The 56,307-nt window shown below is 69.3% G+C and carries 58 protein-coding genes (2 of these 58 only partly in view); 33 read left to right on the top strand and 25 right to left on the bottom strand.

Annotated elements, in window-relative coordinates; all coding sequences use genetic code 11:
• Window positions 1-900, top strand: the 3' portion of a protein-coding gene (gene ispG / locus ACOACQ_RS01870) for a flavodoxin-dependent (E)-4-hydroxy-3-methylbut-2-enyl-diphosphate synthase (protein ID WP_420287478.1). The gene continues 252 nt to the left of window position 1, outside the view; only the last 900 of its 1,152 coding nucleotides appear in the window; its start codon lies beyond the left edge, outside the window; its stop codon occupies window positions 898-900.
• 1 nt (window position 901) lies between these two features.
• Here the strand turns inward: ispG and ACOACQ_RS01865 are convergent, their stop codons facing one another.
• Window positions 902-1,807 carry a homocysteine S-methyltransferase family protein gene (locus ACOACQ_RS01865; protein ID WP_420287477.1) on the bottom strand — a complete coding sequence of 302 codons (906 nt, stop codon included), beginning with the start codon at window positions 1,805-1,807 and terminating at the stop codon, window positions 902-904.
• Between the two features lie 103 nt (window positions 1,808-1,910).
• Between ACOACQ_RS01865 and ACOACQ_RS01860 the strand changes: the two genes are divergently transcribed.
• Entirely contained in the window at window positions 1,911-2,756 is an 846-nt protein-coding gene (locus ACOACQ_RS01860) for a GNAT family N-acetyltransferase (protein ID WP_378597300.1), read from the top strand.
• Window positions 2,757-2,768: 12 nt separating this feature from the next.
• Here ACOACQ_RS01860 and ACOACQ_RS01855 read toward each other — a convergent pair whose 3' ends face one another.
• Window positions 2,769-3,386, bottom strand: coding sequence for a TetR/AcrR family transcriptional regulator (locus ACOACQ_RS01855; RefSeq protein WP_420287476.1), 618 nt, complete (start codon window positions 3,384-3,386; stop codon window positions 2,769-2,771).
• Between the two features lie 143 nt (window positions 3,387-3,529).
• Between ACOACQ_RS01855 and ACOACQ_RS01850 the strand changes: the two genes are divergently transcribed.
• The 4 genes from ACOACQ_RS01850 to ACOACQ_RS01835 are packed head-to-tail and all read left to right on the top strand — an operon-like array spanning window position 3,530 to window position 8,245.
• The gene (locus tag ACOACQ_RS01850) at window positions 3,530-5,281 is read left to right on the top strand and encodes a hydroxysqualene dehydroxylase (RefSeq protein WP_420287475.1); all 1,752 of its coding nucleotides are present in this window, start codon (window positions 3,530-3,532) and stop codon (window positions 5,279-5,281) included.
• Window positions 5,282-5,293: 12 nt separating this feature from the next.
• A complete protein-coding gene (locus tag ACOACQ_RS01845; RefSeq protein WP_378597303.1) occupies window positions 5,294-5,662 on the top strand; it encodes a DoxX family protein in 369 nt (122 codons plus the stop codon).
• 49 nt (window positions 5,663-5,711) lie between these two features.
• A complete protein-coding gene (locus tag ACOACQ_RS01840) occupies window positions 5,712-7,496 on the top strand; it encodes a proline--tRNA ligase (protein ID WP_378597304.1) in 1,785 nt (594 codons plus the stop codon).
• 11 nt (window positions 7,497-7,507) lie between these two features.
• The gene (locus ACOACQ_RS01835) at window positions 7,508-8,245 is read left to right on the top strand and encodes an HAD family hydrolase (protein ID WP_378597305.1); all 738 of its coding nucleotides are present in this window, start codon (window positions 7,508-7,510) and stop codon (window positions 8,243-8,245) included.
• Between the two features lie 332 nt (window positions 8,246-8,577).
• On the opposite strand, the gene ACOACQ_RS01830 is transcribed toward ACOACQ_RS01835, so the two are convergent.
• Window positions 8,578-9,051, bottom strand: coding sequence for a ferritin-like domain-containing protein (locus tag ACOACQ_RS01830; protein WP_420287474.1), 474 nt, complete (start codon window positions 9,049-9,051; stop codon window positions 8,578-8,580).
• On the bottom strand, window positions 9,048-9,548 hold the full coding sequence (locus ACOACQ_RS01825) for a hypothetical protein (protein ID WP_420287473.1): 501 nt from the start codon (window positions 9,546-9,548) through the stop codon (window positions 9,048-9,050). The genes ACOACQ_RS01830 and ACOACQ_RS01825 overlap by 4 nt, the downstream gene beginning before the upstream one ends.
• 69 nt (window positions 9,549-9,617) lie before the next feature.
• On the opposite strand from ACOACQ_RS01825, the gene rimP reads away from it, so the two are divergent.
• From rimP to ACOACQ_RS01780, 9 genes are all read left to right on the top strand, one after another.
• A complete protein-coding gene (gene rimP, locus ACOACQ_RS01820; protein WP_420287472.1) occupies window positions 9,618-10,187 on the top strand; it encodes a ribosome maturation factor RimP in 570 nt (189 codons plus the stop codon).
• Window positions 10,187-11,155, top strand: a complete 969-nt coding sequence (gene nusA, locus ACOACQ_RS01815) for a transcription termination factor NusA (protein WP_378597409.1) — start codon at window positions 10,187-10,189, stop codon at window positions 11,153-11,155. Before rimP ends, nusA begins: the two co-directional genes overlap by 1 nt.
• A 72-nt stretch (window positions 11,156-11,227) precedes the next feature.
• Window positions 11,228-11,602, top strand: a complete 375-nt coding sequence (locus ACOACQ_RS01810; RefSeq protein ID WP_378597410.1) for a YlxR family protein — start codon at window positions 11,228-11,230, stop codon at window positions 11,600-11,602.
• Window positions 11,603-11,698: 96 nt separating this feature from the next.
• Window positions 11,699-14,590 (top strand): translation initiation factor IF-2, encoded by a 2,892-nt coding sequence (gene infB, locus ACOACQ_RS01805; RefSeq protein WP_420287471.1) that lies wholly within the window; start codon window positions 11,699-11,701, stop codon window positions 14,588-14,590.
• Window positions 14,591-14,666: 76 nt separating this feature from the next.
• Window positions 14,667-15,134, top strand: coding sequence for a 30S ribosome-binding factor RbfA (gene rbfA / locus ACOACQ_RS01800; protein WP_378597413.1), 468 nt, complete (start codon window positions 14,667-14,669; stop codon window positions 15,132-15,134).
• Window positions 15,134-16,000 carry a tRNA pseudouridine(55) synthase TruB gene (gene truB, locus ACOACQ_RS01795; RefSeq protein ID WP_420287470.1) on the top strand — a complete coding sequence of 289 codons (867 nt, stop codon included), beginning with the start codon at window positions 15,134-15,136 and terminating at the stop codon, window positions 15,998-16,000. Before rbfA ends, truB begins: the two co-directional genes overlap by 1 nt.
• A 43-nt stretch (window positions 16,001-16,043) precedes the next feature.
• Window positions 16,044-16,991: a bifunctional riboflavin kinase/FAD synthetase gene (locus ACOACQ_RS01790; protein ID WP_378597415.1), complete on the top strand. Its 948-nt coding sequence runs from the start codon at window positions 16,044-16,046 to the stop codon at window positions 16,989-16,991.
• Between the two features lies 1 nt (window position 16,992).
• Window positions 16,993-18,009, top strand: coding sequence for a hypothetical protein (locus ACOACQ_RS01785; RefSeq protein ID WP_420287469.1), 1,017 nt, complete (start codon window positions 16,993-16,995; stop codon window positions 18,007-18,009).
• A 34-nt stretch (window positions 18,010-18,043) separates the two neighbouring features.
• On the top strand, window positions 18,044-19,249 hold the full coding sequence (locus tag ACOACQ_RS01780; protein ID WP_420287468.1) for a molybdopterin-dependent oxidoreductase: 1,206 nt from the start codon (window positions 18,044-18,046) through the stop codon (window positions 19,247-19,249).
• Window positions 19,250-19,252: 3 nt separating this feature from the next.
• Here the strand turns inward: ACOACQ_RS01780 and arfB are convergent, their stop codons facing one another.
• The gene (gene arfB, locus ACOACQ_RS01775) at window positions 19,253-19,675 is read right to left on the bottom strand and encodes an alternative ribosome rescue aminoacyl-tRNA hydrolase ArfB (RefSeq protein ID WP_420287467.1); all 423 of its coding nucleotides are present in this window, start codon (window positions 19,673-19,675) and stop codon (window positions 19,253-19,255) included.
• 8 nt (window positions 19,676-19,683) lie between these two features.
• The gene (locus tag ACOACQ_RS01770) at window positions 19,684-21,789 is read right to left on the bottom strand and encodes a molybdopterin-dependent oxidoreductase (protein ID WP_420287466.1); all 2,106 of its coding nucleotides are present in this window, start codon (window positions 21,787-21,789) and stop codon (window positions 19,684-19,686) included.
• A gap of 84 nt (window positions 21,790-21,873) precedes the next feature.
• On the opposite strand from ACOACQ_RS01770, the gene ACOACQ_RS01765 reads away from it, so the two are divergent.
• The 5 genes from ACOACQ_RS01765 to ACOACQ_RS01745 all read left to right on the top strand — a co-directional run bounded on the left by ACOACQ_RS01765 (window position 21,874) and on the right by ACOACQ_RS01745 (window position 27,428).
• On the top strand, window positions 21,874-22,206 hold the full coding sequence (locus ACOACQ_RS01765; protein ID WP_056706170.1) for a PadR family transcriptional regulator: 333 nt from the start codon (window positions 21,874-21,876) through the stop codon (window positions 22,204-22,206).
• Window positions 22,203-23,237, top strand: a complete 1,035-nt coding sequence (locus ACOACQ_RS01760) for an HAAS signaling domain-containing protein (protein WP_420287465.1) — start codon at window positions 22,203-22,205, stop codon at window positions 23,235-23,237. The genes ACOACQ_RS01765 and ACOACQ_RS01760 overlap by 4 nt, the downstream gene beginning before the upstream one ends.
• A gap of 161 nt (window positions 23,238-23,398) precedes the next feature.
• Window positions 23,399-23,674: a 30S ribosomal protein S15 gene (rpsO, locus tag ACOACQ_RS01755; protein WP_056706166.1), complete on the top strand. Its 276-nt coding sequence runs from the start codon at window positions 23,399-23,401 to the stop codon at window positions 23,672-23,674.
• Between the two features lie 149 nt (window positions 23,675-23,823).
• Window positions 23,824-26,064, top strand: coding sequence for a polyribonucleotide nucleotidyltransferase (locus tag ACOACQ_RS01750; protein ID WP_420287464.1), 2,241 nt, complete (start codon window positions 23,824-23,826; stop codon window positions 26,062-26,064).
• Window positions 26,061-27,428, top strand: coding sequence for a M16 family metallopeptidase (locus ACOACQ_RS01745; protein ID WP_378597422.1), 1,368 nt, complete (start codon window positions 26,061-26,063; stop codon window positions 27,426-27,428). Before ACOACQ_RS01750 ends, ACOACQ_RS01745 begins: the two co-directional genes overlap by 4 nt.
• On the opposite strand, the gene ACOACQ_RS01740 is transcribed toward ACOACQ_RS01745, so the two are convergent.
• Together ACOACQ_RS01740 and ACOACQ_RS01735 are read right to left on the bottom strand one after the other, a co-directional pair.
• Window positions 27,425-29,212: a BCCT family transporter gene (locus ACOACQ_RS01740; RefSeq protein ID WP_420287463.1), complete on the bottom strand. Its 1,788-nt coding sequence runs from the start codon at window positions 29,210-29,212 to the stop codon at window positions 27,425-27,427. The two genes, ACOACQ_RS01745 and ACOACQ_RS01740, sit on opposite strands and share 4 nt — an antisense overlap.
• Before the next feature lie 241 nt (window positions 29,213-29,453).
• Entirely contained in the window at window positions 29,454-29,969 is a 516-nt protein-coding gene (locus ACOACQ_RS01735) for a class I SAM-dependent methyltransferase (protein WP_378597424.1), read from the bottom strand.
• Window positions 29,970-30,020: 51 nt separating this feature from the next.
• Between ACOACQ_RS01735 and dapB the strand changes: the two genes are divergently transcribed.
• Window positions 30,021-30,812, top strand: a complete 792-nt coding sequence (gene dapB, locus ACOACQ_RS01730; protein ID WP_378597425.1) for a 4-hydroxy-tetrahydrodipicolinate reductase — start codon at window positions 30,021-30,023, stop codon at window positions 30,810-30,812.
• 131 nt (window positions 30,813-30,943) lie between these two features.
• Here dapB and ACOACQ_RS01725 read toward each other — a convergent pair whose 3' ends face one another.
• Genes ACOACQ_RS01725 through ACOACQ_RS01715 form a run of 3 tightly spaced genes read right to left on the bottom strand, consistent with a single transcriptional unit; the run spans window position 30,944 to window position 32,529 of the window.
• Window positions 30,944-31,249, bottom strand: coding sequence for an AzlD domain-containing protein (locus tag ACOACQ_RS01725; protein ID WP_378597426.1), 306 nt, complete (start codon window positions 31,247-31,249; stop codon window positions 30,944-30,946).
• Window positions 31,246-31,971: an AzlC family ABC transporter permease gene (locus tag ACOACQ_RS01720; protein ID WP_378597427.1), complete on the bottom strand. Its 726-nt coding sequence runs from the start codon at window positions 31,969-31,971 to the stop codon at window positions 31,246-31,248. Before ACOACQ_RS01720 ends, ACOACQ_RS01725 begins: the two co-directional genes overlap by 4 nt.
• Before the next feature lie 18 nt (window positions 31,972-31,989).
• A complete protein-coding gene (locus tag ACOACQ_RS01715) occupies window positions 31,990-32,529 on the bottom strand; it encodes a GNAT family N-acetyltransferase (RefSeq protein ID WP_378597428.1) in 540 nt (179 codons plus the stop codon).
• 80 nt (window positions 32,530-32,609) lie between these two features.
• Here ACOACQ_RS01715 and ACOACQ_RS01710 point away from each other — a divergent pair, with 80 nt between their 5' ends.
• A complete protein-coding gene (locus ACOACQ_RS01710; protein ID WP_420287462.1) occupies window positions 32,610-33,620 on the top strand; it encodes an aldo/keto reductase family protein in 1,011 nt (336 codons plus the stop codon).
• 21 nt (window positions 33,621-33,641) lie between these two features.
• Here ACOACQ_RS01710 and ACOACQ_RS01705 read toward each other — a convergent pair whose 3' ends face one another.
• From ACOACQ_RS01705 to nadA, 4 genes are read right to left on the bottom strand one after another with little or no spacing between them, the layout of a single operon-like run.
• Window positions 33,642-34,307: a hypothetical protein gene (locus ACOACQ_RS01705; protein ID WP_378597430.1), complete on the bottom strand. Its 666-nt coding sequence runs from the start codon at window positions 34,305-34,307 to the stop codon at window positions 33,642-33,644.
• 1 nt (window position 34,308) lies between these two features.
• Complete coding sequence (locus ACOACQ_RS01700) at window positions 34,309-34,890, bottom strand: DUF3043 domain-containing protein (protein ID WP_378597431.1); 582 nt, start codon at window positions 34,888-34,890, stop codon at window positions 34,309-34,311.
• A 2-nt stretch (window positions 34,891-34,892) separates the two neighbouring features.
• On the bottom strand, window positions 34,893-35,261 hold the full coding sequence (locus ACOACQ_RS01695) for a zinc ribbon domain-containing protein YjdM (RefSeq protein ID WP_378597432.1): 369 nt from the start codon (window positions 35,259-35,261) through the stop codon (window positions 34,893-34,895).
• Window positions 35,254-36,429, bottom strand: coding sequence for a quinolinate synthase NadA (gene nadA, locus ACOACQ_RS01690; RefSeq protein ID WP_378597433.1), 1,176 nt, complete (start codon window positions 36,427-36,429; stop codon window positions 35,254-35,256). The genes ACOACQ_RS01695 and nadA overlap by 8 nt, the downstream gene beginning before the upstream one ends.
• Window positions 36,430-36,501: 72 nt before the next feature.
• On the opposite strand from nadA, the gene ACOACQ_RS01685 reads away from it, so the two are divergent.
• From ACOACQ_RS01685 to ACOACQ_RS01675, 3 genes are all read left to right on the top strand, one after another.
• Complete coding sequence (locus ACOACQ_RS01685) at window positions 36,502-37,587, top strand: glycerate kinase (protein ID WP_420287461.1); 1,086 nt, start codon at window positions 36,502-36,504, stop codon at window positions 37,585-37,587.
• Between the two features lie 35 nt (window positions 37,588-37,622).
• Complete coding sequence (locus tag ACOACQ_RS01680; RefSeq protein WP_378597435.1) at window positions 37,623-38,753, top strand: NAD(P)-dependent alcohol dehydrogenase; 1,131 nt, start codon at window positions 37,623-37,625, stop codon at window positions 38,751-38,753.
• A 127-nt stretch (window positions 38,754-38,880) separates the two neighbouring features.
• On the top strand, window positions 38,881-39,237 hold the full coding sequence (locus ACOACQ_RS01675; protein WP_056710524.1) for a HesB/IscA family protein: 357 nt from the start codon (window positions 38,881-38,883) through the stop codon (window positions 39,235-39,237).
• Between the two features lie 87 nt (window positions 39,238-39,324).
• Here the strand turns inward: ACOACQ_RS01675 and ACOACQ_RS01670 are convergent, their stop codons facing one another.
• The gene (locus ACOACQ_RS01670) at window positions 39,325-39,537 is read right to left on the bottom strand and encodes a hypothetical protein (RefSeq protein ID WP_378597436.1); all 213 of its coding nucleotides are present in this window, start codon (window positions 39,535-39,537) and stop codon (window positions 39,325-39,327) included.
• Window positions 39,538-39,677: 140 nt separating this feature from the next.
• On the opposite strand from ACOACQ_RS01670, the gene ACOACQ_RS01665 reads away from it, so the two are divergent.
• Window positions 39,678-40,610 (top strand): carbohydrate kinase family protein, encoded by a 933-nt coding sequence (locus ACOACQ_RS01665; RefSeq protein WP_378597532.1) that lies wholly within the window; start codon window positions 39,678-39,680, stop codon window positions 40,608-40,610.
• Window positions 40,611-40,628: 18 nt separating this feature from the next.
• Here the strand turns inward: ACOACQ_RS01665 and ACOACQ_RS01660 are convergent, their stop codons facing one another.
• Both ACOACQ_RS01660 and ACOACQ_RS01655 read right to left on the bottom strand, forming a co-directional pair.
• Complete coding sequence (locus tag ACOACQ_RS01660) at window positions 40,629-40,853, bottom strand: sulfurtransferase TusA family protein (protein WP_378597437.1); 225 nt, start codon at window positions 40,851-40,853, stop codon at window positions 40,629-40,631.
• A gap of 2 nt (window positions 40,854-40,855) precedes the next feature.
• On the bottom strand, window positions 40,856-41,974 hold the full coding sequence (locus ACOACQ_RS01655) for a cysteine desulfurase family protein (protein WP_378597438.1): 1,119 nt from the start codon (window positions 41,972-41,974) through the stop codon (window positions 40,856-40,858).
• Window positions 41,975-42,167: 193 nt separating this feature from the next.
• On the opposite strand from ACOACQ_RS01655, the gene coxB reads away from it, so the two are divergent.
• From coxB to ACOACQ_RS01620, 7 genes are all read left to right on the top strand, one after another.
• Entirely contained in the window at window positions 42,168-42,989 is an 822-nt protein-coding gene (coxB, locus tag ACOACQ_RS01650) for a cytochrome c oxidase subunit II (RefSeq protein WP_378597439.1), read from the top strand.
• Entirely contained in the window at window positions 42,986-44,740 is a 1,755-nt protein-coding gene (ctaD, locus tag ACOACQ_RS01645) for a cytochrome c oxidase subunit I (RefSeq protein ID WP_378597440.1), read from the top strand. The genes coxB and ctaD overlap by 4 nt, the downstream gene beginning before the upstream one ends.
• Window positions 44,740-45,171, top strand: coding sequence for a cytochrome c oxidase subunit 4 (locus ACOACQ_RS01640; RefSeq protein ID WP_378597441.1), 432 nt, complete (start codon window positions 44,740-44,742; stop codon window positions 45,169-45,171). Before ctaD ends, ACOACQ_RS01640 begins: the two co-directional genes overlap by 1 nt.
• 106 nt (window positions 45,172-45,277) lie before the next feature.
• A complete protein-coding gene (locus tag ACOACQ_RS01635) occupies window positions 45,278-46,486 on the top strand; it encodes an Ig-like domain-containing protein (RefSeq protein ID WP_420287460.1) in 1,209 nt (402 codons plus the stop codon).
• Between the two features lie 38 nt (window positions 46,487-46,524).
• Window positions 46,525-47,685 carry a glycosyltransferase family 4 protein gene (locus tag ACOACQ_RS01630; protein ID WP_420287459.1) on the top strand — a complete coding sequence of 387 codons (1,161 nt, stop codon included), beginning with the start codon at window positions 46,525-46,527 and terminating at the stop codon, window positions 47,683-47,685.
• Window positions 47,682-48,776 (top strand): glycosyltransferase family 4 protein, encoded by a 1,095-nt coding sequence (locus ACOACQ_RS01625; RefSeq protein ID WP_420287458.1) that lies wholly within the window; start codon window positions 47,682-47,684, stop codon window positions 48,774-48,776. Before ACOACQ_RS01630 ends, ACOACQ_RS01625 begins: the two co-directional genes overlap by 4 nt.
• Before the next feature lie 26 nt (window positions 48,777-48,802).
• Complete coding sequence (locus ACOACQ_RS01620) at window positions 48,803-49,399, top strand: class I SAM-dependent methyltransferase (protein ID WP_420287457.1); 597 nt, start codon at window positions 48,803-48,805, stop codon at window positions 49,397-49,399.
• Window positions 49,400-49,407: 8 nt separating this feature from the next.
• On the opposite strand, the gene ACOACQ_RS01615 is transcribed toward ACOACQ_RS01620, so the two are convergent.
• The 7 genes from ACOACQ_RS01615 to ACOACQ_RS01585 all read right to left on the bottom strand — a co-directional run.
• Window positions 49,408-49,782 (bottom strand): DUF2304 domain-containing protein, encoded by a 375-nt coding sequence (locus ACOACQ_RS01615; RefSeq protein WP_420287456.1) that lies wholly within the window; start codon window positions 49,780-49,782, stop codon window positions 49,408-49,410.
• On the bottom strand, window positions 49,779-50,480 hold the full coding sequence (locus tag ACOACQ_RS01610) for a glycosyltransferase family 2 protein (protein ID WP_378597447.1): 702 nt from the start codon (window positions 50,478-50,480) through the stop codon (window positions 49,779-49,781). The genes ACOACQ_RS01615 and ACOACQ_RS01610 overlap by 4 nt, the downstream gene beginning before the upstream one ends.
• Before the next feature lie 87 nt (window positions 50,481-50,567).
• Window positions 50,568-51,926, bottom strand: coding sequence for a hypothetical protein (locus tag ACOACQ_RS01605; RefSeq protein WP_378597448.1), 1,359 nt, complete (start codon window positions 51,924-51,926; stop codon window positions 50,568-50,570).
• A 14-nt stretch (window positions 51,927-51,940) separates the two neighbouring features.
• On the bottom strand, window positions 51,941-53,281 hold the full coding sequence (locus ACOACQ_RS01600) for a hypothetical protein (RefSeq protein WP_378597449.1): 1,341 nt from the start codon (window positions 53,279-53,281) through the stop codon (window positions 51,941-51,943).
• Between the two features lie 50 nt (window positions 53,282-53,331).
• On the bottom strand, window positions 53,332-54,066 hold the full coding sequence (locus ACOACQ_RS01595) for a L,D-transpeptidase family protein (RefSeq protein ID WP_378597450.1): 735 nt from the start codon (window positions 54,064-54,066) through the stop codon (window positions 53,332-53,334).
• A 50-nt stretch (window positions 54,067-54,116) separates the two neighbouring features.
• Window positions 54,117-55,823, bottom strand: coding sequence for a cytochrome b (locus tag ACOACQ_RS01590; RefSeq protein ID WP_378597451.1), 1,707 nt, complete (start codon window positions 55,821-55,823; stop codon window positions 54,117-54,119).
• 1 nt (window position 55,824) lies between these two features.
• On the bottom strand, window positions 55,825-56,307 hold the final stretch of the coding sequence (locus ACOACQ_RS01585) for a ubiquinol-cytochrome c reductase iron-sulfur subunit (RefSeq protein WP_378597452.1). It continues 618 nt past the right edge of the window; the window shows 483 of its 1,101 coding nt (coding positions 619-1,101); its start codon lies beyond the right edge, outside the window; it ends in the stop codon at window positions 55,825-55,827.

The raw sequence follows: 56,307 nt of genomic DNA, 5'->3' as shown, positions 1-56,307 counted from the left end.
ATCGCCCAGCACAGCCAGATCCCCGTGATCGCGGACATCCACTTCCAGCCGAAGTACGTCTTCGCAGCGATCGACGCCGGCTGCGCTGCTGTCCGGGTCAACCCCGGCAACATCAAGAAGTTCGACGACCAGATCAAGGAGATCGCGAAGGCCGCCAACGACCGCGGAACGTCGATCCGGATCGGTGTCAACGCAGGTTCGCTCGACAAGCGCCTGCTCGAGAAGTACGGCAAGGCCACGCCCGAGGCGCTCGTCGAGTCCGCGGTGTGGGAGGCCAGCCTCTTCGAGGAGCACGGCTTCCGGGACTTCAAGATCTCCGTCAAGCACAACGACCCCGTCGTGATGGTGCGGGCCTACGAGCTGCTCGCCGAGGCGGGGGACTGGCCGCTGCACCTCGGTGTCACCGAGGCCGGTCCGGCCTTCCAGGGCACCATCAAGTCGGCCACCGCGTTCGGTGCCCTTCTCTCGCAGGGCATCGGCGACACCATCCGGGTGTCCCTGTCGGCCCCGCCGGTCGAGGAGGTCAAGGTCGGCATCCAGATCCTGCAGTCGTTGAACCTGCGGCCTCGCAAGCTCGAGATCGTCTCCTGCCCGTCCTGTGGCCGCGCCCAGGTCGACGTCTACACGCTGGCCGAGCGGGTCACCGCCGGCCTCGAGGGCCTCGAGGTGCCGCTGCGCGTCGCCGTCATGGGCTGCGTCGTCAACGGACCCGGCGAGGCCCGCGAAGCCGACCTGGGAGTCGCCTCCGGCAACGGCAAGGGCCAGATCTTCGTGAAGGGCGAGGTCATCAAGACCGTCCCCGAGGCGATGATCGTGGAGACGCTGATCGAAGAGGCGATGAAGCTCGCCGAGTCGATGGAGCCGGTCGAGGGCGCCGAGCCCTCCGTCTCGATCTCCTGACTCAGACGCCCCACATGGCGGCGACGTGCCGCGCATCGGTGCCGCAGCAGCCACCCAGCACCTCGAGGTTCACGAACGCGTCGATCAGCGGCTGCTGATCGATCGCGAGCTGCACCGGGTCGCCCTCGTCCAGGACCTCGGACTCGTCGAGCTCTGCGTGGGTCATCGTCGACGCGTTGACCCGGAGGCCACCGATCCGCTCGCGCCACACCGGGTCGTCGAGCTCGCTGTCACTCTCGAAGTCGGCGAGGATGTGGCTCGGGTGGGCGCAGTTGATGACGAAGTACGCCGGCGGCGCAACCGCGTCGACCGCCGCGACCGCCTCGGCCAGGCGGGTGCCATCGGGCAGTCGCCCGTCGGTCTCGACCGTGAACCCGATCCCCATCGCAAGGCCGGCGTCGGCCGCGGCGCGCGAGAGGCCGATGGCTTCGCCCACCTCGGTCAGCGTGAGGACGCAGGCCCGGCGGGCGCCCGCTGCCGCGAACGATTCCAGTTGGGGCCGGTGGTACTCCGCGGCGGCGTCGGGATCGACGGGTCCGGATGAGGCGTAACCGTCGCCCCGTGGCCCGAGCATCCCGCCCACCGACCAGCCGACCAGGTCGGCCTCGCGCTCGCGGGCCAGCCCGGACATGAACTCGACGGCCATCCGGTTCACGCGATCGAGCCCGGCGGCGTCGTACCCGAGGAGGGCGGCGTGGTCGGGATTCGCCCGCCACGTGGGGGTCTCGAGGAGGAGCGGGGCGCCTGCCCGGACGGCGATGTCGACGTAGGCGCGGTAGTAGTCACTGAGGGCTTCGCGGCCCTCGGCGCTGTCCAGCAGCGGGAACGCGGCGAACTCGGGGAGCTCGATGCCGCGCAGGAAGAGGAGGTCGGTCTCCAGGCCACCGTCGGTCACGTGTCGGGTCATGTGGACCCTCCTTTCGGCAGGTCGGGCCCCGAGAACACTCGACCTCGGTTTTCTAGCACGCCAACCTGAGTGCCGACAGGGTTCGTGCCCTACGCTCGATTGCGTGTTGACCACCCGACACGGCGTGCGCGTCCTCGCGAGCGCTGACCTGCCTGCGTTCCTGGAGCTCGCGAACCAGGATCCGGTCGTCAACGTCTTCGCCGTGCACCGCGCCCACACCACCCGTCTCGAGCCGCGCTGGCTCGGCGGCGAGATGTGGGGTCGCTTCGAGGACGGCCACCTGGTCGCCGCCTGCCACGCCGCCGCGAACCTGGTGCCCGTCCAGGCAGGTCCCGACGATGCGCGTGCCTTCGCCGAACGTGCGCTCACCCGTCGTCGTACCGCCTCCACGATCGTGGGATCGCAGGACGCCGTCCGAACGATCTGGGGCCAGGTGGGGCCGCACTGGGGCCACCCGCGCGACGTCCGATGGGACCAGCGGCACCTCGCCATCGACACGACACCGGCCATCGCGCCGGACCACGGCGTCCGCGCCGGGGTGCGCGACGACCTGGCGACGCTCTATCCCGCCTGCGTCGCCATGTACACCGAGGAGGTCGGAGTCTCGCCGGAGGCCGGGGGAGCCGGCGACCTCTACCGCGCCCGTGTCGCCCAGCTGATCGGGCGCGCCTGGTCCTTCGTGCGGTACGACGGCGACGAGCTCGTGTTCAAGGCCGAGGTGGCCTGCGCGACTCCGGATGCCGCTCAGATCCAGGGCGTCTGGGTGCCGGCGCACCGCCGTGGAGAGGGCCTGGCCACCGCCGGGATGGCTGCGGTCGTCCAGCAGGTCCGGGCGCGGATCGCGCCGACCGTGTCGCTCTACGTGAACGACTGGAACGTCTCGGCCCGGACGGTCTACGAGCGGGTCGGCTTCGTCGAGACGGCACGCTTCGCCACGGTCATGTTCTGACGCTGCGCGCGATCAGGCACCGATCCGGGGGAGGCCGTTCCACAGCAGGCGGGCAGCGATGTCGGTGACCTCGTCGAGGGTGGCGATCGGGTGGTCCTGCCACCACCGTGCGACGCCGTCGACCCCGGTGATCAGGAACTCGACGATGACCGTGGACTCCGTGGAACCAGCCACCACGCCCGAACGCGCAAGGTCCGGAGCGAGCATCATGGCGACCGCCTGCGCCCGGGCGGTGCGGTAGGCAGCGAGCACCTGGTCCAGGTCGGCGTCACCCGTCGGGATCGGGTCGACCAGGAGCCGACGAGCAGCGGGCCGTTGCCGGGCGAAGGAGAGGTAGGCGGCAATCGTGGAGCGCAGCCGGTCGGGACCCGCTCCCGCTCCCGTGATTCCGGCCCCGACCTCGGCGAGCATGGCGGCGTTCTGGCTGTCGAGCACCTGGACGTAGAGCTCGCGCTTGGACTTGAAGTGGTCGTAGAGGACGGTCCGCGTGACCCCTGCGGCGGTGGCGATCTCACCGACCGAGGAGGCGTCGTACCCGCGGTCGGCGAAGACCTCGACGGCGGCGGCCTCGATGCGCTGGCGTCGCGCTGGCGCGCTGAGCCGGCGCCGGACGGTCCCGGTGGTCGTCACGCGGTCTCCTTCTCGCTGGGGGTAACCCACAGTTGTGTCGGAACGGGCCTTCGTGGCTCTTGACCTCCTGTGGTTCGAGTCACAATACTCGCCTCCAACAGTTACCGACACCAGTGTCGGTTGACGTCATGGGGAGTCCACCAATGTCGCAGCGTCTCGATCGCCGTACCTTGCTCTCGTCCTCCGTCGCGGTGGGTGCCGGTGCGGCCCTCGCCGGGGTCGGACTGGCCCCCGCGTTCGCGGCCACGCCTGGCAGGAACGCCGTCGTCCTCGGTGGCGGCATGGCCGGCCTGACGGCCGCGCACGAGCTGGTCGAGCGCGGCTTCTCGGTGACCGTCTTCGAGCCGAGCGCGTGGGGCGGGAAGGCCCGCAGCATCCCGGTCGCCCGGACGGGGACCGGCGGCCGGGCGGACCTGCCCGGTGAGCACGGCTTCCGCTTCTTCCCCGGCTTCTACCACCACGTGCCGGACACCATGCGCCGGATTCCATTCGGTGCCGGCACGGTCGGGGACAACCTGGTCGCGGCCACCGGCGGCAAGTTCCTGCGCGGTGGCGACCACGCCGACGCGTTCGTGTTCGGCATCGGGCCCGACCCGGTGCAGCTGCTCACCGTCGACGGCCTGCGTCGCTTCCTGCTCGACAACCTGGGTGGACATGCCGTTCCGCCCCACGAGCTGGCCTACTTCGTCGAACGCCTGCTGGTGTTCCTGACCAGCTGCGACGAGCGTCGACTGGGACAGTGGGAGAAGGTCAGCTGGTGGGACTTCGTCGGCGCCGCCAAGCGATCGGGGCCGTACCAGAAGATCCTCGCCGCGGGTCTCACACGCAACCTGGTCGCAGCCAAGGAGACCATCGCCAGCACGCGCACCATCGGCAACATGGGGGAGGCCTTCGTCTACAACATCATGGGCCGCGGCAACGACGGTGCCCTCGACCGCGTGCTCGACCTGCCGACCAACGAGGCGTGGATCGACCCCTGGGTGACCTACCTGCGTGGACGCGGGGTGCGCTTCGAGAGCGGTCAGCGGCTGGTGCGCTACGAGGTCGGCGCCGGCCGCATCACGGCCGCGGTGCTCGCCGACGCGAACGGAACGACGAGTCGGGTCGAGGCCGACTGGTTCGTCAGCGCGATGCCGGTCGAACGCGTCCTGCCGACCCTCACGCCCGATGTCCTCGCGCTCGATCCCGGACTCAGGGGCCTGGCGAACCTGCAGACCGACTGGATGGTCGGCATCCAGTACTTCCTGCGAGACCACGTCGACCTCACCAAGGGCCACATCACCTTCATCGACTCGCCCTGGTCACTGACCGCGCTGACCCAGGGGCAGTTCTGGGCGGACCGGATGATCTCGCGGGACTACGGCGACGGTGACATCGTCGACGTCCTGTCCGTCGACATCTCGAACTGGGACGCGCCGGGCATCCTGTACGGCAAGCCGGCCAAGCAGTGCACGCGCCAGGAGATCGCCGACGAGGTGCTCGCGCAGGTCCGCGACCACCACACGATGGGGGACCTGCTGCCCGAGGGCATCATCCACTCGTGGTTCCTCGACCCGGGCGTGCAGTGGGATGCCAGCACCCTGCGCAACACGAACGAGACCCCGCTGCTCGTGAACACCGTGGACTCCTGGAAGAGCCGGCCGACGGCCCGGACCCGGATCCCGAACCTGTTGATGAGCGGTGACTTCGTGCAGACCGACATCGACCTGGCCACCATGGAGGGTGCCAACGAGTCGGCTCGCCATGCCGTGAACGCCATCCTCGACGAGTCGGGTTCGACCGCTGCCCGGGTGAAGACCTACCGCCTCTACGACCCGCCCGAGTTCAAGCTCCTCAAGCAGACCGACAAGCTGCTCTACAAGCTCGGGCAGCGCAACCTGCTGGACATCGTCTGACAGGGTGAGCGCATGTCCGTGCCCTTCACCGCCAAAGCAGTCACCGGCGCCTTCCTCGTCAGTGGTGTCGTGCACCTCGTCAAGCCCGAGGTGTTCGAGCCGCTGATTCCCGAGCAGCTCCCCGGCGGTCCGCGACCGTGGGTGGTGTGGAGCGGCGTTGCCGAGCTGGCCTGTGCTGCCGGCATGTTGCACCCGCGGACCCGGAGGGCTGCGGCCTACGCCAGCGCCGCACTGCTCGCCGGGGTCCTCCCGGGCAACGCGAAGATGGTCGCCGATGCGCAGCGCACCGACAACACGGCGTACAAGGCCGTCACGCTGGCCCGGGTGCCGCTGCAGGTGCCGATGATCCGCGGCATGCTCAAGGCCGCGCGAACTGCCTGAAGCGTTACTGGTTCGCGGTCCGGTACGACGCCGCCGTAGGCTGCGCGACGTGCTGATGAGGATGTCGACCCTGTTCGTCCGGACCCTTCGAGAGGACCCCTCGGACGCGGAGGTCCCGAGCCACCGTCTGCTGTTGCGGGCCGGCTACATCCGTCGCGCTGCGCCGGGCATCTACACCTGGCTGCCGCTCGGGCTGAAGGTGCTGCGCCGGATCGAGAGCATCATCCGCGAGGAGATGGACGGCATCGGTGCGCAGGAGGTCACGTTCCCGGCGCTGCTGCCCCGGGAGCCCTACGAGGCGACCGGCCGCTGGACCGAGTACGGCGACGGCATCTTCCGCCTCAAGGACCGCAAGGACGCCGACTACCTGCTGGGCCCGACCCACGAGGAGATGTTCACCCTCCTGGTCAAGGACATGTACGGGTCCTACAAGGACCTGCCGCTGAGCCTGTACCAGATCCAGACCAAGTACCGCGACGAAGCGCGCCCCCGGGCCGGACTGCTGCGCGGGCGCGAGTTCACGATGAAGGACTCCTACTCGTTCGACGTCACCGACGCAGGCCTGGAGGCGTCGTACCAGAGGCATCGCGACGCCTATGTCCGGATCTTCGACCGCCTCGGGTTCGACTACGCGATCGTCAAGGCGACCGCGGGCGCGATGGGTGGCTCGAAGTCCGAGGAGTTCCTCGCCAAGGCCGAGGTCGGCGAGGACACCTACGTCCGCTGCACGAACTGCGACTACGCCGCCAACGTCGAGGCTGTCGAGGTCCGTCCCACGCCCGTGACGGCGAATGCCGACAACGGCTGGGGCGGCGCGCCCGCCGCGCACGCCGAGGCGACGCCCGACACCCCGACGATCGCGACGCTGGTCGACCACCTCAACGCGGCCTTCCCGCGCGAGGACCGGCCCTGGCACGCCGGCGACACGCTCAAGAACGTCCTCGTCGTGCTCCGGCATCCCGACGGCACCCGCGAGCCCCTCGCCATCGGCCTGCCCGGCGACCGCGAGGTCGACCAGAAGCGCCTCGAGGGCCAGCTCGAGCCGATCGGGATCGAGGCCATGGACGAGGCCGAGCTCGCCCGCCACCCCGCGCTGGTCAAGGGCTACATCGGCCCCGGCGTCCTGGGTGAGGAGAACAAGACCGGGATCCGCTACCTCGTCGACCCCCGCGTCGTCGACGGCACCCGCTGGGTCACCGGCGCCGACGTCTCCGGCTCGCACGTCATCGACCTCGTGGCCGGCCGGGACTTCACGCCCGACGGCACGATCGAGGCTGCCGAGGTCCGCGATGGCGACGCGTGCCCGCACTGCGCCGACGGCACCCTCGAGTCCGCCCGCGGCATCGAGATGGGCCACGTCTTCCAGCTCGGTCGCAAGTACGCCGAGGCACTGGACCTCAAGGTCCTCGACGAGAACGGCAAGCTGGTCACCGTCACGATGGGTTCGTACGGCGTCGGCGTGACGCGCGCTGTCGCCGCGATCGCCGAGAACACGCTCGACGAGATCGGCCTGTGCTGGCCCCGCGAGGTCGCGCCTGCTGACGTCCACGTCGTGGTGGCCGGCAAGGACGAAGCACTCTTCACCGCAGCCGAGGAACTGGTCGCCGGTCTGATCGGTGCCGGACTCGACGTCCTGTTCGACGACCGGGCCGGCAAGATCAGCCCCGGAGTGAAGTTCAAGGACGCCGAGCTGATCGGCGTCCCGACGATCGTGACCGTCGGTCGCGGGGTCGTCGACGGCGTCATCGAGGTCAAGGACCGTCGTACGGGCGAGAAGAGCGAGCTGACGCTCGAAGGCGCGGTGGAGGCACTCGTTCAGCAGGTCGGGCGGTAGCGGTGGTCGAGGTGCGAGCGCAGCGAGCCTCGAGACCCGCCGGCATCGACGCGGTCATCTTCGACTGGGGCGGGACGCTGACCCAGTGGCACGACGTGGACTTCCACGCCGAGTCCATGGCGCTCGCCCAGGCGGTGCTCGCGACGCCCGACACCTCCGACGACCACCACGCGTTCGCATCGCGCCTGCACGGCGCGGGTGCCGCGGTCTGGGGCCGGAGTCGCGACCACCAGCAGAGCGCGAACATCGCGGACCTGTTCGACGAGGCCGGCCTCGACCACGACCCGGCCCTGCTGAGTGCGTACTACGACTTCTGGGAGCCCCACACCCTGACCGATCCCGAGGTCGCGCCGCTGTTCCGATGGCTGCGCGGCGAGGGGATCAAGGTCGGCATCCTCTCGAACACGATCTGGCCCCGTGAGTGGCACCGCGGCTACTTCGAGCGCGACGGCGTCCTGGACCTGATCGACGGCGACGTCTACTCGAGCGAGATCCCGTGGACGAAGCCGTCGCCCGATGCGTTCCGTGCCGCCATGGACGCCGTGGGCGTCACCGACCCGGCTCGCTGCGTCTACGTCGGTGACCGGCTGTTCGACGACGTCTGGGGTGCCCAGAACGCCGGTCTCCGGGCGATCCACATCCCGCACAGCGTGATTCCGGCCGAGCAGATCGGCCACACGGAGGGCCGGCCCGACGGTGTCGCGCACCGCCTCTCGGAGATCCCGGACCTCCTCACTCCCTGGCGCTGAGCGGGGTGCGGACTGCAGGTTTCTGCACTGCACATTTATGAGGATCGATACTTGCAGACCCTCGGGCCGTTCTGTTGCATGATTGTGCACAGGTGATCGGTGAGCCCCACCTCTCCCGTCACCCAAGACCGTTGTCCCCGGTCACCAGTGGTTCGCGGCCCCGTCTTCGGGGGACGTCTCGGGAGTCTCCCGGAGGTCGAGGCCGCGAACCACTGGCGTTTTTGCGCGAGCGTGTCTCCGGCACAGATCCGGGCGAGCAAGCTCGCCGTCGGTGCCTCCCGCCACGCTGCCGCGCTGGTGGCCCGCGCTGGTGGCGGCGCCAGTGCGGTGCTTCAGAGACCGGGGAGGCGTTCAGGCTTGCCGCCGAAGCCCAGCCCGCGCACCGCGGCGTCCAGCAGTGCCTGCACCGCCCACGCCCGGTCCGGCCCGCTCGTGTTCGCCACCAGGTAGGCGTACGTCGACGCGGCCGACTCCTCGAGCGCGCGGGCGCGCACCTTGACCGCCGCCGGAGAGCCCAGGTCGGCGGGCAGGGCGTAGCCCGGCTCGGCGGCGACCGGCTCGCCGCCCGCGGCGACGATCACGCTGGTCAGGTGGTCGCGCCGGTCGCGGTGGAGGGCGTAGGCGCGGGTGAGCGCTCCGAAGAGGGTCGGCTGCCGCGACTGCGACGTCTGGGCGCCGAGCGCGCCGTAGACGAAGACGGCGCCGTGCTCGGCGGACAGGGCGACCTGCAGTGCGTTGACCGCACCGGTCGCGGCCCCAGTGGTTCCCGCGGTGGTGCCGGTGGGGTCGTCGGTCGGTTCGCTCACGTGAGCACCGCCTTCTGCTGGGCGAGGGCCGCCGCCATCGAGGCGAACACCTGGGCGAGCGCACCGCTCTCGGCGCTCCGAGCCGCAGCAACGAGGCGTTCCTGGAGAGCGGCCTCGCTCGCCAGCAGCGCACGCAGGGCGACGTCGCGGGAGCCGGTGACGACGGGCGGCGCGGCTGCCTCGGTCCGGCCGAGCTCGCTCGCGTGGGAGGCGTGGAGCCGGGACAGCCGGGTCCCGATCCGGGCGAGGGGAGCGATCGTCGTACCCGTCGCGGCGGCGAGCGCGCCCGCTGCGGCGATCGCCGTGGCGACCTCCTCGACGAGGGTGCTGTCGGCGTCGGCGGCCGGTGCGGTCGCGGTGACCGCACCCGGCGGGACCGGGTCGTCGTCGCCGAGCACGGAGTCGAGCGCGTCGCATCCCGTCAGCGTCAGCGCAGCTCCGCCGAGGCCGAGAGCGACGAAGGCGCGACGGGAGAGGTGGCTAACACGGTCGGGCACGCGGCGAACCCTATCCGTACCCGGTAGTGTTGATCCGCACCACCACAACAGGACAACGGGAGGATTCGCATGGGTTCGGGCCAGCCCGCTCAGCGTTCGACAGCAGAGCGAATCACCGACCTTCTCACTGCTCCCCTGGCCGAGCTCGGCCTGGATCTCGAAGCAGTTGAGCTCACCCCCGCCGGCAAGCGCCGTGTGTTGCGCATTGCCCTGGACACCGATGGTGGCCTGACGCTCGACGACGTCGCGTCGGCAACCAAGAAGATCGACGTGGTCCTCGAGTCCGACGGCGCCGCCATCATGGGGGAGCTGCCGTACACCCTCGAGGTCACCTCCCGTGGGGTCGATCGACCCCTCACGCTGCCGCGCCACTGGCGCCGCAACGAGGGTCGCCTCGTCAAGGTGGTCACCTCCGCCGAGGAGGGCGCGACGAACGAGGTGGTCGGCCGGATCGGCGCGAGCGACGACGACGGGGTGACCCTCGACGTGGTCGGCTCCGAGATCAGCGTCGCCTATGCCGACGTGATCAAGGCCCTGGTGCAGATCGAGTTCAACCGCCCCAAGAGCTCCACCCGCACGGATCAAGACGACAACGACCAGGACGACCTGGACGAACACATGGACGAGGACGCCGACTGATGGACATCGACCTGAACATCCTCCGCACGCTGGAACGCGAGAAGGAGATCAAGTTCGAGGTGCTGGTGGAGGCCATCGAACAGGCCCTCCTGACGGCGTACCACAAGACCGAGGGCTCGCACACCCAGGCGCGGGTCGAGCTGGACCGCAAGACCGGGCACGTGAACGTGCTTGCTGCGGAGCTCGACGACGAGGGCAACAAGATCGGCGAGTACGACGACACGCCTGCCGACTTCGGCCGGATCGCCGCGACGACCGCCAAGCAGATCATGATGCAGCGCCTGCGCGATGCCGAGGACGAGATCCGGTTCGGCGAGTTCTCCGGCAAGGAGGGCGACATCCTCTCCGGGATCATCCAGCAGGGCCGCAATCCCGACGACGTCCTGGTGGACCTCGGCAAGCTCGAGGCGCTGCTGCCCGCGAGCGAGCGCGTGCCCGGCGAGGACTACAGCCACGGGACCCGGATCAAGTGCCTGGTCGTGTCGGTCCGCAAGGGCATGCGTGGACCGCAGATCACGCTCTCGCGCTCGCACCCGAACCTGGTCAAGAAGCTCTTCGCCCTCGAGGTGCCGGAGATCGCCGACGGCACCGTCGAGATCGCGGCCATCGCGCGCGAGTCCGGCCACCGCACCAAGATCGCGGTCCGCACCACCGTTCCCGGCGTCAACGCCAAGGGTGCCTGCATCGGCCCGATGGGGCAGCGGGTGCGCAACGTGATGGCCGAGCTGCACGGCGAGAAGATCGACATCGTCGACTGGTCCGACGACCCGGCCGAGCTGGTGGCGCACGCGTTGTCGCCCGCCCAGGTCCAGTCGGTGACCGTCGTCGACGCCGCGGCCCGTTCGGCCCGTGTCGTCGTCCCCGACTTCCAGCTGTCGCTGGCGATCGGCAAGGAGGGCCAGAACGCCCGCCTCGCCGCCCGCCTGACCGGCTGGCGCATCGACATCCACTCGGACGAAGAGGCCTGACCGGTCTTCTGGTCACCCATCGGCGTTGTCGGTTGGTGATCCTGACCCCCCGGGCGGTAGAGTCGTCTGTTGGTGGCACGCCAATCGAAATCCCCCGCAGAACCTGACGTCCTCCCTCTCGAGGGACCCGTCCGGACCTGCATCGGATGTCGACAGCGGGCCGCCAAACGCGAGTTGTTGCGGGTGACCGCCGGCTCGGGCGCAGATGGCCGACCAGCCGTCGTACCCGACCTGGAGGGCACTGCACCGGGACGCGGGGCGCACCTGCACCCCACCTCCGGTTGCTACGACCTCGCGGTACGGCGGAAAGCCTTCTCCCGGGCACTGCGCTTCGCGCAGAGTGCGGGTGGGACCGGGCTTTCCAGCGTGCCGGTGGGGGAGTACGTCGCCTCGCTACTGATCAATCCGACCGCATCCACCAAGAGAGACTGGAGCAGCAGCTCATGAGCACTCGATGAGTACCTCGCGATGAGCCAGTTCGTTCTGCACCACCCACCAACGGTCTGAAGATCCCCACCCGGGTCTTGGGCCAGAAGGAGCATTGTGGCCAAGACCCGAGTTTCCGAACTCGCGAAGAAGTACGGCATCCCCAGCAAGGAAGCGCTGGAGAAGCTGAGTGCCATTGGCGAATTCGCCAAGACGGCGTCGTCGAGCGTTGAACTGCCTGCAGTCAAGAAGTTCGAAGACACCTACGGCGCGGACCTTCTCGCAAAGATGAAGCCGGCTGCTGCTGGCGGCGAGGCGGCCACGCCCGCCCCGCGGCCCGCGCCGGCCAAGAAGGCTGCCGCTGCGCCGGCCGCTCCCGTTGCCGAGGCGCCCGTCGCCGACGTACCGGTCGCGCCCGCAGCGCCCGCAGCCGCCGCTGACGACAAGCCTGCGGCTCCCCGCCCCGGCCCGCGCCCCGGACCGGCGAAGACGCCGGACCCGGAGCCCGAGCCCGTGGTCGAGCCCGTCGTGGAGGCCCCCGCTGCTGCGGCGGCTCCCGAGGCCCCCGAAGCACCTGCTGCTCCGGCCGGCCCGAAGCCGGGTGGCGCCCCGCGAGGTGCGACGCCCAAGGCTCCGGCACCGCGTCCGGTCGGCAAGCCCAGCGGCACGCCGCGTCCGGGCAACAACCCGTTCGCGCCGAGCCAGGGCATGGGCCGCAAGCCTGCCGCCGCTCCGCCGGCCCGCGAGGGTGAGGCCGGTCCGGGTGGACCGCGTCCGCCCGCCGCTGCGCCCGGTGGCCGTCCCGGCATGCCGCGTCCGAACCCGGCCATGATGCCCAAGTCCCCGGCCGCCTTCGGCCCGAACGCCGGTGGCCGTGGCCCCGGTGGTCCGGGCCGTCCCGGTGCCGGTGGCCCGGGTCGTCCGGGCGGTGCGCCCGGTCGTGGCGCTCCGGGTCGCGGTGCCCCCGGTGCCGGCGCTGGCGCCGGCGCGCCGGGTGCTGGCGCTCCCGGTCGCGGTCCCGGTGGCTTCGGTCCCGGTGGCGGCGGTCGTCCCGGCGGTGGCCGTCCCGGCCAGCGTGGCCAGACCCAGGGTGCCTTCGGTCGCCCCGGTGGTCCCGCCCGTCGCGGCCGCAAGTCGAAGCGCGCGCGTCGCCAGGAATTCGAGGCCATGGAGGCCCCGACGATCGGCGGCATGCGGGTCCGCAAGGGCAACGGCGAGACGGTCCGTCTCGCCCGTGGGTCCTCGCTGACCGACTTCGCCGACAAGATCGGCGTCGACGCGGCCTCGCTCGTGCAGATGCTGTTCCACATCGGCGAGATGGTGACCGCCACCCAGTCGGTGGGCGACGAGACGCTGGAGCTGCTCGGTGACGAGCTCAACTACACCGTCGAGATCGTGTCCCCGGAGGACGAGGACCGCGAGCTGCTCGAGACGTTCGACCTCGAGTTCGGTGCCGACGAGGGCGGCGAGGAAGACCTCGTCATCCGTCCGCCGGTCGTGACCGTCATGGGTCACGTCGACCACGGTAAGACCAAGCTCCTCGACGCGCTCCGCGACGCCAACGTCGTGGCCGGCGAGGCCGGTGGCATCACCCAGCACATCGGTGCCTACCAGGTCCACACGCAGGTCGACGGCAACGACCGTCGCATCACCTTCATCGACACCCCGGGTCACGAGGCCTTCACCTCGATGCGTGCCCGTGGTGCGCAGGCGACCGACATCGCCGTCCTGGTGGTCGCGGCGGACGACGGCGTCATGCCGCAGACGGTCGAGGCGCTCAACCACGCCCGCGCTGCCGGTGTGCCGATCGTGGTCGCCGTCAACAAGATCGACAAGGAGAGCGCCGACCCGACGAAGGTTCGTGGCCAGCTCTCCGAGTACGGCCTGGTGCCCGAGGAGTACGGCGGCGACGCGATGTTCGTCGACGTCTCGGCCAAGGCCGGCCTCAACCTCGACAAGCTGCTCGAGGCGATCGTGCTCACCGCTGACGCGTCGCTGGACCTGCGCGCCAACCCGGTGCAGGACGCCCAGGGCCTCGTCATCGAAGCGCACCTCGACCGCGGTCGCGGTCCGGTTGCGACGATCCTCGTCCAGCGCGGAACGCTGCGTGTCGGCGACTCGATCGTCGCCGGTCCGGCCTACGGCCGGGTCCGCGCGATGCTCGACGAGCACGGCGACAACATCGAGGAAGCCGACCCGTCGCGTCCCGCGATGGTCCTCGGTCTGACCGCCGTCCCCGGCGCTGGTCAGAACTTCCTCGTCGTCGAGGACGACCGGATGGCTCGCCAGATCGCTGAGAAGCGTGAGGCGCGCGAGCGTGCGGCCATGCAGGCCAAGCGTCGTGTCCGTCGCACCCTCGAGGACTTCATGGCCTCCATGGAGAAGGGCGAGAGCCAGGAGCTCAACCTCATCCTCAAGGGTGACGTGTCCGGTTCGGTCGAGGCGCTCGAAGACGCCCTTGCCCAGATCGATGTCGGCGAAGAGGTCAGCCTTCGGGTCATCGACCGCGGCGTCGGTGCGATCACCGAGACCAACGTCGACCTCGCCTCCGCCTCCGACGCCATCATCATCGGCTTCAACGTCCGGCCGCAGGGCAAGGCGGGCCAGATGGCCGACAAGGAAGGTGTCGAGATTCGTTACTACTCGGTCATCTACCAGGCGATCGAGGAGATCGAGGCTGCCCTCAAGGGCATGCTCAAGCCCGAGTACGAAGAGTCGACTCTCGGCCAGGCGGAGATCCGTGCGATCTTCCGCTCGTCCAAGATCGGCAACATCGCAGGCTGCATGGTCACGAGTGGTGTGATCCGGCGCAACGCCAAGGTCCGCATCCTGCGCGATGGCGCTGTCGTCGCCGACAACATCGACCTTGCCTCGCTCAAGCGGGAGAAGGACGACGCGTCGGAGGTCCGGGAAGGCTTCGAGTGCGGTCTCGTGCTCAAGAACTTCCAGGACATCAAGGAAGGCGACATCGTCGAAGCCTTCGAGATGCGCGAGATTCCCCGCAGCTGATGCTGCTCGCTACGCCGCCCGGTCCCTCGTGGGCCGGGCGGCGCAGGCGTTTTCCGTTTACTGATAGGAACAGACCATGGCCAGCCCGCGCGTGCGCAAGATCGCCGACCGCATCAAGGTGATAGTTGCCGAGATGCTCGAACGTCGGATCAAGGACCCGCGTCTGGGGTTCGTGACCATCACCGAGGTCCGGATGACCGGCGACGCCCAGAACGCCACCATCTACTACACCGTGCTCGGCGACGGTGACGTCCAGCAGGAGACTGCCGCCGCGCTCGAGTCGGCCAAGGGCGTGCTCCGTGCCGAGGTCGGCAAGCAGCTCGGCATGCGCACCGTGCCCAGCCTGGCGTTCGCGTTCGACGGCATTCCCGAGTCGGCGCGCCAGCTCGACGAGGTGCTGGCCCGTGCCCGCGAGGCCGACGCTGCCGTGGCCGCCGCTCGCGAGGGCGCCCAGCCCGCAGGCGAGGCGGACCCGTACAAGAAGCCCCGCGTCATCGCCGACGAGGACGACCTCGACGCTGCCGACGAGGACACCGAGGCGTAGTGGCCGAATCGGGCCTGGTCGTCGTCGACAAGCCGGCGGGGATGACCAGCCACGACGTCGTGGCCCGGGTACGACGCCTCGCCGGGACCCGCAAGGTGGGACACGCGGGAACCCTCGACCCGATGGCCACCGGCGTGCTGGTGCTCGGTGTCGAACGGGCGACCCGTCTGCTCGGCCACCTGATGCTGACCGAGAAGGGCTACGACGCCACGGTGCGCCTGGGCGTGAGCACCACGACCGACGACGCCGAGGGTGAGGTCGTCGCCACGGCGGGCGCGTCCTCGCTGCAGCCGGGCCCGGTTGCAGCGGCGTTCGGAGCGCAGGTCGGCGAGATCATGCAGGTGCCGACGGCGGTCTCCGCGATCAAGGTCGACGGCAAGCGCGCCTACGCCCGCGTGCGTGCCGGCGAGGAGGTCGAGCTCAAGGCGCGACCGGTCACGATCCATGCGCTCGAGGTCCACGACCTGCGGGTGGAGGGTGACTGGCTCGACGTCGACATCACCGTCCGCTGCTCGAGCGGGACCTACATCCGCGCCATCGCCCGGGACGTGGGTGCAGCCCTCGGCGTCGGCGGTCACCTCACGGCGCTGCGTCGTACGGCCGTCGGGCCCTATGGGCTCGACGTGGCGCGCACCCTTGACGACCTCAATGAGTCGTTCAGTCAGCTGCCCATCGCCGCCGCAGCCCGCGCAGCCTTCCCGGCCCTGGACCTCGACGAGGAGCAGGCGCAGTCGGTCCGCTTCGGACGACCGTTGCCCCTCGGCATCGACGAGCTCACGGGTGTCTACGCGCCCGATGGTGAATTCCTGGCGCTGTATCGACCCGACGGTGACACCGCGCGCCCCGAAGCAGTCTTCGTCGGCTGAGCCCGCATCCGCCTGGCTGAGCGCACATCAGTAGTCTGGCGCCGTGCAAGCGTGGCGAGCCTTCGAGGACGTCCCGGGTGACCTCGGGCGCACTGTGGTGACGATCGGCAACTTCGACGGCATGCACCTGGGCCACCAGCACGTGGTGCGCCGGGCCCGCGAGGTGGCCGGCGAGGTCGGCGTCGCGCACGTCGTGGCCGTCACCTTCGACCCGCACCCCATTGCGGTGCTGCGCCCCGAGCACGCTCCGCCGACGTTGACGACCATCGACGAGCGCCTGCGCCTGCTCGGCGAGGCCGGCGTGGACGACGTGCTGGTCATCCCGTTCTCCCGCGAGATCGCGGACTGGACGCCGCAGGAGTTCATCGAGCGGATCCTGCTGGCGACCCTGCACGCCAAGGCGGTCGTGGTCGGTGCGAACTTCCGCTTCGGCAATCGCGCGGCCGGCGACTGCAACCTGCTGCGTGCCTCGGGCCTGGAGAACGACTTCGTCCTGGAGGAGGTCAGCCTCGACGGCGGGCCCCAGGTCTGGTCCTCCACCTACGTCCGCACGTGCCTGGCCGCCGGTGACGTCACCGGTGCTGCCGAGGCGCTCGGTCGACCGTTCGCCACCCGCGGCGTCGTCATCGAGGGCGACAAGCGCGGACGCGAGCTCGGTTTCCCCACCGCCAACGTGCCGGTGCGCCAGGGTGCCGCGGCGCCCGCCGACGGCGTGTACGCCGGCCGGCTGACCGTGCTCGACGGAGGGGATGCCGGGACGTCGTACCCGGCGGCGATCAGCGTGGGCACCAATCCGACGTTCGCGGGGGAGCGGGAGCGACGGGTCGAGTCCTACGTCCTGGACCGCACCGACCTCGAGCTCTACGGCCGCGAGGTCGAGGTGACCTTCGTGGAGCGCCTCCGCGGCATGGTCCGGTTCGACTCCGTCGACGCGCTGCTCGTCGCGATGGCCGATGACGTGTCGCGTGCCCGCGGGATCCTCGGAGCCTGACGTGCCCGACGGGCCGGTCGAGAACCTCGCGGCAGCAGAGCGGTGGTTCGTCGACCACGGCCTGCCGTACTTCGTCGATGACCATCGCGCAGCAGTGGCGCGCGGGCTGCGCCGGGGGCGCCTCGTTGCCCTGACGGTCGTGGCACTCGTCCTCGGTGCCGCAGCCGGAGTCCTCATCGGCACCTGGCTGAGCCCCGCCGCCGGTGTGGGAGCCGGACTGACCCTGGCCGGAGCGGTCCTGGCGTTCTACGCCGTCGCCACGCTCCGGGCGTGGCTGATCGTGACGTGGGCCGTCCGCCGTACCTTCCGCTCGCTGGGCCTGATGTTCCCGCTGGTCACCCGGGCGCTGCCGTTGCTGCTGCTGTTCATCACGTTCCTGTTCATCAATGCCGAGGTCTGGCAGGTGGCGGCGAGCCTGGACGGCGGAGTGCTGTGGATCGCGGTGCTGCTGTTCGCCGCCCTCGCGGTGGGCTTCTTGATGGTGCGCCTGCCCGAGGAGCTCGACAGCGTCGACGACGAGGTGGAGGGCAGGCAGCTGATCGATGCCTGTGCCGGCACCCCGCTCGAGGACGCCGCGCGCAGCATCGCGGGGCGGGTCGACCGGGTCGGGGCGGTCGACGCCGAGGTGAGCGGCCTGCAGAAGGCGAACCTGGTGCTGGTCCTGCTCATCGCCCAGGCGCTCCAGGTGCTGCTCCTGGCGCTGGCCGTGTTCGCGTTCTTCATCGTGTTCGGTGTCGTGGCGATGGAGCCGGCGGTGGTGAGCACATGGACACAGGGCACGCTGCACCCGATCGACGGCCCGCTCGGCGAGCTGACCGGCACCCGCCTGAGCCAGGAGCTGATCCGGGTCTCGACCTTCCTGGCAGCGTTCAGCGGCCTGTACTTCACGGTCTACGCCGTCACCGACGAGCTGTACCGCCGCCAGTTCTTCTCCGTCGTGATCCAGGAGCTCGAACGGGCGGTGAGCGCGCGGGTCGCCTACCGGTCGATGCGCAACGACGGCCTGGTCGAGGACTGATTCACTAGTAAGTCACTCGTGTTAGTCTGCAGACATGACGGAGAGCGGACTTCGGCGGCGGTCGGTGCTCGGTATCCCCGCGGCGGGCCTCGCGCTCGCCGGGGCGGCGCAGGTCGGCCCGCTGGCCGCACGCGCGGTCGCGGGAGCGCCGTCGATCCAGAAGCCGCTGCCGCCGAGCTGGTACGTCGACTTCGGCACCAACGCCGAGACCCGCTGGGACTCGGTGGAGCCCGGGCGCTACCAGACGTCGCAGGACCGGCTCTTCGTGCGCAACCACACCCGTACGCCGACGATCGACGCCGATGCGTACCGGTTGCGGGTGTTCGGCGACGGCCTTGCTGACGCCGCAGGGATCTCGCTCGGTCTCCGGGAGCTGCGTCGCCGGTTCCAGCCGGTCGAGGTCACCTCGGTCCACGAGTGCACCGGCAACGGCCGCAGCTTCTTCGACACCCAGCAGGGCCAGAAGGCTTCGGGCACGCAGTGGACCCTCGGTGCGGTCGGCACCGTCACGTGGCAGGGCGTGTGGCTGCGCGACGTCCTGAAGGCCGCCGGCCTGCGCGCCGCGGCCGTGTCGGTCCAGGCAGCCGGCCTCGACGACGACTACATCGACAAGGGCGTGAACCTCGGCAAGGTGCGGCGGGCGTTCCCGATCAGCAAGGCGCTCGACGACGCCGTCCTGGCGTGGGGTGCCGACGGCGAGCCCCTGTTGCCCGACCACGGCTACCCGCTGCGGCTGGTCCTCCCGGGCTGGGTCGGGATCGGGAGCATCAAGTGGCTCGGTGCGCTCGAGGTGTCGACGACCGAGCTCACCTCGCCGTGGAACACCCAGTGGTACAACATCGGCGGTCCGCTGGGCGTCAATCCGGTCCGGTCGGCCTGGGAGCTGCCGTGGGGCGCCCACCTCCGCGCCGCGGACGAGATCGTGCTGACCGGGCGTTCCTGGTCGGGTGCAGCGCCCATTGCCCGAGTCGATGTCAGCACCGACGACGGCGCCACCTGGTCGCCCGCCCACCTGCACCCCTCGCCTGCCCGTGGCGCGGACCGCGGTCGCGGTCGTCGTACGGCGGGACACGGGTGGACGCGCTGGTCGCACGCATGGCGCGCACCTGCCCCGGGCGAGCACACCCTGCTCGCCCGGGCCACCGACGTGCACGGACGCACGCAACCCGACGTCGCCGCGTACAACCCGAACGGCTACTTCTTCGACGCGGTCGTCCGGCACCCGGTGAGCGTCGTCTGACGATCAGTCGTCGACGGATCCGCGCAGTCGCTTGGTGGTGCCGCGTTGGCGCTTGGCCTCGAGGCGGCGTTCCTTCGACCCGCGCGTGGGCTTCGTGGCGCGACGTGGCGGGGGAGGCGGGGCGAGCAGGTCGCGCACCCGTGCCGCGAGGCGTTCGCGGGCCGCGACCCGGTTGCGGTGCTGGGAGCGGTGCTCGTGGGCAACGACGGCGATCGGACCCTGACTCCTGGTGAGCAGGCGGGTGCGCTGGGTGTCGGTGAGCACGCCGGACCCGCTCGGGTCCCAGACCAGCTCGACGCGGCTGTCGCTGGTGTTGACCGACTGACCGCCGGGGCCGGGCGAACGGGAGAACCGCTCGACAAGCTCCGTGTCGGGGATGACCAGGCCCTCGGGCAGGCCGGGGCCTGCGGGCACGTCGAGGTCCATGCCCGGGCCTAGGAGACGGTGACCGGCACGCCCGACAGCGCAGCATTGCCGGACAGGTCGAGCCTGTCGGGATCGGTCAGGTCGTTGATCGACACTCCGACGACCTCGGCAGCGATCCCCATCCGGGTGCCGCCGACCTGGTGTCCGAAGCCGTGGGGGAGTGACACGACGCCGGGCATCACGTCCTCGGTCGCCTGGACCTCCACCGAGACCGATCCGACGCGGGACTTGACCGTGACGAGCGCGCCGTCGACCAGGCCGCGGGCATCGAGGTCCGCCGGGTGCATGAGCAGCTGGTGGCGGTGGCGCCCGCGGGTCAGTCGCTCGGAGTTGTGCATCCACGAGTTGCAGTCGCGCTGGTGGCGCCGGCCGATGAGCAGCAACTGGTCGCCGCTCGGCACCTCGTGGGCACGGAGCCGTTCGAGGTCGCCGACCACGATGGCGGGCGCGGCCTGGATCCGCCCGTCCTTCGTGGCCAGCCGCTCGGGCAGCTGGCCCGCGCGCAGGGCGCCGAGGTCCACCCCTTCGGGATGCCGGCGCAGCTCGGTGATGGTGGTGCTGCGGCCGCTGCGCAGGAGCACCCCGATCAGGAAGGTCGGACTCATCCGCATCCGGGCCTCGCCCATCAGGCGTCGCTTGAGCGGGACCTTGCGGGGCAGCCGGCGCGCCACCCGCAGGTAGATCTCGCGGAAGATCTCCCAGTCGTGGCGCTGGTCGCGCGTCTTGTCGAACACCGCCGGCGTGAAGCGGGCCGTGTTGCGGACGGCGAGTGCGTGGAACACCAGGTCGTAGTGGTCACGCTCCAGCAGTGTCGTCGGCGGCAGGACCACGTCGGCATGCCGGGTCGTCTCGTTGAGGTAGATGTCGACCGCCGCATAGAAGTCGAGTCCGCTGATGGACCGGTCCAGGGCGGTGCCGTCGGGCGTCGACAGCACCGGGTTGCCAGCGATGGTCAGCAGGGCGCGCACCTGTCCGTCGCCGGGCGTGTCGATCTCCTCGCGGAGCACCGACACCGGGAGCTCGCCGCCGAACTCCGGGGCCTGGCGCACCCGCGACCGGAAGCGGTCGTGGTGGCCGCGTCCGATGAGGCCGCGCCCGACCACGTCGATCGCGGGGTTCGTGAACATCGCGCCGCCGACCCGGTCGAGGTTGCCCGTGACCAGGTTGAGAAGCTGGATGGCCCACTGGCACAAGGTGCCGAACTCCTGGGTGGAGACACCGATCCGTCCGTACGCCGCCGCACCGTCAGCGGCGGCGAACTCCCGGGCCACTCGCTCGATCTCCGCTGCGGGAACCCCACTGGCCTCCGCGGCCATGGCGGGGGTGAAGTCCGCCACCAGCCGCGCGACCTCGTCCAGCCCGTCGACGTACGACGGCGGGCTGGTCAGGCCCTCGGCGAACAGCACGTTCAGCAGGGCCAGCAGCACCCAGGCATCGCTCCCGGGCCGGACGAAGTGGTGCTCGGTGGCGACCTTCGCCGTCTCGGTGCGGCGCGGGTCGAAGACCACCATCTGCCCGCCGCGCGCCTTGAGCTCGCGCAGCCGGCCGGGGAAGTCGGGCACCGTCATGAGCGACCCGTTGGACGCCATCGGGTTCGCGCCGAAGACCAGGAAGTAGGACGTGCGGTCGATGTCGGGCACGGGCAGCAGCAACTGGTGGCCGTAGAGCAGGTGGCCGAGGAACTGGTGGGGGAGCTGGTCGACCGAGGTCGCGCTGAACTTGTTGTGGGTGCGGAACGACTGCACCAGCGCGACGCCATGGGTCATCGAGCCCAGGCTGTGCACGTTCGGGTTGCCGAGGTAGATCGCGAGCGCATCGTCGCCGTGGTCGCGGATGGTGGCCGCGAGCTTGTCGGCGACCAGGTCGAACGCCTCGTCCCAGGAGATCTCCTCCCACCGTGCGTCCGCGCCCTGTCCGATCCGGCGCACCGGGCGGCGCAACCGGTCCGGGTCGGCGTGGATGTCGCCGATGGCCACGCCCTTGGGGCAGATGTGGCCGCGGGAGAGCGGGTCGTCCGGGTTGCCACGGGCGCCCGTCACCTGGCCGTCCTCGATGGTGAGAAGGAGGCCGCAGGTCGCCTCGCACAGGTTGCACACGCCGATTCGTTGCTCCACTGACGCATCGTCGCAGTTCACGCCGACACGCGGAAGGTCGTCCGCTGTCGACAGTACTCTGCAAACCGTAATAGTGTGCACTGCATGGATTCGACCCAGCTCCTCAAGGGAGTCCTCGACCTGGCGGTGCTCGCGGTCGTCGAGGACGACGACGGCTACGGCTACGACGTGCTGCGGCGACTGCGCTCGGCGGGGCTCGGAGACGTGGGCGATGCCTCGGTCTACGGCACGCTCCGCAGGCTGTACGCCGCCGGTGCGCTGACGTCGTACGTCGTGCCCTCGGACGAGGGTCCGCACCGCAAGTACTACGGCATCACGCCGGGCGGGCGCGAACAGCTCAAGCGCGAGTCCGAGGACTGGCTCCAGTTCTCGACCACCGTGACCACGCTCCTTTCCGGCCAGGAGGCCAACGCATGAACGACACCATGAAGGTCGCAGTCCAGCCCGAGGTCGAGGCGTTCGTGGTCGAGGTCGAGCACCGCCTCGCCGACCTCAGTCCCGACGAGCGCGACGAGCTGATCGGCGGACTGCGCGCGGACCTCTCCGAGCGGTTGGCGGAGCACTCCGGCCCGGAGGCCCCGGCCGAGGTGCTCGGCGACCCGGCCGACTACGCCGCCGAGCTCCGGACCGCGGCCGGCTTCGCGCCGGTCGCGACCGAGCGCCGGGTGCGCCGACCGATGGCCATCGTGGTGGGCGAGTGGCTCGACTCCGGCAAGCGGACCTGGGTCGAGCTGGCCGACAAGGTGCCGGGCGGTCCGCGGGAGTTCCTGGAATCGCTGCGACCGGTGTGGTGGGTGCTGCGGGCGTGGGTCGCCTGGATGCTTTTCCAGGACATGGTGCACGCGCCGAGCGTCAGCTACGGCCTCGACTGGCTCGTCGTGCTCGCAGCCTTCGTGGTCGGCAGCGTCCAACTGACGCGGAGCCAGGGACGACTGGCGCGGCTGCGTGGCCATGCGGCCGCGCGACTGGCCCTGATCGGCCTGAACGTGCTCGCGGTCTGCCTGCTCCCGAGTGCGGTCGATCGCGCCACCTGGGGCGAGTACCAGGATGCCTACGAGCAGGCCTACGTCGACGGGGCCACCGGCGAGACCGGTACCGGGATCATGTTCAACGGGGTCGAGCTGACCAACTTGTTCGTGTACGACGCCCAGGGAACGCCGGTCACGGGGGCCCAGCTCTTCGACGGTGCCGGTCGACCGCTCGTCATCAACGAGAACCTCTTCCTCGATGACTACCGGACGCAGATGTATCCGTGGTTGAGCAACGGAGCTCCCCGGTTCAACGTCTTCCCGCTCCCGGTGGGCAAGGTCGACCCGGAAACGGGTGAGCGGGCAGCCGATGCCTGGGACGGGCCGAACCCGCCCGCGCTGCCGGACTTCCCGTTCGCCGCCGCGCCGACCGTCGAGCTGCCCGAGCTTGCTGAGCTGCCTGAGGTTCCCGCGCGCTGAGGCGTCACCGATTGGAGACTCGCGGCTGGTCCGGGATAACCTTGGTCGGTTGTCGTCGGGGAGTCTCGACGGCACACCCGCCGTCAGAACGGCCGCGGATCGAGAGTGCTCCAGGAATTCAGGCTGGAGCGCCGCGCAACGAGCGAACACAGGGAGAACCCATGGCAGTCGGAACCGACGCTGAGACCAAGAAGAAGATCGTCGCCGAGTACGGCACGTCCGAGGGCGACACCGGTTCGCCCGAGGTGCAGATCGCGCTGCTGAGCCACCGCATCAGCCACCTGACGGAGCACCTCAAGAAGCACAAGCACGACCACCACAGCCGTCGTGGCCTGCTGCTGCTCGTCGGCCAGCGCCGCCGTCTTCTCAACTACCTGAAGAAGACCGAGATCGAGCGTTACCGCTCGATCGTCGAGCGCCTCGGCCTGCGTCGCTGACTTTCAGCCGCACGACATGCTCATGAACGGGTGACCCCTCGAGGGGTCGCCCGTTCTGCAATTCGCCCACCGATGGATAAGGTGGCGAACGTCATCAAGTCCATTTCAGCGGGGCAACGCGTCCCGCACCATCTGAATAAGAGAACCCCTTGACTGAACCCGTCATTTCCGCCGTGGAGACCGTTCTCGACAACGGCAAGTTCGGCACCCGCACCATCAAGTTCGAGACGGGCCTCCTGGCCCGCCAGGCCGCCGGTTCGGTGACCGCCTACCTCGACGACGACACGATGCTGCTCTCGGCGACCACCGCCGGCAAGCACCCCAAGGACCACTTCGACTTCTTCCCGTTGACCATCGACGTGGAGGAGCGGATGTACGCCGCGGGCAAGATCCCCGGCTCGTTCTTCCGTAGCGAAGGCCGCCCGGGCGAGGACGCGATCCTCACCTGCCGCCTGATCGACCGCCCGCTGCGCCCGACCTTCAAGAAGGGTCTGCGCAACGAGGTCCAGGTCGTCATCACCGTGATGGCGCTCAACCCCGACGCTCCCTACGACGTGCTCGCGATCAACGCCGCGTCGCTGTCGACCCAGCTCTCGGGCCTGCCGTTCTCCGGTCCTGTCGGCGCCACCCGCGTTGCGCTGATCGATGGCCAGTGGGTGGCGTTCCCGACCCACAGCCAGCTCGAGAACGCCGTCTTCGACATGGTCGTCGCCGGCCGCGTCACCGAGACCGGCGACGTCGCGATCATGATGGTCGAGGCCGAGGCCACCGAGGACTCGTTCGCCAAGGTCCAGGGCGGTGCCCAGGCGCCGACCGAAGAGGTCGTCGCTGCCGGTCTGGACGCGTCCAAGCCGTTCATCAAGCAGCTGTGCGAGGCCCAGCAGGAGCTGGCCAACGTCGCCGCGAAGCCGATCCAGGAGTTCCCGATCTTCCTCGACTACGAGGACGACGTGTACGCCGCCGTCGAGGCCGCTGCGAAGGCCGACCTGGCCTCCGCGATGACCATCGGTGACAAGCAGGAGCGCGAAGCCCGCACCGACGAGCTCAAGGGTGGCCTGCTCGAGAAGCTCGCCGGCCAGTTCGAGGGTCGCGAGAAGGAGATCGGCGCGGCGTTCCGCTCGGTCAACAAGCAGGTCGTCCGCGAGCGCGTCCTGCGCGACAAGGTGCGCATCGACGGTCGCGGCCTCGCCGACATCCGTCCGCTGCACTCCGAGGTCGACGTGATCCCGCGCGTCCACGGTTCGGCGCTGTTCGAGCGTGGCGAGACCCAGATCCTGGGCGTCACCACCCTCGACATGCTCAAGATGGAGCAGCAGCTCGACACGCTGTCGCCGGAGAAGTACCGCCGCTACATGCACAAGTACGTCTTCGCCCCGTTCTCCACCGGTGAGACCGGTCGCGTCGGTTCGCCGAAGCGTCGCGAGATCGGCCACGGCGCCCTGGCGCGTCGCGCCCTCGTGCCCGTGCTGCCGAGCCGCGAGGAGTTCCCCTACGCGATTCGCCAGATCTCCGAGTGCATGGGCTCCAACGGCTCGACCTCGATGGGTTCGGTCTGTGCCTCGACCCTGTCGCTGCTGCAGGCCGGTGTCCCGTTGAAGGCCTCCGTCGCCGGTATCGCGATGGGCCTCATCTCCGGTGAGATCGACGGCAAGCTCGAGTACGTCGCACTGACCGACATCCTCGGCGCCGAGGACGCGTTCGGCGACATGGACTTCAAGGTCGCCGGCACGAAGGAGTTCGTCACCGCTCTCCAGCTCGACACCAAGCTCGACGGCATCCCGGCCGAGGTCCTCGCGAAGGCCCTCAACCAGGCCAAGGACGCCCGTCTGGCGATCCTCGAGGTCATGGGCGAGGCCATCGACGGCCCCGAGGAGATGTCGATCCACGCGCCGCGCATCATCACGGTGAAGGTCCCCGTCGACAAGATCGGCGAGGTCATCGGCCCGAAGGGCAAGGTGATCAACCAGATCCAGGACGACACCGGTGCGACCCTGTCCATCGAGGACGACGGCACGGTCTACATCGGTGCGACCAACGGTGAAGCGGCCGAGGCCGCCCGCCAGGCGGTCAACGCGATCGCCAACCCGACCATGCCCGAGATCGGTGAGCGTTACCTCGGCACGGTCGTGAAGACGACGAACTTCGGTGCCTTCATCGCGCTGATGCCGGGCAAGGACGGGCTGCTGCACATCAGCAAGCTGCGCGCCATCGCCGGCGGCAAGCGCGTGGAGAACGTCGAGGACATCGTCTCCGTCGGTCAGAAGCTCCAGGTCGAGATCGCCGAGATCGACGACCGCGGCAAGCTCTCCCTGATCCCCGTCGTCGAGGAGGCTGCCTCGACCGAGGACGCCGCCGAGGGTACGGACGCTGCGGAGTCCGAGGACGCGTGAGCAACAAGCTCGACACGACGGCCGGTCAGCGCAACGCTGACCGGCCGTCGGCCGTTTCCCGCGCTTCGACGCGCACGCTCGAGACCGTTCGCGACGACGCCGGCCAGGTGACCTCCCTGGTACGACGTACGCAGCTCGCGTCCGGCCTGCGCATCGTCACCGAGCAGATGGCCGGGGCCCGGTCCGCCGCGCTCGGTGTGTGGATCGGCGTCGGCTCGCGCGACGAGACCGCGACGACCCACGGCGCCTCGCACTTCCTCGAGCACCTGCTGTTCAAGGGCACGGGGGAGCGCACCGCGCTGGACATCTCGATCGAGCTCGACGCCGTCGGTGGGGAGTTCAACGCCTTCACGGCCAAGGAGTACACCTGCTTCCACGCGCGGGTGCTGTCCGATGACTTGCCGCTCGCGGTGGACGTCGTCGGCGACATGATCACCGGGTCCCTGATCGAGGGTCACGACGTCGACGCCGAGCGTGACGTCATCCTCGACGAGATCGCGATGCACGACGACGACCCCGACGACGTCGTACAGAACCTCCTGGCGGAGCTGGCCTGGGGCGCCGAGTCGCCGTTGGGCCGCCCGATCGCCGGCACCGCCGGCTCGATCGAGGCCATGAAGCCTGCGCAGATCAAGCGTTTCTACCGCAGGCACTACGTGCCTGCGAACACCGTCATCTCCGTGGCCGGAGCGGTCGACCACAACGCAGTCGTGAAGGCGATCAAGAAGGCCTTCTCGCGCCACGGCTGGCTCGACGTGCAGGCCGCGCCCGAGCCGCCGCGCGCGGTTGCCGTCCGCAGCCGGCCGCAGGTCTCCGGCGGGTCCGGCCAGGTCGAGCGCCCCTTCGAGCAGGTCAACGTCGTCATCGGCCGCGAGGGCCTGGCCCGCGACGACGACCGCCGTTTCGCGCTGGGCGTGCTCAACACCGCCCTGGGTGGTGGCACGTCGAGCCGCCTCTTCCAGGAGGTCCGTGAGCAGCGCGGGCTGGCCTACTCGGTCTACTCCTTCGCGAGCCACTACGCCGACTCGGGACTGGTGGGCGTGGCCGTCGGCTGCCTGCCCGACCGCACCGATGAGGTGCTCACGGTCGTGCGCGAGCAGCTGGACCTGATCGCCGCCGAGGGGATCAGTGCCGACGAGCTCTCTCGCGGCAAGGGACAGCTGGTGGGCGGCATGATCCTGGGCCTGGAGGACTCGGGCTCACGGATGATGCGCCTGGGCAAGAACGAGCTCGTCCATGCCGAGGTCACCGGGATCGACGAGGTCATCGCCCGGATCGAGGGCGTGACCCTGGAGCAGGTGCAGGCCGTGGCCGCCGAGGTGTTCGGACGCCCCGAGCTGCTCGCGGTGGTCGGCCCGGCCTAACGAAGCGCGACCGGCTCGGTCCCGGTGGCCTCGGCCTCGGACTCGGTCGGCTCGGGCTCGGTCGGCTCGGCCAGTTCGACCGTGAACGCGAAGTCGTCCCCGTGCTCGGTGACGCCGGCGATCACGGCCTGCTCGATCGCTTCTTCGCCGTACCGACGGCGCACGACCAGCGGGTCGTTGCGCAGGTCGGCCATCAGCGCGACCGCGAGGCCGATCACGATGAGCACGAACGGCAGCGCAGCGACGATGGTGATGGTCTGCAGCCCCTGGAGTGCGTCCGATCCGCCCGCGAGCAGCATCACCGCCGCGACCGCGCCGGTGGCCACGCCCCAGAAGATGACGACCCGACGTCGCGGCTCGGTCGTGCCGCGTTCGGAAAGGCTGCCCATCACGATGGAGGCGGCGTCCGCGCCGGAGACGAAGAAGATCGCGACCAGCACCATGACGAGCACGCTGGCGGCGGTGGCCAGCGGGAAGGCGTCGAGGGTGCTGAACAGCTGGGCCTCGAGCCCGTCGGCGCCGGCGATGTCGGTTCCCTTGTCCTGCAGGTCGATGGCGGTGCCGCCCAGGACGCAGAACCACAGGACGCTGACGACGCTGGGGACGAGGAGGACGCCGGTCACGAACTGGCGGATGGTGCGCCCGCGCGAGATCCGCGCGATGAACATGCCGACGAACGGGGTCCAGGAGAGCCACCAGGCCCAGTAGAAGACCGTCCACGTGCCCAGCCAGTCCGCCGTGTCCTGGCCCTCGGCGCCGGTCCGGGCGGCCATCATGGCGAGGTCCTGGGCGTAGCTGCCGATCGACGTCGGCACCAGGTTGAGGATGAAGACGGTCGGTCCGACGACGAACACGAACAGGGCCAGCACGACGGCGAGCACCATGTTGGTGTTCGACAACCACTGGATGCCCCTGGCGACGCCTGACACGGCCGACAACACGAACGCGGCGGTCAGGACGGCGATGATGCCGACGAGCGCGCCGTTGCCGAGCGGGCCGACGCCACCGACGATCTCCAGGCCGCTGCTGATCTGCAACGCACCGAGACCGAGCGAGGTGGCCGAGCCGAAGAGGGTCGCGAAGATCGCGAACATGTCGATGAGCTTCCCGGCGGGGCCTTCTGCATGGCGACCCAGGATCGGGGCGAACGCCGCCGAGATCAGCTGGACGCGGCCCTTGCGGTAGACGCCGTACGCGATCGCGAGGCCGACCACGGCGTAGATCGCCCACGGGTGGAGCGTCCAGTGGAACATGGTCGTGGCCATGGCGGTCTGCGCAGTGGCGTCCGCATTGCCCTCGGTGCCCGGGGGAGGCGTCGCGTAGTGCGAGAGCGGTTCGGAGACGCCGTAGAACATCAGGCCGATGCCCATCCCGGCGCTGAACATCATGGCGATCCAGGACACCGTCCTGAACTCGGGCTCTTCGTCGTCGCGGCCGAGCGGGATGGCGCCGTACTTGCTCATCGCGAGCCAGATGACGAAGACGACGAAGCCACTGGTGACCAGCACGAAGAGCCAGCCGGTGTTCGTCAGCACCCAGCCCAGGGCCTGGTCCGAGGCGTTGCCCAGGGACGTGGTGCTGGTGAGGCCCCACAGGACGAAAGCCACGCTGACGGCAGCGGCGCACCCGAAGACGACCACGTCCAGGCCGCGGCGCGGCGTGGCCCCGCTCTCGATCGCCTGGTCCAGCGCCGGGTGGGGTACGACGTCCGCCGTGGGCGTCCTGATGGCGTCCGCAAGGGCAGCGGCTCGGGGGTGGTTGGTCATGGGGTCGTGCTCGGTCACGTCACTCCTAGGGGTCGTGCGGCCGTCCGCCCTCGACACCGCGACCCACCGGAAAGGGGCGATTCAACGCCACACCGATCCAGGAAATGGTCCGCCGGATCATGCTCCGCGGACACGGCAAGGTCTGCCCGAGAACAGGCAACATGCACCAGCAGGTTAACCAGACCTGCCCCCCGCTTGGCCAATCCTCGCCCGCGTGGAGTCATCCCGGCCGCCGGTCGAAACCGGCGCCCGGGAGGGGTCACCTGCGCCCGATGATTCCGATCACGGGGGGTTGCTTCGAGTCGACGATGTAGACGCGGAAGCCCCCGTCGCGCAACTGCTCGGAGGTCTTGGCCAGCATGTCGGGGACGTGCTCGGGCTTGCTGGTGTCGAAGAACAGCTGCACCGAACCACCGGGCATCAGTCGCTCGTGGAGGAGGGCGATCTCCTCGGCGGCGTCACGCACCCAGAAGAGGTGCACGTCGAACGCGAACACCTTCGTCAGTCGCTTGACCGGCACGCGGAGCGTCGCCAGGTCGATCTGGCGAACCGTCAGCTTTCCGGCCTCGATGTGCTCAGCGCAACGGGCCTTCGTGCGGTCCACGCCGGCCTCGGAGCGGTCGATGGCAAACATCTTGCCGCGGCCCTCGAGTCGACGGCAGATGAGGTCGGCGGCGGCTCCGGAACCGCATCCGATCTCCAGCACGTGGTCGTTGGGCTGGACGTCCATGAAATCCACCGCCCATCGGATCCGGGCCGGGATCTTGTTCACCATGGGGGTCAGCCTGCCAGAACGTGGGCCCGGGTGACGCACTACCTTGGTCTCGTGGCTTCACGTGTCGCTGAGAACGCAGCAGAAGGACGGTCCGAGGGACGCCTCCAGGTCGGGGTGCTCGGTGCCCGCGGCAAGGTCGGTGCCGAGGTGGTGACGGCCGTCGAGGGCGCCCCGGACGTCGACTTCACCGTCGGTGTCGACCAGGGTGATCCGATCGAGGCGCTGACCGAGTCCGGCACCCAGGTCGTGGTCGACTTCACCCATCCCGACGTGGTGATGGACAACCTGCGCTACTGCATCGAGCACGGCATCCACGCCGTCGTCGGTACGACGGGATTCGATGACGCGCGTCTCGAGACCCTGCGCGGGTGGCTGGCCGACAGCCCCGGCACGGGCGTGCTGATCGCCCCGAACTTCTCGATCGGCGCGATCCTGATGATGCGGTTCTCTGCCATCGCCGCGCCGTTCTTCGAGTCGGTCGAGGTCATCGAGCTCCACCACCCGACGAAGGCCGACGCGCCGAGCGGCACCGCCGGTCGTACGGCGGAACTGATCGCCGCCGCGCGCCGGGCTGCCGGGAGCGCGCCGATCCCCGACGCCACGAGTACCGGAATCGAGGCGGCCCGTGGGGCCGACGTCGACGGCGTCCGGGTCCACAGCCTGCGCATCCGCGGCCTGGTCGCCCACCAGGAGGTCGTGCTCGGCGGCGTCGGCGAGACCCTCACCATCCGCCACGATTCCCTGGACCGGGTTTCGTTCACCCCGGGCGTGTTGACCGGCGTACGCAAGATCGCGTCGTACCCCGGCTTGACCGTGGGACTCGAGCACTTCCTCGACCTCTGACCACGAAGTGCGCCTGATGGGTGCACGAAGTGTGGGTAATCGGGGTCCGAGGTGTCGATTGATGCCGGCTGGTTGACACCTCGAACCCCCACTTGCCACACCTCGTGGCCCCAATTGCCACACCTCGTGGGTCAGAGCAGGCGGAGCAGGGCGGCGCAGGCGGCCGAGCCGAACACCACCACCAGGAACGGCGCGCGGGCCAGCAGGAGCAGTACGGCGAGCGCGAGGGCTGCCGCGCGTGCGTCGATCGCCAGTGCGCGGCCCTCGGGAGCGGCGAGCACCTGCACGGTGACGAGGCCTGCCAGCAGGGCCACCGGGATCAGGTCCGCGATCCGTGCGACCACAGGGTTGCCCAGTACCCGTGCGGGCACCGACAGCCCCGCCAGTTTCAGCAGGTAGCAACCCACGCCTGCGCCGAGGACGGCCCACCAGATCACGCCGGCACCTCCTCAGCCGGCTCAGTGGGCTCAGTGGGCCCGTCGGGCCCGGTGCTCGACCGGGCGGTGAGGGCTCCCACCAGGACCGCCACGCCCGCCGCCACCAGCACGGGCACGCCGGCCGGGGTCACCGTGACCGCCCCCGCTGCGACCAGCGCGGCCAGGACGGCCACCGTGCGGGTCAGGGGCGTTGTCAGCCGGGGCCACAGCAGCGCGAGGAAGGCGGCGCCGACCGCGGCATCCAGGCCGAGGTCGCGGGGGTCGCCGAGCTGCTCACCTGCGACCGCGCCGGCCAGCGTCGTGAGGTTCCAGAGCACGAAGATGGTGGCGCCGGTCACGAGGAAGCCGGTGCGGGCCAGGTCGCGGTCGGCGCGGGTCACTGCCATCGCGGTCGACTCGTCGATGAGCACGTGGGCCGCGACAGCGCGTCGCCACCCGCGGTAGCCGAGCAGCGGAGCCAGACGGAGGCCGTAGAGGGTGTTGCGGGTGCCCAGGAGCAGCGCAGCGAGGGCTCCGGCCAGCGGGGTGCCTCCGGAGCCCAGTACGCCCGCCAGGGCGAACTGGGAGGCCCCGGTGAACATCAGCAGTGACAGCACACAGGTCTGTGCGACGTCGAGGCCGGACGCGACGCCCACCGCGCCGAACCCCAGCCCGTAGGTGCCCGTGGCGATGGCGACGCCCAGGCTGTCGCGAACGACCGTACGACGGGTGGAACTCTCCATGGCGACGTCGAGCGTCGCTCAGGTGAGTGAGGTGTGCAGCCGGAGCTGCTTGATGGTGCCGCCGGACTCGTCGGCGAGCTCTCGGCTCGCTCCGTCCGGGCCCCAGCCCGCGCTGGTGAGGAAGGCGCGGAGTGCGTCGTCGGTGGTCGACACCCAGCACACCGCCCGGGTGAACCGGTCGGCCTCGAGCGTGTCGGCGCAGGCCTGGAGCAGCCGTGAGCCGTGTCCGGCGCGGGTCTTCTCCGGGTCGATCGTGAACTCGACGATCTCGCCGTCCACCGCCGGGTCGGCGTCGGGGTCGCTCGCGGGGACGGTGAGCGCGAAGCCGACCACCACGTCGTGGGTCAGGGCGACCAGGGCGCGGTGCCTGGCCTCGGGCGGTCGGGACAGCGACGCGCGCCAGGACTCGGTCAGCGCATCCGGCCCGATGCCGCGGTCGTTGAGCAGCGCGGCCAGCTCGTCGTCGTACCGCTGCTGCCAGGCGCGGAGCTGGACGGCGGCGATCCCGGGGGCGTCGGCCGGCCAGCCGACCCGGACGGAGACGTCAGCAGAGACCATGCAGCCATCCTCGCAGGGTGAGCGGCAGTGCCGTCCCTCGGCGTCGTGATCGGCTTGTCCGTCGCCACTAGGGTCGAGGAATGGAGATTCGCAACCTCGGAGCGAGCGGCCTCAGGATCTCGGCCATCGCCTACGGCAACTGGCTCACCCACGGCTCGCAGGTCGAGGAGGACGCCGCACTGGCGTGCGTCCGGCAGGCCCTCACCGACGGCATCACCACCTTCGACACCGCCGATGTCTATGCCAACACGGCAGCCGAGACCGTCCTCGGCAAGGCGCTCGTCGGCGAGCGCCGCGAAGGACTGGAGATCTTCACGAAGGTCTTCTGGCCGACCGGACCGGGCAAGCACAACGACCACGGCTTGTCCCGCAAGCACATCCTCGAGTCGATCGACGGGTCGCTGAAGCGACTCGGCACCGACTACGTCGACCTCTACCAGGCGCACCGGTTCGACCACGAGACGCCGCTCGAGGAGACGATGCTCGCCTTCGCCGACGTCGTCCGCTCCGGCAAGGCGCTCTACATCGGAGTCTCGGAGTGGCGGGCCGAGGAGATCCGCGCCGCCGCCGAGCTCGCCTGCGAGCTGCGCGTGCCGCTGATCTCCAACCAGCCGCAGTACTCCATGCTCTGGCGGGTCATCGAGGAGGAGGTCGTGCCGACGTCGCGCGAGCTCGGCCTCGGCCAGATCGTCTGGTCGCCCATTGCGCAGGGCGTGCTCACCGGCAAGTACCTCCCCGGCCAGCTGCCGCCCGCCGGGTCGCGCGCCACCGACACCAAGGGCGGTGCCGACAACATCGGCCGGTGGCTGAAGGACGACGTGCTCGAGCGCGTGCAGCAGTTGACGCCCATCGCCGAGGCGGCCGGGCTCTCGCTCGCGCAGCTCGCGGTTGCCTGGGTGCTGCAGAACGACAACGTCTCCGCCGCGATCATCGGTGCCAGTCGTCCCGAGCAGGTCACGGAGAACGTCGAGGCCGCCGGCGTGAAGCTCGATGCCGACACGCTTGCTGCGATCGACCGGGTGCTCGACGGTGTCGTGACGACCGACCCGAAGCTGACCCGGTCGCCCCGTCGCTCCGAGGTCCTCGGCTGACCTGCCGAGGGCGCGGGATGGTCAGCCCAGCGTGAAGGTGTAGCGGCTGGTCGGCACGAGGTCGAGGCCCTGCGTCGCGCCGAAGCGCTCGCAGCTCTCCATGAGGACCGCGAACCGCCGCTGGAACTCGGCTTCGTCGCCACCGCTGCCGTAGAAGGCGTGGTGGTCCGACATCGCGGCCATCGGGAAGAGCTCCTCCACGATGCCGGCGACGGCCGGTGCGTCGCCGGTGAGCGCCTCGAGCACGGGGTTCTGCACGTAGCCGAAGGTGCCCTGGGTGTCGATCGCGACCTGCGTGTGCCGGTCGAGCCAGTCGGCCAGCCATGCCTGCTCCGACAGGGTGTCGGGTCGCCGCAGGAAGGCGATGTTCGCCAGGGCGTCGGCCCGCTCCCCGTCCGCAACGGTGGGCGGGGGCAGGGGCTCGCGCTCGCGGACCCGCCAGAGGTCGGCGCTCGCGTCGAGCCGTCGTACGACGTCCACGAGCGAGGCGACGGAACCGTCGGTCCAGACGCTGACGACTGCCGTGATCGGCGCGCCTGGCCCGAACCGCATCGCCGGGGCCACCGCGTCGTCGTCGAGGTTCACCTGGAGGCGGGTCGCGCCGCAGGCGGCGATGTCGCCCCGGAAGGCTCCTCCTCGGAGCACGTCCCCGAGGGCCGGCGCGTGCAGTGCCGCGATGACCTTCACGTCAGCGATAGTCGTCGGGCAGGGCCTGCCCGATCTTGACCCGCGCCTTCGGCATCCGCATGAACTTCATCTGCATCGCCCGGGTCAGCGTGTAGTACGTCGTGCCCTTGAGCGGCTCCTCCGGGAAGCGCCGCTTGAGCTCGCGCCGGATCCGGAACCGCAGCACGATCATGTCGGTGACCACGAACAGCACCGTCGCGAGCAGCACGAGGCTGCTGGCCTGAACGAGGGCGGAGTTGCGCGTGTAGCCGAGGATCAGGCCGATGATCATCAGCGGGATCACCATCTCGACGATGGAGAACCGGGCGTCGACGTAGTCGCGGATGAAGCGCCGGACCGGTCCGCGGTCACGGGGCAGCAGGTATTTCTCGTCGCCGGCCTTCATGCCCTGACGAATCTTCTTGCTCTCCTCGGCCCGGAACTCGCGTTCCTTGCGCGAGGCCGCCTTGCGGTCGGTGGGCGCCTTGGCGCGGGCCCGCGCGGCGGCCTCGGCCTCCTTGCGGGTCGGGGTCGGACGACCCTTGCCACCCGGCTTCGCGACGGTCGTCTCCTCGACGACGGGGGACTTGGTGCGCTTGAACACGCTCAGGCCTTCCTGACCACACTGGACTTGAGTTGCATCGGGCCGAAGCCGTCGACCTTGGCGTCGATGTCGTGGTCGCCCACCCGCTTGGTCGGGTCGACCAGACGGATGTTGCGCACCTTCGTGCCGGCCTTGATCGGCTTCGGGGCTCCCTTGACGGGGAGGATCTTGATGATGATCACGTCGTCGCCGTCCGCCAGCGGATTGCCGTTGGCGTCGCGCACGAGGTCGGCCTCGGCTGCGGCCTGCGCCTCGGCGGCAGCCTCGGACGGTGACCACTCGTGGGCGCACTCGGGGCAGACGAGCAGGTCGCCCATCTCGTACGTGTACGGACTCGTGCACGAAGGACAGGCAGGCAGGGTGTCAGTCACGGTGGGACTTCCCCGGGAGGTCGAGCATCCGCTGCAGCGCGACGAGCGCGTCCGCCTCGGTCTGCGGGTCCACCTGGATCTGGTTCACGACGACACCTTCGACGAGGTTCTCGAGCGTCCACACGAGGTGCGCCAGGTCGATCCGGTTCATCGTCGAGCAGTAACAGACGTTGCGGTCCAGGAACATGATGTTCTTGTCCGGGTGGGCGTTCTTGAGGCGCTGCACGAGGTTGAGCTCGGTGCCGATGGCCCAGCTCGAACCAGCAGGCGCGGCCTCGATCGCCTTGATGATGTATTCGGTCGAACCCACCTGGTCGGCCTTGAGCACGACCTCGTGCTGGCACTCGGGGTGGACCAGCACGTTGAGGTCGGGCACCTTGGCGCGCAGCTCGTCGATGACGTCGGCGGAGAAGCGGCCGTGGACCGAGCAGTGGCCCTTCCACAGGATGATCTTCGCCTTGGCGAGCTCTTCTGCGGTCAGGCCGCCGTTGGCCTTGTGCGGGTTCCACACGACGCACTCGTCGAGGGCGATGCCGAGCTGCAGCACGGCGGTGTTGCGACCGAGGTGCTGGTCGGGGAGGAAGAGCACCTTCGTGCCCTCGCCCTTCTGCGCGTACGCCCAGTCGAGCGCCACCTCGGCGTTCGACGAGGTGCACACGACGCCGCCGTTGCGGCCGCAGAACGCCTTGATGTCGGCGCTGGAGTTCATGTAGGTGACCGGGACGACGACGTCCTGGACGCCGGCCTCGGCCAGCGCAGCCCACGCCTTCTCGACCTGGGCGATCCGTGCCATGTCGGCCATCGAGCAGCCGGCCGCGAGGTCGGGCAGGATCACCCGCTGGTCGGGGCCGGTGAGGATGTCGGCGGACTCGGCCATGAAGTGCACGCCGCAGAAGACGATGAACTCGGCCTCCGGCCGGGCAGCCGCGTCGCGGGCGAGCTTGAACGAGTCACCGGTGACGTCGGCGAACTGGATGACCTCGTCGCGCTGGTAGTGGTGCCCGAGCACGAACAGGCGCTCGCCGAGCTTCTCCCGGGCGGCGCGAGCGCGCTCGACCAGGTCGGGATCGGAGGCGGCCGGCAGGTCACCGGGGCAGTCGACGCCACGCTCGGAGAGCGGGTCGGTGCCACGGCCGAGCGGCAGCAGTGGAAGGTCCACAGTGGTCATGACCCCATCCTAGTTCCGCCACCCGATCGGCCACCCGTCGGTGCGGGGGCGTCGATGGCGCATGATGTCGCCATGCGCGTGCTGGTGGCCCCTGACAAGTTCGCCGGCACGCTCACCGCGGTCGAGGCGGCCGAGGCGATCGCGGCCGGCTGGCGACGCCACGCCCCCGACGACGAGGTCGTGCTGGCCCCCATGTCGGACGGCGGACCGGGCTTCGTCGACGTGCTCCACGCGTCCCTCGGCGGCGACCTCCTGGCCGTCACGGTCGAGGCACCTCCCGGCCACGAGGTCCCGGCGACGCTGTTGCTGGTCGACCGGACGGCGTACGTCGAGAGCGCCCAGGCCTGCGGCATCCACCTCACCGGCGGCAAGCTCGGGGAATTCGGTACGACGGTGGGCGTCGGGTCCCTCGTCCTGGAAGCCATCAACGCGGGAGCCGAGCGGGTCGTGGTCGGACTCGGCGGATCCGGCACCATCGACGGGGGAGCGGGGCTGCTGGCCGCGCTCGGCGCATCGGCTGACGTCGCCCTCGACGTCGGCGGCATCTTCCTCAACGGCGTCACCAGCGTCGACCTCAGCATCGCCCGCGGGCTCGTCGACGGGGTGGAGATCATCGCCGCGACCGACGTCGACAACCCGCTGACCGGACTGTTCGGCGCCAGCAAGACGTTCGGTGCGCAGAAGGGGCTCGACGAGGAGATGCAGGTCGTCATGGACGGGTACCTCGAGGAGTTCGCAGTCGCCACCGACCGTCGCCTCGCACTGGCGCCCGGCGCGGGTGCTGCCGGCGGCCTGGGCTTCGCGCTGATGCTGCTCGGCGGGACGCGCGTCAGCGGCATCGGCCTGGTCGCCGACGCGGTGCGCCTGGCCGAGCAGGCGGCGACGGCCGACCTGGTCATCACGGGCGAAGGCGCCTTCGACTTCAGCAGCCGGGCCGGCAAGGTCCCGGCCGGCGTCGCCGCCATCGCTGCCGACGCCCTGCGCCCGTGCGTCGCCCTGGCCGGCCAGGTCCTGGTCGGCTCCCGGGAGATGCGTGCGCTCGGCATGGACGCGGCCTACTCCCTCGTGGACGCCGTGGGGGAGGAGCGCGCCTTCGCCGATCCGGCCGGTGCGCTCACGGAGCTGGCCGCGCGCGTCGCGCGGACCTGGTCCAGCTGATTCCCGAAAAGTGGAACATGTTCTAGATTGCTCGGGTGACTGAACCCCTGCGCACCACTGCCCTCGTCGTCAACGAGCCCGGCGGCGACTTCGTCCTCACCGACGTGCACCTCGAGGCACCCCGGGCCGACGAGGTCCTGGTGCGGGTCGTCGCGACCGGCCTGTGCCACACCGACCTGACCGTGCCCACGATGCTGCCCGCCGAGATGATGCCGACGGTGATGGGGCACGAGGGCACCGGCGTCGTCGAACAGGTCGGCGCGGACGTTGCCGGGATCAAGGTCGGGGACCACGTCGTCATGAGCTTCCGTTCGTGTCGTGCATGCGACGCGTGCAAGGAAGGACACGTCGGCTACTGCGAGCAGTCCCTGCTCCTCAACTACATGGGCATGCGCGCCGACGGATCGACCACGATGACCAGTGCCGACGGCGAACGCGCCGGACAGACCGTCTTCGGCAACTTCTTCGGCCAGTCCAGCTTCGCCCGCCACGCCCTCGCGTACGCCGACAACTGCGTCGTCGTGGACAAGTCCCTCGACCTGGCCCGGCTGGCTCCCTTCGCCTGCGGCTTCCAGACAGGCGCGGGCACCGTGCTCAACCTCCTGGACCCCGCTCCCGGGGAGTCGCTCGTGGTGTTCGGTGCCGGCGGGGTCGGCCTCGCCGCCGTTGCGGCCGCGCGCGGCAAGGGCGTCGAGACGGTCATCGCCGTCGACCCGCTCGCCGCGCGTCGAGCCCTCGTGGAGGAGTACGGCGCCACGGCCATCGACCCCACGGCGGACGGTGCCCCGGCCGTCGAGGAACAGGTCCGGTCGCTCACGGCCGGCGGGGCGTCGTACGCGATCGACACGACGGCGCTGCCCGCGGTCGTGCTCCAGGCGCAGCGGTCGCTGCGCAACCGCGGGATGCTGGTCGCGCTCGGGCTGGGTGCACCGGAGTACATGATCGACGCGATCGACCTGTTGTCGACCGGCAAGACCGTCCGGTCCTCGGTCGAGGGGGAGTCCGACCCGCTGGTGACCATCCCGGAGCTGATCGCGCTCCGCGAAGCGGGCAGGTTCGACGTCGATCACCTCGTGACGACGTATCCCTTCGAGCGGATCGCGGACGCCATAGCCGACACGAAATCGGGTCTCGTGGTCAAGCCCGTCCTCGTCTGGGGGGAATAACCACAACTGTGCGACCATTGGGTCCAGTAGAACCCCTTTCTGACACGACTTTGGAGTGAGCATGAGCGACGCCTGCTGCGGTGGCGGACACAGCCACGAGGCCGAGGCCACCGGTACGACGACGACCATCGCCGAGCCGGTCTCCTTCGACCGCCGTGAAGACCAGATCAACATCAGCCCGGTTGCTGCCGCGAAGGTGGCCAGCCTGCTCGAGCAGGAGGGTCGCTCCGACCTGCAGCTGCGGATCTCGGTGCAGCCCGGTGGCTGCAGCGGCCTGCGCTACCAGCTCTTCTTCGACGAGCGGACCCTCGACGGCGACGTCGTGACCGACTTCGACGGCGTCGGCGTGGTCGTCGACCGGATGAGCGTCCCCTACCTCAACGGTGCGGTGATCGACTTCGTCGACACCATCGAGAAGCAGGGCTTCACGATCGACAACCCGAACGCCACGGGTTCGTGCGCGTGTGGAGACTCGTTCAACTGAGTCCCCCATACAGAAAGCCCCCGCCTCGGCGGGGGCTTTCTTGCGTCGGTGGTCGAGGAGGTCGCGGGGCGACCGTCTCGAGACCTGTCAGTCCAGGTGGAGCTGGAGGGCGTTGGCGAGGCGCTGGGCGGCCTCGGAGATCTCGATGCCGCGCTTGGGCATCTCGCGGGGGAACTCATCGAAGTGAATGCTCGGCGCAGGACGCGTGGCCTTGACGGCCGCCCGGGCGAGCTGGCGGTTGACCGCCTCGCAGTCGGCGTGCAGGTCGCTGGGGGCGGCGATCTCTTCGTACGGGGTCATGCTTCGACGCTAAGCGTTACTCCTGGGTAGACCCAGTGGGACCGCCCCAACTTCGTGTTACGTCTCCGATAACCTTCCGTGTCGTGACTGCACCCACGGGCTCCCTCCTGATCGCTGGATCCATCGCGACCGACCATCTGATGACGTTTGCCGGCAAGTTCTCGGACTCGCTGGTGGTCGATCAGCTCGACAAGCTCTCGGTGTCCTTCCTGGTCAACGACCTCGAGATCCGCCGTGGGGGAGTGGCGCCGAACATGTGCTTCGGCCTCGCGCGCCTGGGGCTGCGTCCGGTGCTCGTCGGGGCGGCCGGCGAGGACTTCGCCGACTACCGCTCGTGGCTCGAGCGCAACGGCGTCGACTGCGACTCCGTCCACATCTCCGACAGCAAGCACACCGCGCGCTTCGTGTGCACCACGGACACGACGATGGCCCAGTTCGCGTCGTTCTACCCGGGCGCGATGAGCGAGGCCAGCCTGATCGAGCTGGCCCCCATCGTCGAGCGCGTCGGTGCGCCGTCGTACGTCCTGATCGGTGCCGACGACCCGGCCGCGATGAAGCGCCACACCGAGGAGTGCCGTCAGCGCGGCTACCCGTTCATCGCCGACTGTTCCCAGCAGCTCGCCTTCGCCGAGGGCGACCTGATCCGCGACCTCATCGAGGGTGCCGCGATCCTGTTCTCCAACGAGTACGAGTCGCACGTCATCGAGAAGAAGACCGGCTGGAGCGCCGAAGAGGTGCTCTCCAAGGTCGACATCCAGGTCACCACGCTCGGCAAGGACGGCGTCCGGGTCACCACCAACGACGGCACCTCGTTCGAGATCCCGGCCGCCAAGGACGTCGCCGCCCTCGAGCCCACCGGTGTCGGTGACGCGTTCCGTGCCGGCTTCCTGGCCGCCCTGTCCTGGGGCTCCTCGCTCGAGCGCGCCGCCCAGGTCGGTTGCGTCCTCGCCGCGTACGTCGTCGAGACGGTCGGCACCCAGGAGTACGACTTCACGACGGAGCAGTTCGTCGACCGGGTCCGTGACTCCTATGGCGACGACGCCGCGGACGAAGTGGCCAAGTTCGTCATCTGAGCCGGTCGGCTGAGCCGGTCAGCTGAGCCGGCGGACGGTGTAGCGGGGCAGGTTGTCGTCGGCGAGGTCCTCGCCGACGTACTCCTGACCCCGCATCCGGCACCACGCCGGTACGTCGTATCGGGCTGCGGGGTCGCGGGCGACCACGGCCAGCAGGTCGCCCACCGCGACCGACGGCAACGCCTTCGCCAGCTCGATGATGGGGCGTGGGCACGGGAAGTCCCGGCAGTCGAGCTCGAGCACGGTCACAGGCCTGCCCGCGCGCGGATGGCGGTGACGGACTCGACCAGCGCGGCACAGAACCCGTCGACCTGGTCGTCGGTGGTGTCGCGGTCCAGGGACACCCGGACGTTGCCATGGGTCAGCGCGCCCATCGCGGCGAGCACGTGGCTGGGTTCCAGCGTCGAGGCCGTGCACGCCGACCCGCTGGCGACGCCGTAGCCGCGCTGCGCGAGGTCCGAGACGATCTCGTCGCCGCCGACGTACAGGCAGGAGAACGTCACGAGGTGCGGGAGCCGGTTGACCGGGTCGCCGACGACCTCGGTGTCGGGGAGCGCGGCGGCAGCCTCCCGGATCCGTTCGACCATCCGGAACTGACGGGTCACCACCTCCTCCCGTTCGGCCAGCACTGCCTGGAGTGCGGCCGCTGCGGCGAGGGCCGCCGGCACGTTCGGGAAGCCGCCTGTGTTGTCCAGTCCGTCCTCGCCGGGGAACGGGCTGGTCCAGCGCGTGCCGCGGCAGACCGCGAGTATCCCGACGCCCGCCGGGCCGCCCCACTTGTGGGCCGACGCGGTGAGGGCGTCCCACCGCTGTGGGAGTACGACGTGCCCGACTGCCGCAGCCGCGTCCACCAGGAGCGGAACGGTCGCCGGCAGGTCCACCTCGTCGACAGGCTGGAGCGTGCCGACCTCCTGGTTGGCGGCCTGCAGGGCGACCACGGCGACGCCTACGCGCCGCGATGCCTCGGCCAGCATGTCGAGGTCGACCCGTCCGGTGCGGTCGACCGGCACGCTCGCGTGTGCGGGGGAGGGACGCCACTCGGCCGCATGCAGGACCGAGGAGTGCTCGATGGCGCTGTGCACGATCCCGGTGCGCCCCGTCGCGGCTGCGAGGCCCAGGAGCCCCCGGTGCACGGCGTCGGTGCCGGAGGCGGTGAAGCCGATCTCGTCGGGGTGCGCGCCGAGGCAGTCGGCGACCACGGCACGGGCGTTGTCGAGGAGCAGGCGCGCGTCCCTGCCGGGTCCGTGCAGGCGCCGCGGGTCGCCGTACCCCCGCTCGAGCGCAGCGAGCAGCGTGTCGCGCGCGGCGGGGTGCAGGCGCTGCGACGAGGCCGCGTCGAGGTACACCTCAGGCGTGCTGCTCACAGGGGCGACGATAGATCAGGGACAGGGGAGCCGCGTGAGCACGCCGCGCCGCGTCCGAACCACTGACCCCACGCCCCGCACGAGTCCCGTCTCCGCTAGTGTTCGCAATTGTTCTGACCCTCGAGAGGAAGGCTCGTTCGTGGGCTGGTGGCTACCCGAGCGCTCGCGTGGATCCCGACGGCATGTGCGTCGCGTGATCCCGCTCGCCGGCATCGTCGTACTCGCGTTCGCGTTGTCCGGATGTTCGACCGATACCCAGTGGGAACGGGTCGGCATGCCGGAAATCGTGACCGTGCAGGGTGAGCACATCCTCCTGCTGTGGCAGGGCGCGTGGATCGCTGCGCTCGTCACGGGCGTGATCACGTGGGCGCTGATCATCGGCGTCCCGATCTGGTTCCGTCGTCGTAGTGACGACGAGGTCCCGGTCCAGACGCGCTACAACCTGCCGATCGAGATCTTCTACACGATCTTCCCGATCGTGATGGTGGTCGCGTTCTTCGCGCAGACCGTCCGGGTGCAGAACATCGCGCTCGAGCACGACCCCAACCCGGACGTCATCGTCAAGGTGGTCGGCCAGAAGTGGTCGTGGACGTTCAACTACCCCGACACCGAGGCGGCGGACGGCAACAACGTCTTCGTCAGCGGCACGGGCGAGGACATCCCGCAGCTGGTCATTCCGGTCGACAAGACCGTCGAGTTCCAGCTGTACAGCCCCGACGTGATCCACAACTTCGGCATCCCGGCCTTCGCCATGCGCATGGACGTCGTTCCCGGCAACGACAACTCCTACCAGGTGACCCCGACCGAGATCGGTGTCTACGACGGCAAGTGCTACGAGCTGTGCGGCGCCTACCACTCGCGGATGCTGTTCACCGTCGCCGTCGTCTCCGACGCCGACTACGAGGCCTACCTGGCCAAGCTGGCCGCTGACCCCGAGCACGTCTCCGAGGAGCCCGTCGACGGCGGCGTCTACTCCGAGAACCTCATCCACGACGACGAGGGAGGGCACGAGTGACCGCGACTGCCACTCGCTCCGCGGACCTCACCGAGCGCAAGCCGCTCGGGCAGCAGGTCGTGCGGGTGCTGACCACGACCGACCACAAGCTGATCGGCAACCTGTACTTCGTCACCGCGATGGGCTGGTTCATCGCCGGCGGCATCATGGCGCTGCTGATCCGGTCGGAGCTGGCCTACCCGGGCAGCCAGATCGTCAACGAGGAGCTCTACAACCAGCTCTTCACGATGCACGGCACGATCATGCTGCTGCTGTTCGCGACGCCGCTGTTCTTCGGCTTCGGCAACGCGATCATGCCGCTGCAGATCGGCGCGCCCGACGTCGCGTTCCCGCGACTGAACATGTTCAGCTACTGGCTGTACCTCTTCGGCGGCCTCATCGCCGGTGCCGGCTTCCTCACCCCGCAGGGCGCCGCGTCCTTCGGCTGGTTCGCCTACACGCCGCTGTCCGACTCGGTGAACAGCCCCGGCGTCGGTGGTGACCTGTGGATCATGGGCCTGTGGATGGCCGGTCTGGGCACGATCCTGGGTGCGGTCAACTTCATCACCACGATCATCTGCATGCGCGCTCCCGGCATGACGATGTTCCGGATGCCGATGTTCGTGTGGACCGTGCTGATCACGGCGATCCTCGTGCTGATCGCCTTCCCGATCCTCGCCGGTGCACTGCTCTCGCTCGAGGCCGACCGACAGCTCGGGGCCCACGTCTTCGACACCTCGACAGGCGGCGCGATCCTCTGGCAGCACCTGTTCTGGTTCTTCGGGCACCCAGAGGTCTACATCATCGCGCTGCCCTTCTTCGGGATCATCTCCGAGATCCTTCCGGTGTTCAGTCGCAAGCCGCTCTTCGGGTACGTCGGCCTGGTCGGCGCCACGCTGGGCATCGCGATCCTGTCCGTGGCGGTGTGGGCGCACCACATGTTCGTCACCGGCGCGGTCAACCTCGCGTTCTTCTCCGGCATGACGTTCCTGATCGCGGTCCCGACGGGCGTGAAGTTCTTCAACTGGATCGGCACGATGTGGGGCGGGTCCGTGCGCATGGACACACCCATGCTCTGGTCGGTCGGCTTCCTCACGACGTTCCTCTTCGGTGGCCTGACCGGCATCATCCTGGCCAGCCCGCCGCTGGACTTCCACGTGTCCGACTCGTACTTCGTGGTGGCGCACTTCCACTACACGGTGTTCGGAACCGTCGTGTTCGCCATGTTCGCGGGCTTCTACTTCTGGTGGCCGAAGCTCACCGGACGAATGCTCGACGAACGACTCGGCAAGATCCACTTCTGGCTGTTGTTCGTCGGCTTCCACACGACCTTCCTCATCCAGCACTGGCTGGGCATCGAGGGCATGCCGCGTCGTTACGCGGACTACCTGCCCGGCGATGACTGGGAGGTCCTGAACCAGGTGTCGACGATCGGTGCCTTCGTGCTCGCGTCCTCGATGCTGCCGTTCTTCTACAACGTGTACGTCTCCCGCAAGAGCCCGCTGGTCAACACCGACGACCCGTGGGGCTGGGGACGGTCGCTGGAGTGGGCCACGAGCTGCCCGCCGCCGCGGCACAACTTCCACACCCTCCCGCGGATCCGCTCGGAGTCTCCCGCGTTCGACCTCCACCACCCGGAGATCGCCGCGATCGAGATGTACGACAACCCGGCGGAGTTCGACGGTGGTGGCACGGGCGACCTGCCGGACACCGAGGGTCGCGCGGAGCACCTCGACGAGCAGATCAAGAAGAACCAGGACGGTGACCACTGATGAAGATCGAAGCCTGGATCTTCGGCCTGACCACGATCTTCCTGGTCCTGGTCTCGCCGGCCTACTGGTTCATCACGGACGCGGGTGAGCGTTGCGGCAAGGAGAACTGCGGCGACTGGACGGGCACATCGGCGCTCGTCATGACCACGCTGCTCTGCGCGATGATGACGCTGTACCTCGGCTTCCACGCCCGGCGGATGGACGCCCGGCCGGAGGACCGCAAGGACGGCGAGATCGCTGATGGCGCGGGCGAGCTCGGCTTCTTCCCGCCGTACTCGTGGTGGCCGCTGTGGTGCGCCGCTGCGCTCGGCGTGATCGTGTTCGCCGTGGCCGTCCTGGCCTGGTGGCTCGTGATCATCGGGTTCGTCCTCGGCGCGCTGGCCGTCCCGGGCTGGATCTACGAGTACTACCGGGGCGAGTACGCCCACTGAGCGCTCGCTCAAGCTGGATTTCGTTGGCGGTGTCCCACCTCACGGTGTGACACCGCCAACGTGTTTCCAGCCGTTCTGGTGAGGTTGTGGCAGGTACCCTTCTCTGGTGTCCACCACGTCCCGTCGCGCCACTTTGATGCGCTCTTTTGCCGTCCTGTCCATCGTTGCGGTGGTCGCGACCGGTTGCGACGGTTCGGGCGTGCTGCCCGGCGCAGGTGACGACAAGACCGCCGAGACGACGGCTGCTGCCGCGGTCCAGGCGACGGTGCACACCAACATCAAGCCGGGTGCGACCAACGTCCCGGTCGACAAGATCCTGCGCGTCGCGGCCGTGGACGGAACACTGAAGACCGTCACGGTCCGATCGGCTGCCGGCCCGCTGAAGGGCAAGGTGGACCCGGCCAGCGGACGCTGGATCGCCAGCGACCGGCTGGAGCCCGGCGTGCGCTACCGCGTCCACGCGACGGCCGCCAACGCCGAGGGCACCGAGGCCTCCAGCGACACGGTCTTCACGACCCGGGCGCTCTCGCTCGCGCAGCAGACCTACCCCTCCGTGTCGCCACTCGACGGTGAGAAGGTCGGGATCGGCATGCCTGTCGTGGTCACCTTCGATCTCCCGGTGACCGACAAGGCGGCCTTCGAGGCGAAGATGAAGGTCACCTCCACGCCGGTCCAGGCCGGCTCGTGGCGTTGGGTGGGTGACAAGGAAGCCCACTGGCGCCCGCGCGCGTACTGGAAGGCCGGCTCCAGGGTCAAGGTCAACATCGACATCAACAGCGTCTCGGCGGGCGGTGGTGTCTATGGCCAGGAAGACCGCGACATCGCCTTCACCGTCGGCGACGCCCACGTCTACAAGGTCAATGCCAAGACCCACCAGATGAAGGTCGTCTCCAACGGCAAGCTGCTGCGGACCATCCCCATCACGACGGGCAAGGCGGGCTTCATCACCCGGTCGGGCACGAAGGTGATCATGGAGAAGTTCGCCACCCGCCGGATGAACTCCGAGACCGTCGGCATCCCGGCGGGCTCCTCCGAGGCCTACGACCTCGACGACGTGAAGTGGGCGATGCGCCTGACGAACTCCGGTGAGTTCATTCACGCCGCCCCGTGGTCAGTCGGCTCCCAGGGCCGCGACAACGTCTCCCACGGCTGCACCGGCATGAGCACCGCCAACGCCGCGTGGCTCTACAACATGACCCGCCGGGGCGACGTCGTCGAGTACGTCGGCACGAACCGTCCGATGGAGTCCTGGAACGGGTACGGCGACTGGAACATCAATTGGGCCGACTACGCCGCAGGGTCCGCGCTCAGTTGAGCACCGAACTCGTCTTCCCGGTGTCGTAGGGACTTCGCGTGCGGATCGCTGTCGTCTACGACTGCCTCTTTCCGTGGACGGTGGGCGGAGGTGAACGCCTCTACCGGGCGCTCGCCGAGGAGTTCGCGGCCCGGGGTCACGACGTCACCTATCTGACCCGTCGCCAGTGGACGGGACCGACGCCCTTGGTGGAGGGGGTGCGGATCGAGGCGATCGCTGCGGAGGCAGACCTGTACGACGCGGTCGGTGCACGGCGTCTTCGGCCCGCCATCGGGTTCGCGCTGGCGCTGTTCTGGCACCTGGTCCGGCATCGTCGGCGCTACGACGCGGTTCTGGTCAGCGCTTTGCCTGCCACCAATGTGCCGGCGGTCCGCGCGGCGTTGGTCGGTTCCCGGGTGGTCGTCTGCAGCGACTGGCTGGAGGTCTGGCCACGCAAGCAGTGGCAGGACTACAGCGGACCTGTGGTCGGGACGGTCGCATGGATCGTGCAGTGTGTCGCGGCGCGGGTCAGTCCGCTGTCGACCTGCCATTCGGCACTCACAGCCCGCCGGCTCGAGGAGAGCGGTGCGCGGTCCGCACCTCTCCGGAGCCCGGGCTTGATCTTCGAGACGGATCGCGGTGTTCCACGACTGATCGAGCCGGCAGCCGCGCGCGTTGTGTTCGTCGGCCGTCACATCGAGGACAAGCGCGTCCAGGCCCTGCCGGGGGCGATTGCGTATGCGCGACGTTCATTCCCCGACCTCACAGCACAGGTGTACGGCGACGGCCCGCTGCGACCGGCGGTGCTCGCCGAGATCGAACGGCTCGGGTTGGCTGGGGTGGTGACTGCACCCGGCTTCGTGTCCCAGGCTGAGCTCGACGAGGCCGTTCGGGCTGCGTCTGTGCTGGTGAATCCGTCGGCACGTGAGGGCTACGGATTGGTGGTTGTCGAAGCTGCTGCCCTCGGCACACCTGTCGTGCTGGTGGCGGGGGAGGACAACGCGGCGGTCGAGTTGGTCGAGCACGGTGTCAACGGCGCGGTCGCCCTGTCGATCGCGCCGGAGGACCTCGGCGACGCGATCGTGGAGGTGGTTCGGGCAGGAGCTGGCCTGCGCCGTTCCGCCCATGCGTGGTTCGAGCAGGTGGCACCGACATCGTCCGTCGGGGTCACTGCCGCTCGGATTCTCGACGCGCTCGAGCAGCGTCGGGCCGTGCGATGACCGGCGCACTGAAGGTGGCCGTCGACCTCGTCTACTTCACTGGCCGCAAGGGCGGGACCGAAAGCTACGCGCGAGAGTTGTTCCCGGCGCTGGGCAAGGATCCCGGCCTTCGGTTCGTCGGTATCGCCAGCAAGGAACTACGGGGCGAGGTCGTCGACTGGTTCCCGGGCGAGATGGTTCATCTTCCGGTGTCCGGCGAGAGTCGGGTGCAGTGGGCGGCGGCTGTCGCGTTCGCACTGGGCCCACGGGCACGCGCCCTCCACGCAGACCTGCTGCACTGCCCAGCCAACTTCGGCCCGGTGGTCCGGGCGTTGCCGACGGTGGTGACCGTCCACGACCTGCTGCCGCTACGCCACCCTGAGTGGGTGCCCGGTGGTCGGGCAGCAGCCGTCCGCTGGCTGTCGCGCCGCACCATTGCTGCGGCAGATCGGATCATTGCCGACAGCGAGGCGACCGCGAGTGACATTCGTCAGCTCACGGGGCGGGTGTCGCACGACATCGACGTGGTCATGCTCGGTGCACCGACCCCGCTCTTGGTCCGGCGCGCTGCGCCACCGGAACGCCCGTTCGTGCTGTCCGGCGGCAACCGGATGCCCCACAAGAACTTTGAGCGGCTCATCGAGGCATGGACCCTGATTCCCGAGGCCGAGCGGCCCCGTCTCCTGATCACCGGGAGCCACGGGGACGACCCACTCCGCGACGTCGTACGCCGGTGCCGGCTCGAGGACGATGTCGAACTGCTCGGCTGGGTCTCCGGTGACGAACTGGCCGGTCTGTATTCGTCGGCGAGTGCGTACGTCTTTCCCACCATGTTCGAGGGCTTCGGCCTCCCCGTGCTCGAGGCGATGGCCGCCGGCTGCCCGGTCATCGGATCGGACCTCCCCGTGCTCCGCGAGGTCGGTGGCGACGCGATGGTGTACTTCGAGCCGACGTCGCCCGTTGGCATCGCGAACGCCGTGCGACAGGTGGTGGGTGACCACGACCAGCAACGCGAGCTCCAGGCGGCAGGCCACCTTCGTGTCCAGCAGTTGACGTGGGAGCAGACGGCGTCGCGCACCGCTGACGTGTATCGACGACTCGCCCGTCGGTGACCATCGAATCCCCTAAACTCGCGCCCGTGGGTTATCACGAGTGGCACGCGCGCCCTGGTTACTACATGGACGTCGCACGGCACTTCGAGCAGGGCAGCAGCCTTCTCGACGTCGGGTGCGGCACCGGGTGGCTGTCTGCAGAGTTCCCGGCCTACGTGGGGTTGGACAACTCGCCTGCTGCGGTCGAGGCCGCGCAGCAGCGGGGGATCGACGTGCGCCTTGCCGACCTCGAGGCAGGTCTTCCCGTCGGCGATGCCGAGTTCGACGGTGCCGTGCTCAAGGATGTCCTGGAACACCTGCTTGATCCTGTAGGGCTCGTCCAGGAGGTGTATCGCGCGTTGCGGCCGGGTGGCACCGTCTTTGCCTCGTCACCGGATGCGCAGCGGTGGGTCTGGCACGACTACACACACCGCCGGCCGTGGACCCGGACATCAATGCGCCGTGTGTTTGCGGATCATGGATTCGAGGTGGTGCGGGTCTCCTACGAGAGCGTCGCGCCCGGGACGGGCATCGTGTCCGGGTGGTTCCCGCGCAAGCGGCGCCCACGCCTTCTCAATGTGCTCACTTGGCTGCCGGGCTGGCGCCGCAACGTGTGGATCCTGGCCAGGCGACCAGCGGACTGACAGAGGCGCTAGCTGCGAGGGTGGACGGAGCCGATGGATGCCTCATGGGCGTCCCGGGACCGGTCGAACTCGAGGAGCGCCTGGGCCCGGGCGAGATTGGCCAGGCGGCGGTCCAACTCACGCAGGCGGACGTTCTGGGTGATCGTGGTGAACACGAACACGACGACGAGGACGTAGAGGATCAGGTTCGGTCCCTCGCGCACGCCGACCAGGTTCGCAGCCTTCGTGACGAGTGAGGGAGCAATGACACTGGCAGCGGCTCCCACGGCAACGGCGAACCCGATCAGCCGGGTCACGGCGAGCCGGCCACCGCTCGGTCGTGCCTTGAGCAGCACGATGACCATGAGCAGGATGCTCGCCAGCAGGAAGACACGGATGATCATGCGGTCGCTCCGAGGCGATCGGTTGCGAGGTCGAACAGGATGTTGAGCGCGTTGAGGTTGGATTGTCCCTTGCTCCGGGAGTAGTCCGAGTAGTGCATCGTGACAGGGTGCTCGGACCAGGTCAACGAGGCCGCCGCCACCCGTGACTCGATCTCGGAGGCGTGGGCCATTCCGAACTGGCGCAGGTTCATCTGAGCGGCTGCGGAGCGGGTGAGCACCCGAAGGCCGTTGTGGGTGTCGGTCAACTCGATGCCGGTGACGGTACGCGAGAAACGCAGCGCTGCGGCCATCAAGACCCGTCGGGTGAACGGCTGGCCCTCGGTCCGGCCCAGGTTGCGCGATCCCAGGACGATGTCGACGGAGGTGACCAGTGCCTTCGTGACCATTGCGGCTGCATCGCTGACGAGGTACTGGCCGTCGGCGTCGAACGTCACCACGTGGGTCGCGTCGGTGCGGGCCAGCACGTAGTCGAACCCGGTCTGGAGAGCGGCCCCCTGACCGAGGTTGATCGGGTGGCTGAGAACCTTGGCGCCGGCAGCCCGGGCAGCGGCTGCGGAACCGTCCTTCGAGCCGTCATCGACGCACACGACGTGCGGGAACGTGCCGAGAAGATCGGTCACGACCTCGCCCACGACAGGGCCTTCGTTGTACATCGGAACGATGACAACGACGCGGTCGAATGCGGGGCGATTGAGCACACGTTGAGACTAGTGATCTCGGAGCCGGATCGACATGCCCTTGCGTCAACTGTGGTCGACTGGTCCTGGCGTCCTAGTCAGATCGAACTATGTCGGGCTTCGCGATGACGACTCAGCGCCGGACGGCGTCTCGATACCGACCAGTCTGCTGCGGACCAGGTACGCCGTCGTCATGCCGATGAGCAGGAACAGGGCCACGGCTGCGACGGACGTGCCAGCCGCTGATGCCAGCGTGTAGTGCCGCCAACCCCACGCGGCGTCCTTCTGGAGCAGGCCGAGCCCAAGGACCGCGCCGAGTGCCATCGTGCCCAACTGGAAGCCCAGCAGCGGGGTGAGCAGCGCCCTGGATCGTTCCCCCAGGTGCGCGAGCGACATGGCGAGGAGTGGGAACGCGCAGCACAGTGACTCCAGTGGCAACCGGTAACCCCAGAAGCCGTTCCCGCCGTGGTAGGGGTTGAGGTACACCTGAATGAGGAGATAGAAGAACCCTCCGATGGCAAGGGCTCGAGCCCAGTCCGGCACCTCGCGCCATCCCCGAATCACCGACGGGATCAGGATGAGCAGGACCGGCGTCCAGACGAAGATGCCGTAGCCGGGGGAGATCAACATGCCCAGGAGGTCGCCGAGCTGCTCCCACCACGTGCGTGTGGCCGGCCATGCGGCGAGGTCGCCGGCGGCATAACCAGTCGTTGGGCTCCAGGAGCCGTAGAACCAGTGGCCCCACAGCGACAAGACTGCGATCGCGGGCGCACTGGCAGCTCCGACGCGAAGAGCGATGCCCGGTTGGCGACGAGTAGCAGCAACAGAAAGGCCCACGATCGCGACTGTCAGCGCGAGGTGCAGGCGCCCGAGGACCGCAACGCCGCCAAAGAGGCCGACGAGCAGCCAACGATCCCGATGAGCAGCCCAGGCCATGCCGCCGATCCCGACGGCCGTCACGGTGTGTGTCCACAGCGATCCGCCGACGACTGTCCAGTACGGCGTCGTGAACGCGAGTGCGGCTGCGGCGGTGAGCGTGACGTGACGTGGCACCGACGTCGGGAGACTGCCGGCCAGCAGCATCAGCGCGCAGGTGGCCAGGAGTGCGGCCGTGAAGCCTGCGGGAAGGAACGACATCTTCGTGCTGCTTGCTCCGGCGCTGATCAGGTACTCGACGGCGTAGGCGGGCACGGCTGCGGCGATCGGGCCGGGGCTCCTGGCGACCACTTCGTGGCCATTGTCGGCATTCGTCGTCGTGAAGAGCGACTCGACCGTCCAGGTGCCGGGCAGGTCGTCGTCCTCGACGTCGTCGAGCCAAGGGCTCCCCGTTGTCGCCAATTGCCAGGCAGCCACGTCGGCTGACACGACGTCGGTGGTGCGAGGCGCGTTCAGGGAGGTCAAGCCGAAGATGATGACGCTTGCCAGACCGAGGGGCGCGAGGCCCGAGAACATTCGACGTGAGGACACGGGGCGATTCTCGATCATGAAGCGGATTCCTCAGCGCCGTTTCGTTGGGCGGGTCGAAGATCGGCGGCCCGAGCGGACCCAGGCGGTCGACCGAGGACGGTCCGGCCGACGAACCAGACCGCCAGGCCGCTGAGGGCGACGATCGTCAGGAACGCCGGTGGATTCTCGAACAGAGCATCCAGGACGATGTTCGAGCGCCAGGGCGAGCCATCCGTGTTGGTGTGCGCGCGGCCGAACATCACGCCGATGACCATCACTGCGAGCTGGAATCCGATGATCGGCAAGAACGCAGCGCGGGCCCGTCGCCCCATGTGACCGGCCGTCAGGACCAAGAGCGGGAAGGCTGCACACAGCGCTTCGAGCGGCAAGCGGTAGCCCCAGAAGCCGCTGCCGCCGTGGAACGGGTTGAGCAGGGCCTGGATGATCAGGTAACAGAGACCTCCAGCAGCCAGCGAACGGATCCAGTCCGGGGCCTCGCGCCAGGCTGCTGGGACCGAGGGAGCCATCAGGAGGAGACAGGGCGTCCAGATGAGGATGCCGTAGCCGGGGGACACGAACATACCGGCCACGTCCGCGGCCTGCTCGACCCATGTACGGGTGGCGGGCCACGCGGCCAGGTCGCCCGCCATGTATCCCGCACTCGGACTCCACGAGCCGTACCACCAATGGCCGAGCACGGAGCACAACCCGACGAAGGGAAGGCTCGTGCAGGCCACCTGCACCGCGATCGCTGGACGGCGACGGGCGAGGGCAACGCACAGGCCGACCACGGCGACGATCACTGCCAGGTGGAGGCGCCCGCAGATGCCGAGGCCTCCGAAGAGTCCGACCAGCCACCAGCGCTCACGGGCGGCTGCCCACGCCATGCCGGCGAGCCCGAGGGTCGTCACACTGTGTGGCCACAGGTCGTTGCCTGCCACGCTCCACATCGGAGTGGTCAGCCCCAGGGCCAACGCGCCCATGAGGGCGACGCGCAGGGGCACGAGGGTTGAGGCGGCCGCGGCGAGGAGGGTGACGGCGATGGCAGCCAGCAGTGCGGCAGTGAGTGAGCCGGGCAGGTCCCTCAGCTGATCCGGACCGCTCACAGTCGTATCGATGGCGTACGCCGGCACAGCTACGAGGACGACACCCGGGCTCCTTGCGACCGCGCGGTGACCGTTGTCGAGATTCACAGCGGTCCACAGCGCTCCGCTGTCGCTCGATTCCACGGTCCACTGGTCAGGGAGTTGTTCGGGCGTGACGTCATCGATCCAGGGTTCGCCGGTGGTGGCCAGTTGCCACGCACCCAACTCCGCGGACCACACGTCTCCGCTGATCGGAGCGTGCATGCCGCCGAGCGCGAACACGGCGAACACGATGACTCCAAGAGCACCGAGAAGACGACGCCGGGGTGCGGGCCGCGGGATCACAGCACCCGGACCGTCGTACGACGGCCGGCAGTGAAGTCCCAGAGCTTGAACGACATGGCCCGGCTCAACCGAACGCAGCCGTGCGAGTCCCCGGCCAGGTTCGTCCCCAGGAAGTAGTTGGCGTGGATCTGGCGACCGGTCGCCTTGCTGCGGGGGATCCGGTGGAAGCCGATGCCGCACGGTGCGAAGCGGACGAAGTTGTCCATCCACACGTTGCCGCTCTGGTTGAGCCGCACGCGCGCAGGGCGCCCGCAGTAGGACCCCGTGCGCCAGGTGCCCTTGCGCAGGACCGCGGGGTTGTCGACGATGCCTGCCTGGGCAACGACGCGGCCGCCCGCCGCGACCAGCCAGATCCAGTTCTGGCGTTGGCTGATCACGATCCGGCGCCCGGATCCGGAGTGGGCCGGAACGGGACGGATGTCGCAGCGCTTCGCGGTCGACGAGTACAGCGCCTGCCGTGTGCTGGTCCCGAGCCTGCCCGTCTGGGACAGCCGGTGCCGTGACTGGAAGCGGATGACGGCGGATCGGGTGTGCGACCCGAAGCGTCCGTCTGCAGGACCTGCATCGCAGTGCAGGGCGTTGAGACGCTTCTGGACCCGCACCACGCCGGCGTCGGCCGCGGCCGGTGTTGCCATGAGGGGAGTGACCAGGGCGAGACAGGCCAGCGCCAGCAAGGGGAGTAAGAGGCGGCGCACCAGGACCTCCTGCGTGGCGTCGGCGAAAAACGGCAACGGGCGCCGTCATCCTCGCACGCGAGGCTGGACGACGCCCGTCGAACGGATCAGTGATCCGCCGGGCCGTGCTTGTTCGGGCCGGCGGCGATCTGCGCCTCCAGCTCGTGCAGCTCGTGCTCGGCGTGGTGCTGCGCGTCGTGCAGCTCCTCGGCGGTGGGCTTCTGCACGTTGTCCGCGAAGAAGACCGCTGCCAGCTTGGCGCGCAGGCGCCGGAGCTTGACCTGACGACCGGCCAGGCCGGACGACTCGATCTCCTCCACCGTCTCCGGCGTCGGGTCGATGTCGCGGGCGCTGAGGCGGTAGGCCTCGCCCTCGGGGAGCGGCAGGTGCTTCTCCGCATAGCCGCCCTCGGGAGAGCGGACCAGGACGCCCGACTCGTAGCCGTGCAGGAGCTTGCCCTCGTCGTGGCGCTGGAGCGAGATGCACCAGCGCTTCGTGATGATGAAGGCGATGACCGGCCCGATGAAGACCGCGCCCCGCATGAAGTAGGTGATCTGGTTGATGCTGAGGTGCATCTTGATCGCGATGATGTCGTTACCGCCCGCGGCCCACGAGAGGCCGTAGAAGGTCATCAGCGCCACCATGATCGCCGTACGGGTCGGGGCGTTGCGCGGACGCTGCAGGAGGTGGTGTTCGCGCTTGTCGCCGGTGATCCAGGCCTCCAGGAACGGGAGCGCGATCAGGATCATCAGCATCAGCGGCGGCATCACGAGGATCGGCAGCATGACGTTCCACGACAGCGTGACCCCGAAGATGTGGGTCTCCCAGGCCGGGATGATCCGGAGCAGGCCGTCGGGCCAGCCCATGTACCAGTCGGGCTGCGAGCCTGCGGTCACCTTGGACGGGTCGTACGGGCCGAACTTCCAGACCGGGTTGAGCGAGAACAGGCCACCCAGCAGGGTGATCACGCCGAACACGATGAAGAAGAAGCCACCGGCCTTGGCGGCGTAGACCGGGAGCATCGGGTAGCCGACGACGTTCTCCTCGGTGCGGCCGGGACCGGCCCACTGCGTGTGCTTGTGGTAGACGAGCAGCAGCATGTGTGCGGCGACCAGGGCCAGCAGGATGCCCGGGATCAGCAGGATGTGCATGGCGTAGAACCGCGGGATGATCGAGTCGCCCGGGAACTCACCTCCGAAGAGGAAGAACGACATGTAGGTGCCGACCACGGGGGAGGCCTTCATGAAGCCGTCCGCGGCCCGGACGCCCGTGCCCGAGAGCAGGTCGTCGGGCAGCGAGTAGCCGGTGAAGCCCTCGATCGTGCCCAGGAGCAGCAGCAGGCAGCCGATCACCCAGTTGAGCTCGCGCGGCTTGCGGAACGCGCCCGTGAGGTACACGCGCAGCATGTGGATCATCATCGAGGCGATGAAGATCATCGCTGCCCAGTGGTGCATCTGCCGCATGAGCAGGCCGCCACGGACATCGAAGGAGATGTCCAGGGTCGAGGCCATCGCCGACGACATGTGCACGCCGCGCAACGGGTCGTAGGAGCCGTTGTACTGGACCTCGGTCATGCTCGGGTCGAACCACAGCGTCAGGAACACGCCGGTCAGCAGCAGGACGACGAAGCTCCACAGGGCGATCTCGCCCAGCATGAAGGACCAGTGGTCCGGGAAGACCTTGCGCAGGTTCTTCTTCATGGCGGTGCCGAGGCCGAGGCGCTCGTCTGCCCAGTTCGCGATGGCGCCGGCGGCCTTGGCCCCCTTGGGAGCGGTGGCGGGCTCGGTGCCGTTGGTCGTTGCGACCTTGCTCATGTCACCAACGGTCATAGTAGTCACGCTCCCAGTAGCTCGGGCCGACCGGTTCGTCGAAGTCGCGGGTCGCGACGAGGTAGCCCTCGGCGTCCACGCCCAGCGGGAGCTGGGGGAGCGGACGGCCAGCGGGACCGAACACGACCTTGCCCGAATCGGCGAGGTCGAAGGTCGACTGGTGGCAGGGGCACAGCAGGTGGTGCGTCGTGCGCTCGTTCAACGAGATCGGGCAACCGACATGGGTGCAGATCTTGGAGTACGCGACGATGCCGTTCACGGTCCAGTTCTCGCGGCTGTTGCCGTCCTTGTCCTTGCCCGGCTTGATGTCCTCCGGGTTCATCCGGAGCAGGACCAGCGAGGCCTTGGACTTGTGGACCTGAGCGGCGATGCCCTCGACCTCGGTCGGGTCGATGTCGTAGCGCTCCGGGTTGTGCAGGGCGTCGGGCTGGCAGTTGACCAGGTCACCGATCTCCAGGTCGGAGGCCAG

It is taken from the genome of Nocardioides sp. CPCC 206347, assembly GCF_048654605.1.
In the GTDB taxonomy this organism is placed as follows: Bacteria; Actinomycetota; Actinomycetes; order Propionibacteriales; family Nocardioidaceae; genus Nocardioides.
This window is presented reverse-complemented; position numbering and strand designations above follow the sequence as displayed.

Excerpts from the sequence above, each read along its gene's own strand:
- nusA (WP_378597409.1), top strand. The coding sequence starts at position 10,187 with ATGGACATCGACCTGAACATCCTCCGCACGCTGGAACGCGAGAAGGAG.
- ACOACQ_RS01615 (WP_420287456.1), bottom strand. The coding sequence starts at position 49,782 with ATGATCATCCGTGTCTTCCTGCTGGCGAGCATCCTGCTCATGGTCATC.
- rimP (WP_420287472.1), top strand. The coding sequence starts at position 9,618 with ATGGGTTCGGGCCAGCCCGCTCAGCGTTCGACAGCAGAGCGAATCACC.
- arfB (WP_420287467.1), bottom strand. The coding sequence starts at position 19,675 with ATGGACCTCGACGTGCCCGCAGGCCCCGGCCTGCCCGAGGGCCTGGTC.
- ACOACQ_RS01715 (WP_378597428.1), bottom strand. The coding sequence starts at position 32,529 with ATGGTCTCTGCTGACGTCTCCGTCCGGGTCGGCTGGCCGGCCGACGCC.
- ACOACQ_RS01720 (WP_378597427.1), bottom strand. The coding sequence starts at position 31,971 with ATGGAGAGTTCCACCCGTCGTACGGTCGTTCGCGACAGCCTGGGCGTC.
- ACOACQ_RS01850 (WP_420287475.1), top strand. The coding sequence starts at position 3,530 with ATGTCGCAGCGTCTCGATCGCCGTACCTTGCTCTCGTCCTCCGTCGCG.
- ACOACQ_RS01865 (WP_420287477.1), bottom strand. The coding sequence starts at position 1,807 with ATGACCCGACACGTGACCGACGGTGGCCTGGAGACCGACCTCCTCTTC.
- ACOACQ_RS01780 (WP_420287468.1), top strand. The coding sequence starts at position 18,044 with ATGACGGAGAGCGGACTTCGGCGGCGGTCGGTGCTCGGTATCCCCGCG.
- ACOACQ_RS01760 (WP_420287465.1), top strand. The coding sequence starts at position 22,203 with ATGAACGACACCATGAAGGTCGCAGTCCAGCCCGAGGTCGAGGCGTTC.
- ACOACQ_RS01625 (WP_420287458.1), top strand. The coding sequence starts at position 47,682 with ATGACCGGCGCACTGAAGGTGGCCGTCGACCTCGTCTACTTCACTGGC.
- rpsO (WP_056706166.1), top strand. The coding sequence starts at position 23,399 with ATGGCAGTCGGAACCGACGCTGAGACCAAGAAGAAGATCGTCGCCGAG.
- nadA (WP_378597433.1), bottom strand. The coding sequence starts at position 36,429 with ATGACCACTGTGGACCTTCCACTGCTGCCGCTCGGCCGTGGCACCGAC.
- ACOACQ_RS01735 (WP_378597424.1), bottom strand. The coding sequence starts at position 29,969 with ATGGTGAACAAGATCCCGGCCCGGATCCGATGGGCGGTGGATTTCATG.
- ACOACQ_RS01685 (WP_420287461.1), top strand. The coding sequence starts at position 36,502 with ATGCGCGTGCTGGTGGCCCCTGACAAGTTCGCCGGCACGCTCACCGCG.
- rbfA (WP_378597413.1), top strand. The coding sequence starts at position 14,667 with ATGGCCAGCCCGCGCGTGCGCAAGATCGCCGACCGCATCAAGGTGATA.
- ACOACQ_RS01710 (WP_420287462.1), top strand. The coding sequence starts at position 32,610 with ATGGAGATTCGCAACCTCGGAGCGAGCGGCCTCAGGATCTCGGCCATC.
- ACOACQ_RS01845 (WP_378597303.1), top strand. The coding sequence starts at position 5,294 with ATGTCCGTGCCCTTCACCGCCAAAGCAGTCACCGGCGCCTTCCTCGTC.
- ACOACQ_RS01640 (WP_378597441.1), top strand. The coding sequence starts at position 44,740 with ATGAAGATCGAAGCCTGGATCTTCGGCCTGACCACGATCTTCCTGGTC.
- ACOACQ_RS01590 (WP_378597451.1), bottom strand. The coding sequence starts at position 55,823 with ATGAGCAAGGTCGCAACGACCAACGGCACCGAGCCCGCCACCGCTCCC.
- ACOACQ_RS01670 (WP_378597436.1), bottom strand. The coding sequence starts at position 39,537 with ATGACCCCGTACGAAGAGATCGCCGCCCCCAGCGACCTGCACGCCGAC.
- ACOACQ_RS01765 (WP_056706170.1), top strand. The coding sequence starts at position 21,874 with ATGGATTCGACCCAGCTCCTCAAGGGAGTCCTCGACCTGGCGGTGCTC.
- ACOACQ_RS01665 (WP_378597532.1), top strand. The coding sequence starts at position 39,678 with ATGACGTTTGCCGGCAAGTTCTCGGACTCGCTGGTGGTCGATCAGCTC.